The sequence below is a fragment of the Acrocarpospora pleiomorpha genome, assembly GCF_009687885.1.
Classification (GTDB): domain Bacteria; phylum Actinomycetota; class Actinomycetes; order Streptosporangiales; family Streptosporangiaceae; genus Acrocarpospora; species Acrocarpospora pleiomorpha.
In genome coordinates this window covers 1-57671 of sequence record NZ_BLAF01000061.1, presented here as the reverse complement: position 1 = coordinate 57671, position 57671 = coordinate 1, and the positions used below count along the sequence as shown (strand labels likewise).

Genomic DNA, 57671 nt, shown 5'->3' with positions numbered 1-57671 from the left:
GAGGAGCTTCTTGCTGAACAGGTCGGCGAGCTTGCCCCAGATCGGTGTGGTCGCCGTCATCGCCAGCAGGGTCGCCACGATCACCCAGGTGTAGCCGGTCTGGCTGCCTTTGAGGTCGGAGACGATGCGGGGCAGCGCGTTGGTCACGACGGTGCTGGAGATCATGGCGACGAACATCGCCAGCAGCAAACCGGACAGGGCCTCCAGGATCTCGCGGTGAGTCATCTGATTGGACGCCTCGGGGACGTCAGCCACCAAGGATTGTGCTTCGGACACGAGTGCTCCGATTCATCGGGAAAAGGTTGAATTTAGTCAACCATAGGAGGATTTTTCGCCCGACATCGGCTCCCGGCGAAGGGGCAGACCAGCCCGGTATGAGGCCACGTCAAGGCGATCCGACCGGGCTGCGGCGGGCAACCCTGGGCGAGGCCACGCCAAGACCTTCAATGACCGGTGCTTCCAAGCCGTGGGGTCGCCGACCTAGGCGAGGGAGCGCTGATGAAATCGGCCGTCGGCGGGGCCGGTCACCGTTGGCGGGTGGAGCGCTGAGCGTGCCGGACTGCGCTGAGGTTGGCCAACGAGATGGCTTCATTGCGCTCGTCGTTGATCTCCCGAGCGACGGCGACCGCCTCCTCGAGGGCGGTGATGGCTTCCTCGAATCGCGTCACTTGGCCCAGGGCGAAACCTAGGGCGTTGAGCGCCATGCCCTCATTGAGCTTGTCGTTGGTCTCCCGATGGACGGCAACGGCATCCTGATAAACAGGGATGACCTCGTCGAATCGCATCATCTGGCCCAGGGCGTAGCCGAGCACGTTGAGCGCACTGCCTTCGCCGTGCTTGTCGTTGGTCTCTCGATAGATGGCGAGGGCGTCTTGGTGGGCGACGATGGCATCCTTGAACCGGCCTACCTTCGCCTCCGAGAACGTGGCTCCGAGGTGGTTGAATGCTTTGGCCTGGCCGTGCCGATCGCCTATCTCCCCGAGTACGTGGGCAGCATCCTGTAGGACGTCGATGGCCTCGTCGAATCGCCGCAACATCCGAAAGGCGGCTCCGAGATTGGTCAGTGTGGCGCCTGCCAAGTGGAGGGCGACTACGTCCAGGAAGGAGAGACCGGCATCCTGGTAGACCGGGATGGCCTCGTCTGCTCGGCCCGCCTCCAGCAGGGCATTGCCAAGATTGCCCAGTGCGTGGGCTTCGCCGTAGGGATCGCCGATCTCTTTGAGGATACGGACGGCCTCCTGGTGGTGGGTGATGGCCTTGTCGAACATCTGCGCAAGGTGCAAGGCGATCCCGAGGTTGGTCAGTATGGCGGCTTCATCGCGCCGTTCGCCCAGTTGCCGGGCGGCGTCGAGCGCGAGGGCACAGAGGGTGATCATGTCGCTGTGATGCCGCCTCCAGGTAAGGAATCCGGCCAGGGCGAGGGTCATCCGGAGGGCAGTCGAGAGATGGCCGTCCTTGTGGGCAGCCTGGATGGCTGCGGTGAGGTTGGGGTACTCGGTGTCGATCCAGGTCAGGGCGTGGGTGCGATCGTCGAATCGGCTGCCGGTGCTGTCGGCCACGGGGCTGAGGAGCACGCTGGCGTCAGAGGCAGTGGCGAGGTAGTGATTCAGGAGTCGGGTGAATGCATGCGCCCGGTCGTCGGTCTCGGCGTGGTCGCAACCGCGCTGGTCGGCGAAGAGACGTACCAGGTCGTGTATCCGCCACCGCCCGTAGGCGCTGCCGTGATCGACCAGATGCGCGCGTGCGAGCGCTTCAAGGCCGCGTCGGGCGACGGTCTCCTCCATCTCGGCCAAGACCGCTGTCGCCTCGGTGGAGATCTCCGGGCCGGGATTGACGGACAGCAGCCGAAACAGCCTGGCTTGGTCGGGGTTGAGATGCCGGTAGGACAGGTCGAACGCCACTCGCACTGTGGCGGTGCCATATTCCAACTCCTCCAACCGGGAGCCCTCGTCGGCTAGGTCGGCGGCCAGTGCCGAAAGCGGCCGGGCGGGATCGTCGCTCAGGAGCGCGGCGATGATCCGCAGGGCCAGCGGCAGCCCGCCGCACAATCTGGCGACCCGGACGGCGTCTTCGGGATGGTCGGCGATGCGCATATCACCTGGCCGAGCTATCTGTAGGGCTCGAGCCAGAAGCCCTACAGACTCTTCGGTGGGCAGAATGATCAGATCATGCAAACGTGCGCTGAGCATGCCCAGGGTGTGGCGGGAAGTGACGATCGCCGCGGTTGTGCCATCGGCGGGGAGCAACAACTGGACCTGATCGTGGGTGGCGGCGTTGTCGATCACCACCAGGATCCGTCGCCCCTGCTGCGCGTAGGCGGCTAGTACGGAGGCATACAGCCGGGCTCGATCCTGGACACCGGGTGGGATGTGCTCGGCGGGAACGCCCAAAGCGCGCAGCCACCCGTCCAGTGCTTGGCTGGGGTCGAGACGGCGGGCGTCGTCGTAGCCGAACAGGTCAACGAACAAGACCCCGCCGGGAAACCAGCCTCGTGCCAGCGCAGCGTGGGCGGCCTGCACCGCGAGTTCGGTTTTGCCGACTCCAGCCAGCCCGCCCACTGCCGTCACCGCCACCGTGGGAACACCATCGCTGTCTGGGCGGGGTGCCAGCGGTTCCAGTACGGCCTGCAGATCGCGGTCGCGGCCAGTGAAGGCTGCCGATCCTGCCGGGAGCCCGGACAACGCGGGTGTCACCTGTGGCGGCAGTCGCACGGTGATGTCACGGCCTTGGATCACCGCGGTGAAGAAGATCCCGCCGGTGATCTCATTGTGGATGCCTTCGGCCATTGGGTTACCCCACGGCGGAGGCGCCAGGGCCATCCGATGGTGGAGTAGCGGCCCCTGCGGCAAGGAGACCGCCAGCCCATTTCGCGGTACGCCCTGACATAGGCTTCATCCTCCCGCCCTCCGTAAGATCACAAAGGGGGATCAGGGTAATCGGTTATCCCGGCGTATCACGGCGGTGACACGTCGATGCCGCAAAGCGGAATGCGGAATCCCCGGGGGCCGAGTGCCCGGACGGAAGTAGGTCAGGGAAGAGGGTTCTGCGAGCTGCGCTTCGCGGTCGGCGATTCGCCGCTCTTGGAACCGCAGTGAAGCAGGGGCGGCTATCTAGTGGGGAGTTGGATGCGGAAGAGGGCGCCTGGCGTGGTGTTCTCTGCCGTGATCGTGCCGCCATGCGCGTGAACCAGGGCGGCGGCGATGGACAGGCCCAAGCCCGTGCCGCCGGAGTTGCGGGTGCGGGAGGGGTCGCCCCGGTAGAAGCGTTCGAAGACGCGGTCGGGGTCGGGGACGCCTGGGCCCTCGTCGGCGACTTCGATGATGGCGGTGGCGTCGGGGCGGAGGCCGACGCCGACGTGGAACGCGGTTCCGGCGGGGGTGTGGCGGAGGGCGTTGCCGACCAGGTTGCCGATGACCTGGCGGAGGCGGGTTTCGTCGCCGTCCACGGTGACGGGAGTGTCGGAGTCGTCCAGCCGCAGGAGTTCGATTTCCCGGTCGGGGGCGAGGAGCTGGGCGTCGAGGACCGCGCCGGCCGCCAGGCTGAGGACGTCGACGGGCTCCCGTTCGAAGGGGCGTTGCTGGTCAAGGCGGGCGAGCAGCAGCAGATCGTCGACAAGCAGGCCCATCCGGGCGGCTTCGTCCTCGATCCGGCGGACGAGACCGGCCAGGTCGTCCTCGGGGTTGCGGGTGTGTTCCTGCCGGTAGAGCTCGGCGAAGCCGCGGATGGAGGTGAGCGGGGTTCGCAGCTCGTGTGAGGCGTCGGCGACGAAGCGGCGCATGCGCTCTTCCGAGCGTTTCGCCTCGTACGCCGAGCGGTTGGCCGCCGCCTCCGACGCCTCCCGGTCCTGGAAGGCGGCTTCGATCTGGGTGAGCATGCCGTTGATCGCCCGCCCCAGCCGTCCCATCTCGGTACGGCGATGCCGCATCGGCACCCGTTGCGACAGATCTCCCCTGGCGATGGCGGCGGCCGTACGCTCGACCTCGCCGAGGGGGCGCAGGCTGCGCCGTACCAGCCAATAGCAGGCGAGACCGAGGGCGACCAGCACGGCTCCGCCGACGCCGGCCACGATCGTGGTCAGGCGGGAGACCGTTCGTTCCAGGTCGCCCATGTTGATGGCCATCACACGGCTCTGGCTGTTGCGGCCGGGGACGGCGATCACCCGCCAAGGGGGATCCAGGTTGCCCACGGAGGGGACGGTGAAGGGCTTGCCGGCGCGTTGCGCTACCTCGGCGGCGGTGAGTTTCGGGAGGGCGGGCTTCTCCTCGCTGGGGGATTCGGCCACGATTCGGATCTGGTTGCCTTGGGCGTCGAGGATGCTGACGTGGAAGAAGCCGAAAAAGCGTTCCGGGCGGGGCGGAGGGTCGCGGCGGCGCAGTTCGTCCTCGGGGATATCGACCATTTCGCGGAGTGGGCGACTGGTGATGGACAGTTGCTCGTCCACTTGCTCGGTCAGGTAGCTGCGCAGCAGCTGGACGGCGAAGCCGCCGGTCAGCGCGATGGCCAGGGTGACCAGGGCAAGGGTCCCGACCACCAGGCGGAGCCAGAGCGGAGTACGGGCAAGCCTTTTCTTCACGGACACGTCACCGGCGGGGGGCGCGGAGCACGTAGCCGACTCCGCGCAGGGTGTGGATCAGTTTGGGGTCCTGGGTGTCGATCTTGCGGCGGAGGTAGGAGACATAGGACTCGACCACGTTGCGGTCGCCGCCGAAGTCGTAGTGCCAGACATGGTCGAGGATCTGGGCCTTCGACAGGACTCGGCCCTGGTTGACCATGAAATAGTGCAGGAGTTTGAATTCGGTGGGCGAGAGGCGTACCGGGCGGCCCTGGCGCCAGACCTGGTGGGCGTCCTCGTCGAGTTCCAGGTCGGCGACCTGGAGGCGGGCGGGGAGGCCGGGGTCGCCGCCGGTGCGGCGGAGCACAGCCCGGATCCTGGCCAGCACCTCTTCCAGGCTGAACGGCTTGGTCACGTAGTCGTCGCCCAGGGCGAGGCCGGCCAGCTTGTCCTCGGTGGTGTCCCTGGCGGTGAGGAACAGCACCGGGATGCGCCGGCCGGAAGAACGCAGCCGGGCGGCGACCGCGAAGCCATCCATATCGGGCAGCATAACGTCGAGAACCATGAGGTCAGGACGTACCCGTTCGGCCATCAGGACGGCTTCCCTGCCGTCGGCGGCGATGGCGACCTCGAAACCGGCGAAGCGCAGGCTGGCGGCGAGCAGCTCCCGGATGTTGAGCTCGTCGTCCACGACCAGCAGCCGCGCTTCAGCCTGCATCATCGACCGCCCACCCCGGGGAAGCCCCCCTCGCTGACCGTGGTCGCGGCGACGTTGCCGTCGGCGTCGCGTTCGCCCTGGACGATCACGGTGCTGCCGGGCTTGATGTCGCCGACCTTGCCCTCCTTGGCGATCTGGATCTTCGTGTCGCCGCTGGTGGTGACGACCGTGGTGGCGCCGTTGGCTTCGACGTAGATCTTGTTGCCGTCGACGAGCTTGACGGTGCCGAATGTCGTGTTGCCGAGCGCACCCTGACCTTGGCCGGAGCCCTGGCGCAATCCGCCCCCTTGGCCGGACAACAGTCCCGCGACCAACGCCTGGCGATCGCTGGTGCTACTCGGTCCCCAGATCTTCTGCGCCTGGATGCCGAGCAGCACTCCGGCCATCAGCACCACCCCCGCCGCCAGCGTCACGGTCAGTTTGGACGCCTTCTGCCGGGCCGGGCGCTCCATCAATTCGCGGTCGAGATCCTCGCCATAGGGCGATTTCTCCAGCAGTTCGCCCTGAGACGGCCTACGCCTGCTCACGCTCGCTCCTCTCATCCGAAATCACTCGAAGCGCAACGCTTCAATGGGCCGCAGCTTGGCGGCGCGGTTGGCGGGATAACTGCCGAAGAACAGGCCTATAGCGACCGACACGCCGAGCGCCAGGGCGACCGAGCTCGGCACCACCGACGGGGTGATCCCGGCGATGGTGAACTGGGCGCCGATCACCGCGACCGTCACCCCGAGCAGTCCGCCGAACAGGCTGAGCATGGTCGCCTCGGCGAGGAACTGGCCCAGGATCGCGCTCCTGGGCGCGCCGATCGCCTTGCGGATGCCGATCTCCCGGGTCCGCTCGGTGACCGTGACCAGCATGATGTTGGTGATGCCGATGCCGCCCACCAGCAGGCTGATCGCGGCCACCGCGCCGAGCAGCACGGTGAACGTGCCGATGGCGGCGCCCACCGTCTCCTGCAGGGTGGCCTGGTTGAGGATACGGTAGTCGGCGGCTGCCGTACCGGTGATGCCGTGTCGCTGGTTGAGCACCTGGGTGATCTCGTCCTGGGCCGTGTTCACCGTGTCGGCGCCGGTGGCCTGGACCACGATCTGGCCGAGCGGCCCGAACCCGGTCAGGCTCTGCTGGACGGCCGGCAGCGGCGCGATGGCCAGATCGTCGCCATCCTGGAACCCGGACGAACCCGACTCTTTCAGCACGCCGACCACGGTGAACGGCACCCCGGTGACGTTGATCTGCTTGCCGACCGGGTTCACCTCGCCGAACAGGTTCTCCGCCACGGTCTGGCCGATCACGATCACCTTCCGGGCGGCCAGGACGTCCTCGTTGAAGAAGTACGTCCCCTGCGCGACCGGCTTGTTGGACGCCTCGAAGTAGCTCGGGTAGGTGCCGACCACCTGCTGCACGGCATGGCTCGCGCCCTCGTAGGTGGCCGTCTGGTTCTGCGCGGTCACCACCGGCGACACGCTCCTCACCGACGGCGCGTTGGCCTTGTCCGCCAGCGCGCGGGCGTCGTCCACGGTCAGGTCCTTGGCCTGGGTACGCGGACCCGTGTTCTGCTGCCCGCCACCCCCGCCGAGCGGCCCGGCGAAACCACCGCCACCGCCGCCCCCGCCCGATGTGGTCGAGGAGACCGTCAGCGAGTTCGCGCCCAGCCGCTGGATGTTCCCCTGGATCTGCTGGGAGGCGCCCTCCCCAAACGCCACCAGCAGGATCACCGCGGCCACACCGATCAGGATGCCCAGCGTGGTCAGCGTGCTGCGCATCTTGTTGGCCATGAGGCCGCGTACGGCGAACCGCAACACTTCGAGCGTGTTCACAAGCTCACCTCTTCGAGCCGGGGCGGCGGTCCCGAGACCGGCGACTGGCGGATGTCCGCGATGATCTGCCCGTCCATCAGGCGGACGACGCGTTTGGCGTGCGCGGCCACGTCCTGCTCGTGGGTGATCACGACGATGGTCCGGCCGCCCAGGCTGAGCTGGTCGAAAATGCCGAGCACGTCCCGAGTGGACGTGCTGTCCAGCGCCCCCGTGGGCTCGTCGGCGAGCAGCAGCGTCGGCGCGTTGACCAGCGATCTCGCGATCGCGACCCGCTGCTGCTGCCCTCCGGACAGCTCGTTGGGCTGGTGGTGCACCCGATCCGCAAGACCCACCCGCTCCAGCGCCGCCAGCGCGCGCCTCCTGCGCTCCCCGGCCTTCACCCCGCCGTACGCCAAGGGAAGCTCGACGTTCATGAGCGCGCTCATCCGCGGAATCAGGTTGAACGACTGGAACACGAACCCGATCTTGCGATTCCTGACGATGGCCAGGCGCACGTCGTCCAGCACACCCACATCCGTGCCATCCAGCCTGTACGCCCCTGACGACGGCACATCCAGACACCCGATGATGTTCATCAGCGTGGACTTGCCGGAACCGGACGCACCCATGATCGCCACATAGTCGCCAGGCTCGACGGCGAGGGTGATCCCGCGCAACGCGTGCACGGCGGTCTCACCTTGGCCGTAGACCTTACGAACATCCTGAACATCGAGCACGAGGGGCGCGCTCATCGGCTTTCCCCACCTTGGAGATCGAGTCGGAGATCCAGTACAGGGAACGCGCTCATCGGTTACCTCCGCCCTGACCGCCGCCGGCGCCACCTTGACCGCCCCCGCCGCCACCCCCGCGGACGAAGCCGCCGCCACCGAGGCCACCCGGGATCTGGATCCCCCCGCCGGTGGTCGTGGTGGTCGTGGGACGGACGACCTGGTCGCCCTCCTTCAGCCCGGAGACGATCTCGGTCGCGGCGTCGCCCTTCACACCCACCTCCACCCGGGTTCTGACCTGCTGGCCGTTGTTCAGCAGGGTCACCGAGCTCTGCCCGCCGGCGGTGGTGATCAGCGCGCTCGGCAGGGTCAGCACGTCGTCGACGGTCTCGACGATCACCTGGACGCTCGCCGTCTGCCCGAGGCGCACGGTCGACGGAACCTCGGAGAGGCTGACCGTGGCGGCGTACTGCACGACGTTGTTGTTCGTCTGCGGCTGCGGGTCGATCACGGTGACCTTGCCGCTCGCGGAAACCCCGGTGAGCGCGTCGAAGGTGACAGTGGCGGCCTGACCCACCTTGAGCCTGGTCACGTCGGCTTCGGTGAACTGGCCGACGATGCGCAACGCGGTGGTGTCGGCGAGTTCGATGAAGCCGGTGCTGGTGTCGCTCTGGGCGCCCGCCGTACCCCCGGATGAGCCCGAAGAACCGCCGGAGGAACCGCCGACGGTTCCGTTCACGGCGGTCACCGTGCCCCCGTACGGCGCTTTGATCACCGTCGCGTCCAATGCGCGCTTTGCGGCGCGGTGGGCGTTGCGGGCGTTGATGTACTGGGAGTAGCCGGAGGCGGTCGAGGTGTCGGCGTCCTCGGCCGCGTCCAGGCTCGCCTTGGTGGCCTCCAGGGACTCGCGCGCGGCCGTGTCGTCCAGCCGGGCGAGGACCGCGCCCTTCTTGACCTTGTCTCCAGGTTCGACCTTGATCGACTCGACCGTCCCGTTGGACCCGAAGGTGAGCGACCTGGTCCGTGCGCTCTCCACGGCTCCGGAGGCCGACACCGAGGCGACCACGCTGCCCCGGGTGACCGGCGTGGTCAGCGGCGCGGCTCCCGCCGGGGAGCCGCTGCCCAGCGAGGCGTACGCGGCCGCCACGCCGCCGAGCAGCAGCCCCCCGAGCAAGAGGTTCACGATCAGCGCTCTGCGCTTCGTCGACAGCTTCACGAGGCTAGACACTGCCGGTCCCCGCTTGAGTCCAGCTCCGCTGTCCCTGAAGGTTTGCTGCCAACACGCACAGCCAACTCTCAGGCAGGGTTAAGCGGGTCATGACGCGCGCTCGCCAGGATGGCCGCCATGATGTCGAGCAGCCCGTCCTCCCTCCTGCGCAAGGGAGGGCTCGCCCTGGCGGCGATCGTCCTGGTGAGCACCGGCGTGATCTATATGACCGGCGACGACTCCGCCGCGGCCCCCCGCCTGGAGTACGTCTCCGCCTCCCGGGGCACCGTCGTCTCCTCGGTCTCCGCCGCCGCGACCACGGTCGACAACGGCATGCGCGACCTCTCCTTCACCTCGCAGGGCAAGGTCAAGAAGATCTACGTCTCCATCGGCGACAAGGTCACGAAGGGCGCAATCCTCGCCCGCATCGACAACACGGTCGCCAAGGAGAACTACACCGCCGCCAAAGCGGCCCTCACCGCGGCCGAATACGCCCTCGACAACCCGACCTCCAGCAGTAGTGGCAGCTCCGGGAGCGGCAGCACCGGCACTGGCAGCGGTAGCGGTTCTGCCGGCGGTAGCGGTTCTGGAACAGGCAGTGGTTCTGGAGCTGGCAGCGGTTCTGGGTCAGCCTGCCCGTCGGCCAAGCCAAGCGCGAACCCCAGTGGAAACCCGACCGCCAAACCTTCCGCCACCCCGAGCTCCGGGCGATCCAGCGGCGCGCCCCAACCCTCGCCTTCCTCTGACATGGCGGTGGAACCCGCCCTTGCCGGATCCCCGCCCGACTCCCCCGGCCGCGACGACAACCCCGACAAGCCCGCATCCCAAGACGGCGATCTCGTCATCCAGACCGAACCCCCCGCGCCAAGCCCGAGCCCGTCCCCCACCGCACCCAGCCCGACCCCCACCTGCGCCACGACCCAACCCAGCCAAGGAACTCAGGACACACAAACCCGACAGACCGGCGCTTCAGGCGGCGGCGCTCCAAGCGGCGGCAGCTCTCAGGGCAGAGCCCTCACCGAAGCAGAACTAGAAGCGAACGTCAGCCAAGCCACCACCGACCTGGCCGAAGCCAAGGAGGCCCTGGCCGGAGTCACCATCAAGGCCCCCGCCGCCGGAACCGTCCTCTCCATCGCCGGAACCGTGGACACCGACTACACCTCCGGCACCTTCATCACCCTCGGCGACCTGGACAACCTCCAACTCCAAGCCATGTTCACCCAATCCGACATCGGCCACCTCAAGGTAGGCCAACCCGCCGAAATAACCCTCACCACCAACCAAACCACCAAACACCCCGGCAAAGTCAGCCACATCGACGCCACCGCCACCACCACCGGCCAACTCGTCCAGTACGGCGTCACCATCACCTTCGACAAACACCCCGAAGGCGTACTCCTAGGCCAATCCGCCACCGTCGTGGTAACCACTGCCGAAGCCGAGAACGCCGTCTATATCCCGGCGCGAGCCGTACAGACCGGCCCGGACGGCACAGCCACCGTCACCACCCAGACCGGCCAAAAGAAAACGGTCCGCACCGGCATTCGCAGCGACCTCTACATCGAGATCACCGGCGGCCTGACGGAAGGCGACCAGATCTCCCTCCCCACCAACACCACCACCAACGGTTTCCCCGACAGCACATTCCCAGGATGACAGCGTGGTCCGCCCACATCGCAGCTTGTGTGAGGAGGGCAACCGGCGACCGCATGTCCAGACACCAACAACGGTCACGTCCGCCCGTCCCAGATCCGCTTCACTGGCGCCCCTCCGAAGAGGCTTCGCCCACGCTGGGCCGCGATCTCGTTTCCGCCCGCCGCAGCTCCCGCAGAACGGGGTTGTGGGGGCAGTGAACATGTCGCCTGTCCCGCGAGTGATATTTACAGAGATAAAGCTCGGTGCATGGTTGGATGTCTTCGGCCAACCCTTGACCCCATTTGGCGAGGAGATAGGGATCGGCCAAGAGAGACCTGACCATTAGCGCCACATCGGCGTAACCCTCTGAGATCAGCGTTGCAGCCTGATCAATTCCTTCGATGTTCCCTGCGATGAACACCGGCCTGTTCAGCTGGTGCTTGACACTGCGTGCATGCTCCTTCCACAGTGTCGGCCCAAGACTGCGTCGCGGAATGATCCAATCCGGGCCACGAGTGTAGACACCGGCGCTCACGGAAACGAAGTCCAGCGAGTCGAGCGCCAGGGCGAGCCCGTCAATGACCTCGGCCAGTTCGAGCCCGCTCCCACCGTGTGCGTTTTCGGCCACGTTAACCCGGACTCCGAGGTCGCACGTCACGACCTCCCTTATAGCCGAGGTGATCTGCCCGAGCAACCTGAAGCGGTTGCGCAGCGAACCGCCATAGTCATCCGTCCTCCGGTTCGACGAACGGGACAGGAACCCGGAGATCAGATAACCGTGGGCCGCATGCACCTCAATCATGTCCGCTCCGGCGCTCTCGGCGACGAGAGCGGCTTCGCGAAACCAATCGACAACTTGGGCGATATCTCGGCGTGAGGCCGCTACCGGAAGTTCACGGTAGAATTCGCAAGGCAACGCCGAGGCCGCTATGAGAGGCGCACCTATCTCGTCGGGTGAGGCCTGTCGTCCAGAATGCATGAGCTGGACCGCTACCTTGGCGCCACCGCGATGGACGGCTTCCGCGACTTCCTCCAGCTCACGCCTTCCGGATGTGCGCGACAACACGAAACTATCCCGGTTGGAACGTCCAGAAATGCTTATCGCCACTCCGCCGAGATAAACCAGACCCAAGCCCGAATTGCTGTATGCCGCGTAGAACTCACTGGCCAGGCGAGCCCCGGAACCACCACCCGTGAAGTTGCCCGGATTTATCGGACCGAGTCCCAGTCGGTTTCGCAGCCGAACCGTTCGCAACTCAAAAGGCCGCAGGACCGCTGATTGGGAGGGTTCGCTAGCGCTCATCGACCTGCTGTAGCACGATCAGGAATTTTTCCGTTGCCGGGAATACCGGTAGCCGGCGGGCTTCGTCCACGGTAACCCAGCGGTGTTCCGTGATCTCGTTCTCAGCTAGCCGGATCTTGGACTTCCGGTCGCCGATTTCCGCCTCAAAGAAATAGACGGTGCCCTCACCGAAGTCGTACGGGGCCTCGACGATCGGCCTAAGATCCTGGGGCAGCAGATCTATGCCCGCCTCTTCCCGGACTTCGCGGCGTAGCGTGTCCACCGGACTTGACTCGTCAGGATTCATGCCACCGCCGATAGGTTGCCAGCGGCTTGGCAGCCGCGAGGTTCGGATCATCAGCACCCGCCCGTCCTCATCTCGCAGAGCCACCACCGCGACATTTCTATTGGCGTTTATTTTCCGTTCGCGCATGACGTCGGCGGCCTCTGATTGAGCGCCGTTATCCAGTCTAGCCATATGAACTCCACCTTCAGCCGATGCACATGAATGAAATACAGTGGCGATCTGAACGCCGTGGTCGGTCAAGCGCTTACAACTGCCCTACTGGTCAATACCGTGACCGCTTCCTCCGAATCTTGGTCGCAGCATACATGAGGATACCGCTGGCGAGATTAGTTATCAGGCCAAGAACGAAGGCGGTCAGCGTGGAAAGCTGCGCGTCTTGTGATTGGCTGTAAATCACGATGAGCGTTGATAGACCTACATAGAGCGTCGTAGACAGTATCAATAGCCGCTCATAGCGAAAAACGCGCTCTACGACCGCGCCGAAGTCGCCGCCGAATGAACTCCTGAGCTCATCTATCGGCGACTTGATCCGCGGATCCCGTTTTATCTGATCGGGGGTGAGTATCATATCGGTGGGGATAGGCCAAATCTCCGTCTGGTAGCCATGCTGACCGGCATATGCCCGCCGCACCGGCTTGCTCAGGCGCTCGAACTCAATCTTCGCGATAGCGCTGCCTTGGGGAATCCCCACATAGTTGGGTGATCCATTGTAGATGACTATGCCCAAACGTCCCGAGAATCCTGGATCCGCGTAGGTGTTAACCGGTAACAGACCTAAGGAGAACAGCCTGCCCTTCATCAAGATCCGGCAGATGACGTCATTCGGAACATCCAACGATTCCAACGTTATGAGCACGGCCAGTTGATAGGGCTTCAGTAATACATGGTCATCGGGTTTGGACAGCCGGTGCCTTCGCTCTTTGGCGCTGAGGTCATAATATATACTGCTGGCCCGAAGCTCGTAGCATGCCTGCTTAACATTGTTCTTGTCGAAGTTCTCCGCGATCAGGGAACCGTTGGACGCTTCTCTGATAATATCTTCATCGGTCAGCACGCCGTAGGAGTAACTCATGTGCCTTCCTCTGTGTCGCCGAGTTACGTGTTAGTGGATCCGAACGGCCATAACGACTGATCGCCTGGTCAATGACCGTGACGCTGGCTATTGGGCGGGTTTCTCGTTGACTGCAGTTGCCGGGCCAGGGCATCAGACAGTTCTCGCGCTGCCAGCCTGTCGCCGAATCCCTTTTTCCGGGCGGTCTGCAGGTATCCCGTGGGATATCTTTCACGCAGCTGACCGGCCTGCGCGACCACGGCCTCTTCGATGTCCCTTTCACCGGCGCGCAGAAACCAGGTTATCGATTCAGGAAAATTCTCGGCCAGGCTGCCGCTGAGCGCGTCCAACTCATCGGCGGGGTACGGATAGGGTGCCGGCAGTCGTAGCAGGCGAGCGATTGTGCGGGCACCGGTGATGACGTAGTCGGATTCATTGATAATGGGAGAGACTTCGGCTATTGTCAGGTATTTGTCGATTTCATGCGGGACCAGGTCCAGGCAGAATTTCGACTGGGCCGATCTGCATGAGTGGGCCACCTCGAAAGCCGCCGCCTATGACACGGGGGTCAGCAGCAGATAGCCATCCGCGAATATCAGATCGGGAGTCGGCCCGTCTGACAGCTGCCGCTGAACGTAACCGAAGGTGAGCCGGGATGCCGGAGTGGGCTGATTGGCGAAGAGAATCCGGGACCCCTCGGCGTCCCGCATGGTGAGGCACACGCTATTAGGCAGGTTCTCGATGCGCAGCAAAGCGTTTCTGACGCCGAGACCGTGCACGTGATTCTCAATCGACTTGGTGAAGTCATCGTCTCCGATGCAGGAGATGATGCGCACATCGCGAAAATAGTAACGGGCCTCGGCGGCCAGGCTGACGGCCGTCCCGCCGACCATCCTCTCGATGTTCCCGAACTCCAGATGATCACCTGGGAGCGCACGGAAGGACTCTGCTCCCAGCTGCGCGACTATCTCCAATCGCACGTCTCCCAGTATGACTATCGAAAGACCGTCGTCACATCCCAAATGAGTCGACCTCGATGTCCCCGTTGCAGGATTTGCGTATTAGTGTGCCACCAGTCAAAGATTCTTTCCAGTGGATCTCGGGGTCTCGACATATCATCGAATTTCGGTCTCATGGATGTAGGTGTTATATACCCTGATGTAGGGAATTATCCAGTTCCATGTCAATCTGAGTATCCCGTAGATGTATGTTTCACCGCTGGTCCAGCGAGCCGAGTGTAAAGGGTGCCTCATGCAAGAGATCGCTCGTGCTTTGATGAACGCTGCGCTCGGGACCTCGTCGGAGGTGTTTTCGCCGGGTCTGCAAGGATCCTCAGGTGAGTAGGATGTTCGTCGCCCTGGTGCCGCCCGCCGACGTACTGGCCGAAGTTGAGCAGGCCGTCGCGCCATTGCGGCGAAATTGGCCGGAGCTGACCTGGGTGGAGCCAGCCAACCGGCATATCACACTGGCTTTTCTCGGTGATGTTCCAGATGAGGCGCGGCGGGAGTTGAGTGTCAGGCTGGCGCGGGCGGCCGGGCATCATGAACCGATTCCGCTGGCGCTAGGGAAGGCGGGGACGTTCACCGGGCCTGGTCGGGCGATCACGTTGTGGTTGAGTTTGCGGGCACCGGGACGGCTGGCGAGGCTAGCCGGTTCAGTTGCGGCAGGGGCACGGCGAGCGGGGGTGGGGCGGCCTGACGAGCGGGCCTACCGGCCGCATTTCACGCTTGCGAGGTCGCGGAAGACGGCGGAGTTGGCGCCGCTGGTGGAGGCGTTGAGTGGGTTTGAGGGGACGCCGTGGGATGCGACCAGTGCGCAGCTGTTTGTCAGCCATCTCGGGCCGCCGCTTCGGTACGAACCCATCGAGGACTACCCACTCGGTAGGCGCGGTTAGGCTCGTCGGCGTGGATCGTCCTCGACGCTGGCTGGTGCCGGCCGTGCTGGGCCTGCTCGTGCTCATCGTGGTGCTGGGTGCGCTGGTCAGCTGACCAGCGCACCCAGCTCATTTCACCATGCGGCTCATTTCACCATGCGGCTCATTTCACCATGCGGCTCATTTCACCATGCGTACGCCTCCGGCGCGGTTCCCCCGGGGCCGGGGAAGATCTCGTCGAGACGGGTCAGCGCCTTCTCGTCGAGCTTGATCTCCAGAGCCCGGGTGGTCCCGTCCAGCTGCTCGGCCGTGCGCGGGCCGATGATGGGAGCGGTCACCGCGCGCTGGTGCAGCAGCCAGGCCAGGCCGACATTCGCCGGATCCTCCCCCAGCTCATCGCAGAACGCCTCGTACTGCTCCAGTTGCGGACGGAGCCGCTCGATCTCGGCCTCCTGGTCCGGCGTGGCCGTACGGCCCTTCTCGATCTTCCGGAGGACGCCCCCGAGCAGACCTCCGGCGAGGGGGCTCCACGGGATCACCCCGAGCCCGTAGTCCTCGCAGGCCGGCAGGACTTCCAGCTCGACCGAGCGCTGCAGCAGGTGATACTTGGACTGCTCGCTGACCAGGCCGAGGAAGTTGCGGCGGCGGGCCGCCTCCTGGGCCTTGGCGATGTGCCAGCCGGCGAAGTTGGACGAACCGACATAGAGGATCTTGCCCTGGGTCCGCAGGACCTCCATGGCCTCCCAGAACTCCTCGAACGGGGTGTTCCGGTCGATGTGGTGGGCCTGGTAGATGTCGATGTAGTCCGTCTGCATGCGCTTGAGCGAGGCGTCGCAGGCGCGGCGGATGTTGAGCGCGGACAGGAAGGTGTCGTTCGGCCATTCGCCCATGGAGCCGTACAGCTTGGTGGCGATGACGGTCTTCTCCCGGCGACCGCCGCCCTGGGCGAACCAGCGCCCGATGATGTGCTCGGTGACGCCCTCGCCCATTTTCCAGCCGTAGACGTTGGCCGTGTCGAAGAAGTTGATCCCCAGCTCGTGCGCGCGATCCATGATCGCGAACGAGTCCTCCTCGGTGGTGTGCGGGCCGAAATTCATCGTGCCCAGACAGAGCTTGCTGACCTTGAGTCCAGTGCGACCTAGTTGTCCATACTCCATGGACCTCAGCTTATGAACCTGGAGTGGACTCCAGGCGAGCGCTCGTGGGGACTATCAGCAATGATTGCCGCATGGGGGGAGCACGGGTGAAGGTCATCGGGCTGGTGATGCTGGTGGTCGGGGTGGTGACGGTCACGCCCGCCTGGGCGGCGGACGACACCGAGCGGATCTTGTTCAAGTTTCGGGACAAGCGGATCACCGAGTCGAGCGGGCTCGCGCTCTCGCCGACGCATCCGGACATCATCTACACCCACAACGACAGCGACGCGGGGGCGCAGTTCTTCGCGGTGGGCATGGACGGGCGGACCCGGGCGACGTTCACGCTGGCCGGGGCGGAGGCTCGGGACTGGGAGGCGATGGCCGCGTCGAAGGACCCCGAGACCGGCCGCGGCGTGCTGTGGTTCGCCGACATCGGCGACAATTTGGAAGGCGCATGGCCGGATATTTCCGTTTATAAGGTGATCGAGCCGCAGCGGATGAGGGATGCCACGTTGCAGGCCGTGCGATACCGGTTCCGCTACGCGGATGGCGGCCGGAACGCCGAAGGGCTCATGGTTCATCCCAAGACGGGCCGCCTTTACGTGGTCACCAAGGAGTTCGTGGGTTCGATCTACCAGGCCCCGAAGGTCCTCCGTACCGACCGGACCAACGTGCTGCGCCGAGTCGGTGAGGCGCCGATCATGGCCACCGACGCCGCGTACGCCCCTGACGGCAACACCTTCGTTATTCGTACCTATTTTTCCGCATCTATCTATAAAGCTCCGGACAAACTGGTGTCCAAAGTTTCCATGCCGGCCCTCGCGCAGTCGGAGTCTGTGACGTACACGCGGGACGGATCGGCCCTGCTCACCGGCTCGGAAGGGGTCGGCAGCCCGGTCTACGAGGTCCCGCTCCCGGCCAAGGTCGTCGCGTCGCCGTCCCCTGCCCAGCCTGCCGTGGCGAAGCCCGCCGCGGCCGCCAAGTCCAGCGGGGTGCCCATCTCCATGGTGGCGTTGTGGGTCGGTGTCGCCCTGGGCGCGATGGCGATAATCGGAATCATTGCCCGCTGGGCGGTTCGCTGAGCCGGATGTGTGAACTCGCTAGTCGGGGGCAAGGTGGGACGAAACACCCGACCAGAACGAGGAGTCATCGTGCTCACACTGACGGACAACGCCGTACAGGTGATCCGTGATCTCACCGCGCAGTCGACGGATTCGGCGGACACGGGCATTCGCATCGCAGGCCAGCCCGACGAGCCGGGAGCCCTGCTGCTCTCGGTGGCGGACGCTCCGGCGGTCACCGACCAGGTGATCGACGTCGAGGGCGCCCGGGTCTTCCTGGACGCCGAAGCCGCCGATGTCCTGGACGACAAGTCCCTGGACGCCGCCATCGACGAGCAGGGCGGGGTCTCCTTCAGGATCGAGCGCCAGAGCTACCTCTGACGCAGGCGCCACGGATCCCGGCTCCTCATGCGGGCCGGGATCCTGGCTACTTATCAGTAACTGAGTACATATACGCATGTGCTCGCGCGGGCCGGGGCCGCATTGTTGCGAGCATGAACTCCGGTGGTCCCCTTCCATGCCCGGACTGCGGTCAGCAGCTGACCGGGTCCAATGCCGCCTGTCCGGTTTGCGGGTTGCCCCTCGTCGGGCCGGCGGCGACCGAGCTGTGGCAGCTCGATCTGGCGCTGGCCGATCTGCGCGCCCGGGAGGGTCACCTCCTGGGCCGGCGCGAGGTGCTGCTCACGACGCTGCGCGCGATTCGCGACAGAGTTCCGGCGATGGCGGGAGCAGTCCAAGGACAGGTAAGCGGGGGTCCCAACCAGGGCTCTATCTCGGCCCCCGTGTCGGGGCGTCCGACGGATATGTCCGGCAAGGCCGTACAGAATCTACTGCTGGGTTTGGGTGGGTTGCTGTTGGTTGTGGCGGCGGTGGTGTTCACCGTTGTGAGCTGGGGGTATCTCGGGATCGGTGGGCGGGCGGCGGTTCTGCTGGGGTTCACCGCGCTGACGCTGGCCACGCCGCTGTTCCTGCTGCGCCGGGGGCTGAGCGCGACCGCCGAGACCATGGCGCTGCTCGGGTTCGCCCTGATGCTGCTCGACGGCTACGCCGCCTGGCAGGTCGGATTGGCTGGACTTGATCGCATCCAGCCGCTGACGTACACCGGCGTCTTGATCGCCGTCATGTGCGCGCTCTTCGCCCTGTACGGCCTGTTCGTGCACGTGGTTGTCGGCGAGCGGATCCACACGCTCAAACTGGCCGTTCCGGTGGCGATCGGGTTCGGGCAGCTGGCCCTGCCGGTCCTCAGCATCGACCGGGACCCCCTCTGGATCACCACCGCGCTGGTGTCCACCGCCGGAATCGACCTGCTGCTCTGGCACCGGCTCAAGCGCGGCACCGCCCTCGTCTGGTTCTGGATCACCTGGACGATCGGCTCTGCGGTGGGCGTGCTGCTGACCATCCGGGACGTCGACCTCCAAGGCGCGTTCGCCCTCTCCGGCGTGCTGGTCGCGGCCGCCGCCATCGCGCTGGTCCAGGCCTCGCGCGGCCGATGGACGATCCCGCTCGCGGGCGGGGCCGCCATCACGCTGGCGGCGGCGCTGGCGTATCCGATCCGACTGTCCGTCGACGCGAGCTGGTGGCCCGTGCCGACGCCTGTCGCCACGTTCGCCGTTGCCGGGATCGCCCTGCTTGTCCGGCCCACGATCGGGCGCGAGATCGGCAGAATCGCGGCGGTCGCCGCCGGTGGCTTCGGTCTGCTGGTCGCCTCGCCCGTGCTGGTTCCGGTCACGGTCGCGCTGATCGGGCCCTTCTCGCCAGACCACGACGTCTCGCGAACGCCCTGGGACGGGCCTCGCACGCTGGGCGCACGCGACGAACTCGGGGTGAATCCGATCACGCTCACCGTGCCCGCCGTGGTCGTGCTGGCCGCCGTGGCGATCGCCCTGGCGGTGTGCGCGCTGATGGTCCGCCGGAAGAACGCGGCGATCATGTCCGCGGTCGCGGTGACCGCCGTCCTGCTGGTCGTGCTGCCGGTCGCGCTCAATCTGCCCTTCGGGGTTCTGGTCGCCGTACAGCTGCTGGTCACGGCCGTGCTCGGGGCCGGGGCGGTGTTCGGGGGGCGGTCACGGGAGCCGGCCTTCGCCGTGCTCGTGCTCGGCATGGTCGCCGAGGTCGCGGCGTGGGCCCTGGTCTCCGAGACGGCGACCCTGGTCGCGGCGGCGGTCCTGGCCGTCGTCGCCGCTGGGGTGGCGTGGCGGGCGAGCCTGCCTGCCGTACGGGCCGGGGCTGCCGGGGTGGCGACGGCGCTGGCCGGAGGCGAGGCCGTCGCGGTGTGGTTGGCCACCGGGCAGAGTGCGCAGTATGTGACGTTCATTCTGATCGCGGTCGCGGCACTGGCCGCCGTCGCCGCCTGGCGACTGCGGGACATCGGGGTGGAGATCGCCGGATACGCGCTCACCTTGATCGCGTTCGGCTACGTCGTGGATCCGCGCATGCTCAGCGTCGCGCTGGCCCTGGCGGGCGTCATCGCGGTCGGTACGGCCCTGCGCCCCGACCGGCGCAAAGCCGGATATGTCGGCACAGTGTTCCTGCTGCTCTCCTCCTGGACCCGCCTCTTCGCCGAGAACGTGGAGGTCGTCGAGGCGTACACCGTGCCCGTCGCGGTGGTCCTGATCGCCTTCGGCTGGTGGCGCGCCCAGACAGCGTCCTCCTGGATCGCCTATGGCAGCGGTCTCACGTTCGCACTGCTCCCGAGCCTCTGGGACCTCTACGCCGAGCCGAACAACTGGATCAGGGCGCTCGCGCTGGGCGTGGTCTCACTGCTGGTGCTGCTGGCCGGGGCGCGATGGCGGCTGCAGGCGCCCGCGCTTCTCGGGGGGCTCACGCTGGCCATGGTGGCCGTGCACGAGCTGGCGCCGTGGGTGTCCGACCTGGTGCTGAGCGTGCCGCGCTGGGTGCCGGTGGCGGTCGGCGGGCTACTGCTGCTCCTGGTGGGCGCGACCTATGAGGCGCGGATGCGGGACGTCCGGCGGTTCGGCTCGCTGATCAAGGGTCTGCGCTAGGCCGCATCCGCTCCACGAAACGTTCGCCGCGCAGGGCACGCTCCACCACGGCGATCGACTCCGCGAGGGAGACCAATCGGGGGCCCTCGTGGCGGTAGACCTCCAGCACGGCCTCCACGACGTGGGGCGGCAGGTGGTCCTTGAGGTCGACGGCGGCGCCGCGGTATCCGGCGCGGGCCGCCTCGATCTCGGCCCGGACGTGGTGATGCGCCATCCGGGCCAGCGCGAGAGGATGCCGGCGAAGCACCCCATACGCGCGGTAGTCGGGCGGCACGGCGTCCAGCAGCCAGGTGACGGCGGAGCTCTCCCAGTCCGGGCTGCCGGGCGGGCGCACCTCGGACGGCCATTCCGGAGGCACGTACATGCCACCATCATACCGAACACAAGTTCGACGCCCAGTGGACCTACTGCTATGGGTATGTCCGCGCTAACTTTCGGGGTGATAACCGGTTTCATGGGATCCCGCGTCACAATGGTGCGGTTCTACCCTTGAAGGGCTGGGATTCGGCGCGGCGAAGGTAGGGCGGCTGACATGAGGATCGGGGTTGTCGGGGCGGGCATCCTGGGGCTGGCGGTGGCCCGCGAGCTGACCGCCAGGGGGGCCGAGGTCACCGTGCTCGATAAGGAGGATCAGGTCGGCACGCACCAGACCGGGCATAACAGCGGGGTCGTGCACGCGGGCATCTACTACCAGCCGGGCTCGCTGAAGGCCCGCCTCTGCCGGGACGGGGTCGCCTTACTGCGGGAATACTGCGCGGAACACAAGCTTCCCTACGAGGAGGTCGGGAAGCTCGTCATCGCCTCGAACCGGAGCGAACTCGCGGGAATGCAGCGGATCGCCGCCCGGGCCGTCGAGAACGGCGTGCCCGGCATCGCCGTCCTCGACGCGCTCGGCCTGCGCGAGATCGAGCCGCACGCGGTCGGCGTCGGCGCGGTGTACTCCCCGCACACCGCGATCGCCGACTTCCCCGCGATCGCGCGCAGCCTGGCCGCTTCCCTGGATGTACGGCTCGAGCAGCCGGTCCGGGCGATCAGGGAGACGGCGTCCGGGGTGGAGGTGCTGGCCGGGCGGACGCGGTTCGCTTTCGATCGGCTCGTCTCCTGTGCCGGGCTTGGTACGGATCGGGTGGCCGCGATGGCCGGGCAGCCGGGAGAGGTGCGGATCGTTCCGTTCCGTGGGGAGTATCTGCGTTTGACGGGTGCGGCGAAAGGGCTGGTCAGAGGGCTGATATATCCGGTTCCTGATCCGCGGTATCCGTTCCTTGGCGTACATCTGACCAAGCGGATCGACGGTGAGGTGCTGGTCGGGCCGAACGCGGTGATGGCGCTCGCGCTGGAGGGATATTCCTGGTCGAAGGTTTCGTTCAGGGATCTGCGTGGGATCGCGGCCTGGCCTGGCACGCGACGCATGGCCGTACAACACTGGCGAACCGGGCTCCGTGAGGTGTACGGCTCGCTGGCCAAGCGCACTTTCCTCAAGGCGGCCCGGCGCTACGTGCCGTCCTTGACCAAGGAGGACCTGGCCAGAACCGAGGGCGGCGTCCGGGCCCAGGCCGTGGCCAGGGACGGTTCGCTCCTGGACGACTTCGCCATCGACACCCACGGCCCGATCGTGCTCGTCCGCAACGCCCCCTCCCCCGCCGCGACATCCAGCCTGGCCATCGCCCGGCACATCGTTGATGCGATCCTTTGACAGCGCCTTTAAGGCAAACTTCGTAAGGTTCCGAGCGTCCGTTCATGTCGCCTCAAGAAGCTGCCATGGTGTCTGAATCCCCTTCTTCCACTGAAGCCCGGCTATTGGTCGTCGAGGATGAGCCGAACATCCTGGAACTGCTGGGCGCCAGCCTCAGGTTCGCGGGCTTCGAGGTGCATTCCGCGTCCAGCGGCAGCGCGGCCGTCACCGCCGCCCGCCGCCACCGCCCCGACCTGATCGTGCTCGACGTGATGTTGCCGGATGTGGATGGCTTCGAGGTGGTACGGCGGTTGCGTAGCAGCGGCACGTACACCCCGGTGGTCTTTCTCACCGCCCGCGACGCCACCGAAGACAAGATTCGCGGCCTGACGCTGGGCGGCGACGACTACGTCACGAAGCCTTTCAGCCTCGAGGAGGTCGTCGCCCGCATCCGCGCCGTCCTCCGCCGCACCTCAGGCGACCCTTTCACCGCCCCACCCCGCCTGTCCTTCGCCGACATCGAACTGGACGAGGAATCCCACGAAGTCTGGCGCGACGGCACCGCGGTCTCCCTCTCCCCCACGGAGTTCAAACTCCTCCGCTACTTCATGTCCAACACCGGCCGCGTCCTCTCGAAAGCCCAGATCCTCGACCACGTCTGGGACTACGACTTCCGCGGCGACGCCGGAATCGTCGAGTCCTACGTCTCCGTCCTCCGCCGCAAACTCGACAACCGCACCTCCCCCCGCCTGATCCACACCCTCCGAGGCGTTGGCTACGTCATGCGCGCCACGTCAGGTTCCCGGCCTTGACGGACTCCGCTGGGAATCCAGCCAGTTCGGGATCCGCGGCGACCACACCGGAGAAGCGTCCGGGATCCAGGAACTCCTCGGCCGCCGCCACCACCTCCTCCGGCGTCACCGCGGCCAGTTCGCGGGCGAAGCCCAGCAGGAAGAGCGGATCCACGGCCTTGCCGGCCAGGTCGGCGAGCGCCGTGGCGAATGCGGCGCGCGGAGCCAGGCGGGTCGTCGTCGAACCCATGGCGAAGGCGCGGGCGGCCTGAATCTCCTCGGCGGTGGGGGGATGCGTCCGCATGCCGCGGAGCTCGTCGGCCACTGCCGCCAAAGCCGGATTGGTGGTCGCGGCCGCGGTGTCGGCCTCGATGGCCAGGAACGCGCTGCCGGGGTGCAGGTCAAACATCGAGGTGATGCCGTAGACGTAACCTTTGTTCTCGCGCAGGTTGCGCGAGAGCCGGGAGGACACGTAGCCGCCCAGCACGTTGCAGGCGAGGAAGAGCGCCGGGTAACGCGCGTCGTTCGGCGTCAGGGCCTGGGCGCGCAGCCGGATACGGGACTGAGGCGCGCCTGGCCGTGGCAGCAGCGCCAGCCGTCCGCCCTCGATGGCGGGAAGCGGCGGCAGAGGCGGCGGTGGCGAAGGCGTGAGCGGGCGCCATCCGCCCAGCGCCTTCTCCGCGGCGTCCGCCATCTGCTCGGGGTCCTGCGAGGTGAGCAGCACCAGGACGGCGCCGCGAGGGTCGAAAGCCCGCCTGACCCGCGTGACTCCCGCCAGTTCCGCCTCCGCCGGCAGCAGGAAGGTCGCCGGGTGATCGCCGAACATGTGCTGGGCCAGTTCGATCCTGACCGCGATGTCGGGATGAGCCCTGACCATCCTGAACTGGGCGATCAACTGCCCCCGTGCCGCCGCCAGTTCGGTGGGCGCCCCTTCCACCACCTGCGCCAGCGCCGCCAGCAGCGATTCCAGATCGGCCACCGAACTGGATGCGCTGACGGTGACCCGGTGGATGTCGGCGGTCGCGCTCAGTTCCACACCGTCATACGCGTCCTGCACCTGCGCCAGGGACGCCGCCAGCACGGTCGACTCGGCGAGATCACGCCGAGTCGGGCAGGGCGCGGGCAGGTGCAGGCGCACTTCGGCCAACGGCGTGATGCCGTGCCGCAGGGCCAGCACGCGCAGCCCATTCGGCAACATTCGGTCAGCGATCATCATTTCTCCTGCGGGACGACTCTGAGAAGCGCACGCGAATCGGCGCGCAGGCTGCGGGCCGCCGCCGCCACATCGGCGGCGGTCACCTCCGCGCACAGCTCGGGCAGCCGCCCGACCCGGCCCGGATCATCGAACAGCAGCTCGAACCGGCCCAGCATGCGCACCCGGTTGGCGAGCTCGTCCATGGACCGGTGATGGGCGTTGATCCACGTGGTACGGCGCCGGCGCAGCTCCTCCTCCGAAGGCCCGAGCGTGCCCAGCGAATCCAGCTCGGCGTCCACGGCGTCCAGCACACGTTCCGTCGACAGCACCTTCGGATGAACCGCAGTAAGAAGCCACATGTCGGGTTCGCGGGCATCAAGGAAGTCGAACAGCCCGACGCGCGCCGAGAACGTGATGATCTGACCCGTCTCAAGCCGCAGCCGTTCCCGCAGCCGCGGCCGATTGCCCCCGGTCAGCACACCCGCGAGCGTGGACAGCGCGAAGTGGGCCCGCGGATCGGCTCCCGCGTCCGGCACTCGGTGGCCGAGGGCGAACGCGGGCAGCGGCGCCATGGGGTCGATGTACTCGGCCTCCACCTGCCCGGCTGGCTCCGGTTCCCACCAGGAGCCGAGCGCGGTGGCAGGCCGCGCCGGAATCGTCCCAAAACTGCGCTCGACGACCTCCAGCACCGCGCCCGGCTCGACGTCGCCCGCGATGGTCAGTACGGCGTTGGCCGGGCTGTAGTGGCGGTCGAAGAAGTCCAGGCAGTCGTCGAGCGTCACGTGCTGGAGTGAGGCGTAGTCGCCGTACCCGTCGTGGGTGTTGGCGAAGTCGTGGAAGAGCACGGGAGACAGCCTCGGCCAGGGGAAACCGCCATAGGGTTTGCGGATTTTGCCCAGGACCTCTTCGCGTACCACCGAGGTCTGGGCCTGGATGGCGCGTTCGGTGATCTTCGGGGCGCGCATCCGGGCGGCCTCCAGCTCGATCACCCGCGCCACGGCCTCGGCGGGCACGACGGTGTAGAAGTCGGTGTAGTCCTGCCGGGTGGAGGCGTTGCAGAAGCCCCCGATGCCCTCCACCTGCTGGAAGTGGTCCCGTTCGCTGTCGGTGCCGCCCTGGAACATCAGGTGCTCGAACAGGTGCGCGAGCCCGGATCGGTTCTCCGCCTCCGCGCGGAAGCCGACGTCGTAGTGCACGGCGACGCCCGCCACCGGCGCGGAGTGGTCCTCCTCGATGACCACCCGCAGCCCGTTGGGCAAGCTCACCCGCACGATTTCGGCGGTCTTCATCCGTAACTCACCTTGCCCTGGGAAGAAATCAGCAACTGCCCGCCGTCGGCGGCGTCGATCACCTCGGCGAGGACGTTCAGGTAGCCCACCAAGATCTCGTGCCACGCCATGTACGCGGCGAAGTCGTGCGTGTGGGTCAGGAACCGCAGCGCCGCAACTCGCCCGACCTCGGTCAGGTCAAGCGGGGTCGCGTACCCGTGGAGCAGACGGCCGATGAGCGCGTCATAGTCGACGTCGCGGAGCGGGCCGTGCCCGAGCTTCCGGCCGGCGTCGCGGAACTCCACGAGTTCGCCGATGAGCCAGCCCACGTCGAACTCGGGCGGGCCCGCGCTGATGTCCTCACCGATCAGCAGGGCGCCCTCCCGGCCGGGGGTCACGGGCAGCAGAATGCCGTGGCCGGGGGCGCCGTGCAGCAGCACATGCCGGTCCTTCGGCAGCGGCGCGCACCACGTCTCGGCCGTGGCCAGCCGGGACCGGCCCAGGATTTCGACCGCGCGCCGGTGCAGATCCGCCGCCGGGCCAGGGCCGTGCCCGCCGCGCAGCCAGGAGAGCAGCCGCTGCGGGCCTTCCGGGGAAGGCAGGCCCACCTGCGGCAGCGGCTGGGCGTGCAACCGGGCGAGTGTCTGGCCGGTCGCCGTCAGGGTGTCCGCGGCGACCATCTCCAGGTCGAAAGCCTGCCCCACGCCGAGGAACATGGACGCGATCGGGCGGCTCTGCCCGGTCCGGTAGGTGACGCCGCCGTCCTCGCGCCGCTCCGGGATGGTCAACCCGACCCGGCCCTGCGGCACCGCCAGAACGGCGGCCAGGACGGCGGGAGGGGGTGTGCGCATCAGGGTGGTACGGGCAGGCCCGGGGCGCCGGGTCCACAGATAGTCCCCGTCGCCGGACTCGACGATCGAGGTGAGCATGTAGCCCGTCCCGTAGGACGCCACGACCTTGCTCATCTGACCTCTCTCTCGCGGATGACGCGCAGTTCCTCCAGCCGCTCGACCAGGATGGGGAGCGGCGGAGCGACCAGGGCGTTCTGCTCTCGGGTGTGGGTGCTCAGACCGGGCACGGGATCGACCAGCACGACGTTGGGCCGGGCTTCGATCGCCGCCCGGCTCTGCTGGTAGGCGTGGGATCGCTCGGCCCCCGGCGGCAGGTTGGGCGCGATCCCGATCACTGCCGTGGTGCACTGGAGCGCCAGCAGCATGGGCGTGTCGGCCAGGCCGCCCGCGAACCGGCTCAGGAAGTTGTAGGTGGCCGGGTAGACCAGGACGGTATCCGGCCAGGAGGCGTAGTCCACGTGCGGCGAGCCCGGCTCCGGGCTGTCCGGCCAGGCGTCCAGCGGCACGTCCTTGCCCAGCAGGGCGGCGAGCGACTGCCGGGTCACGAACCGCTCCGCGCTTCTGGTGATCACCACGCGGATGTCCAGTCGCGGGTAGAAGAGCCGCAGCCAGTTCAGCCAGTACGGCATGAAGGTGGCGCCAAGCGACCCGGTGATCAGGATGAGCAGCCGTTCGGCGCGGAACGGCGGCGCGACGAGGTTCTCATTCATCGGCGTCCGCCAGCGCGGTGAGGATCTGCTCGGCGTCCGCCGCCGCGGCTTTCAGCCCTTCGGTCACGCCGACGCCCACGGTGTTGAGGATGATCTCGTCCACGCCGGCCTCGCGGTAGTCGCGTAGCCGCTGGACGACCTCCTGCGGTGTGCCGTACGCATAGACTCCCGCGTCGACCAGGGCTTTTGCTCCGGCTTGCGGGTCGGCGGGGGCGGCGGGCACCCCGGCGCGGCGGAGCATGTCGGTGTAGTGCGGGGCGGTGAGGTGCCGTCCGGCCGCATTTTGGGCGAGTTTGACCGGGTCGCGGCTGGGGTTGGCCAGCGCCACGTGCACGACGGTGGCGACGCGGGGCACTCGCGCACGGCCCGCGGCGCCCTCGGCCAGGGCGGGAATCAGCGTGTCCTTGATGTAGCCGGGCGGGGTCATCCAGGTGACGGCCACATCCGCGACGCCGCCCGCCGCCCGGGCCATGCCGGGGCGCAGCACGCCCAGGCCCACCTCGACGGGCGCGTGCTTCATCGTGGGCAGCCCGCCGCGGGCGACGCATGCCTCGCAGTCATGCCCGGAGATCACTCCGTCGAGCATGCCGCGCACCGTTCCGGCATACCCGGCCGCGGCCGTCGCCGGTTTCCGGTACGGCGTGCCGCGCAACGACTCCACCAGTTCCGGCGTGGCGGCGCCGTACCCGGCGACCACCGGACGGCCGGTGAGCAGAGCCAGGCTACGTGCCTGGGCCGCCGCTTCCATCGGGTGGCGAAGCGGCATCAGGGTCACGCCCAGGCCGGTCGGCACCTTGATGCCGCGGCCCACCAGGTAGGCGATCATCTGGTGGGATTCGACCGCGAAGGACTGTCCCAGCCAGAGCCGGCCGGCCAGCCCGTTCATGACCAGCTCGCCGAACGGGATCACCTGATCGGGATATGTGGGTTGGATGGGGAACAGCAGTGCGGGTGGCATCGGATTCTCCAAGATCTGCGGTGCCACGGGCCGCCCGAGCCGGCCCGTGGCACCGCAGCACATCAGCAGCCGAGAACGACGGTGAAGCTGATGAAGCTGATGGTGGTGACGGTGGTGAGAGGAGTCGCCTCCGGGGACTCGATCTCATTGGCCGTCGCGACCTCGGCGAGCGAGGTGTAGGCGTCGGCGCCTTCCATCAGGTGTTCGACAGACATGTGATTTCCTTTCGATTTTTTGGGTGATGAGATTTCCGCGGGTCAGCAACCCATAGCGGCAGTGGCCGTGACGCTGACGCCGATAGAGAACGAGATGATGAGGGCGGGAGTCGCCTCAGGGCTTTCCACCCCGGCGCCGACCGCGACCTCGGCGAGCGAGGTGTAGGCGTCGGCGCCCTCAATCAAGAGTTCAGTGGACACGTGGTTCTTCCTTTGTGATTCAGCAGCCGCCCTCGATGGTGAGCGTGCAGATCGACCAGGTGATCGAGATCGTCGCGGGCACCGCCGCAGCGGAGTCGGTGTGGGCCGCCGCGATCTCGGCGAACGAGGTGTAGACGTCGGCTCCCCCGATCAGGAGCTCGGTGGGCATGATTCACCCCCTCTCGTGCCTGTTGAGGTTTCCGGGCCTCGGGTTAAGGACCGGAAAGTTCGAAGGGGAGTTGCGGCGAGTCGGCGTTACGGTGCACGGCGTCGGGTTCGATCCCGGCGGCGCACAGCGCCTCGGTGACCGCTTCCCCGCGATCCCCGCCCTGCCCGGCATGCGCCAGCAGGCCGACGGCGATGGCGTGCGAACGGTGCTCGCCGAAGCTCAGGCCGCGCATTCCCGGCCGGTCGTCCCGCGGCTCCCAGGCCCAGCCGATCCCCGGGCCGAGCTCAGCCACATAGGCGGACACATCCCCCCGCAGCCCGCCGGCCTCCCCGGCCGCCTCCGCGATGTCCGGTACGGCATGCCAGGCACGTGACCCCAGATAGACCACGATGGAGTCACGCCGCGGATAGAGGCCGCGAGCGGAGAGCACCTTGGCCCGATAGGGCACGTGGAGCTTCTCCAGTCGAGTCAGCACCGCACCCCACAGCTGGGGAGCCGCGTCGGCGGTCTCGGCTCCGACGTACAGCCGGACGTGCGCGCCCGGCCGCATGTCGGCGCCCCCGGAGCCGCTCACGAGCAGGAACCCGGGCGAGACCGTCGGGAGCACGGCCGGCAGATTGACCCAGCGCGCCGGTCCGGCGGGTGTGTCGGCCTCGGCGCCCAGGTGCGGGTCGGGGACGCGCACGCGTACGCCGCTCAGCCGTACCACATCGGAGGCGCCGGGCTCCACCGGCGCCAGGACCGAGGAGAGCGGGTGCGGAACCACGGCGCGCAGCTCCCGCTCGAAGGCGACGTCGCGGATCGACCTGGGGCGTGGCCCGTCCGCGGACTCGCGTCCGGCGTGGAACACGTCGTAGAGGGCGCTCGCCAGCGCGGCGCGCAGCGCTTTGGGGCTGTCGGCGGTGATCTCGCGGTCGTCCAGCGTGGCGGAGGTGCGGTCGGGGGTGATCTGTACGCGATCGAGGGACAGTTTCACGTCAGCCCCCGAGGCCCAGCGTGGCCGTGAAATCGGCCGGACTGATCAGAACCTTGCGCCCGACGCCCGCCGCCGCGCGCTCCAGCGGTGTCAGCCGCGCACGCTCGTAACCGGCGGCGAGGAGCCGGTCGAACATGTGCCAGCCGGCGAAGGCAGCCGCCCTGGCCGCCAGCTCCCGGTCGGCGCGGGCCGCCGGCCTGGCCGCCAGATAGCCCGACCAGAACGCCTCGATGTTCGGCCGCAGCGTCTCGAACCGGCGCGCGCCGTTGGCCACGACCTCCCGCTCGCCGGCCGTCTCCTCGTGGCCGGCCATGCCGAGCACGCCGCGATAGAGCCATTCCCCCACGAAGGCGCCCACGTCCCGGGCGGCGTCGGCCCGCCTGGCCTCCTCCCAGTCGACCAGGTGCAGCGTGTCGTGGTGGTAGAGGAACTGGTCCAGCCGCAGGTCGCCGTGGACGAGGACGTGCGTGCTGTCCCGCTCCCAGGCGGCGAGCCTGCCGATCGCCTCGACGACCACGGGGTCGTTGTGCAGGATCGCCCACGCCTCCAGTTCGGCGCCGCTCGCGACGGCGTACGCCTCCAGGGGGAGCGCGACCAGGGCCTTCAGCGGCGGAAGCGGCGGCTCCGAGGTGTCCTCGGCCACGGCCCGCGGCGCTGGAAGGGTGTGCAGCGTGCCCACCTGAAAGCCCGCGGAGTGGGCGAGCTCCCAGGTGAAGCCGTCGCCGCCGAGGTCGGCGCCGCTCTGCGCGTGCTCAAGCAGGGCGAAGGCCACCAGGCCGGACTCCACGTCGCCGCCCAGGAGCTGGGGGGCGTGGATGACCGGGTGCGTGTCGAGCAGCTCGCCCATCGCCTTGATCCGGTCCACTCGGGGGCGGACCGTGCTCGGCTCGCCGCCGACGCGCTTGACGAAGACGGGGATTCCCGCGCTGGTCACGCCCGCCCAGGTGTCGTTGCGGCCGCGGAAGGCGGAGATCTCGTCCTGGCGTAGGGTGCCAAGGTCGAGGCCGGTGAGGAATTCGGTGACCTCGGGGGCCTGGGCCAGCGGCACTGGACTGATCTTTACCGCGGAGCTGATCTTTACCGCGGACATGGGAGCGCCCCGGGTAACCGGCGTCGGCAAGGCTGCGGGGGAGCCTCCGCCGGCCTGTGTCTTATGCGCATGATTCCGTCTCCCCGTATGTGAACGAACGTGACAAACTTCGACTGCCTTCGCCTACTTGCGGCGAAAAGATCTGTTGCAGTGAGCTTGACTCGTCCGCCTTGGGCGTGACTTGTGCGCTACTGGCCGAGCATTGGCATGTGACTGGTATGTGTCTGGCACGCGAGAGAGTGGGTTAGGCAACCTGGGTTGCCTGTGTTCGGGCTTGGTGCGGCGTTCGGGGCCGAGCGAGTCACGCAGCCCGATCGGCTGGGCTGACGGTGACGGTCAGTGACCGGCGGCGTTGGGGGTGATCGTTCGGCGGAACATGCGCATAGCGGCGCGGGTGGGAAGGATGCGTTCGGTCAAGCCCTGTCGTTTGGCGACCAGTCGGGTGACCAGGAGGGCCAGGCCTACGCCGAGGAGGCTGAGTGTGCCGGTCGCGAGGACGGCGATCCGGGGTCCGGCCAGTTCGGAGAGCCAGCCGACCAAGGGGGCGCCGATGGGGGCGCCGCCGGTGAAGACCAGGATGTAGATTCCCATGACCCGGCCGCGCATGGCGTGGGAGGCGCCCATCTGCACGGTGGCGTTGGCGGTCGTGTTCACGGTGATCATGGCCATGCCGGCGGGAACCAGCAGGAGCAGGAATGTGAGGTAGCCGGGGGCGAATGCCGCCATCATCTGAAATATCCCGAAGAAGGCCGCGCCCAGGAGCAGGTATCGGCGCCTCGGCTTGATTTGCCGCGCTGCCAGCAACGCGCCGCTCAGCGCTCCGATGGCAAGCGCGCTCGACGCGATCCCGAACGCGGACGAACCCGCGTTGTAGACGTTGGTCGCCATCAACGCGATGGCCGTCGAGAAGCTCTGCGCGAAGACCGCCACGAACGCCACGATCAGGATCGGCAGCAGCAGTTCAGGCCGTCTGCCGACATACCGCAGCCCTTCCCGGAGCTGTCCCTTCGCCCGGGGCACCCGCTCAGGTGTGCGGAGCTCGCTCTTCCGCATGAGCAGCAGCCCGGCGATCACCGCTCCGAACGTCAGCGCGTTCAGCATGAAGATCGGGCCGGTGCTCAGCACGGCGATCAGCACGCCGGCCAGCGCGGGTCCTACGACCCTGGCCAGGTTGAAAGTGGAACTGTTCAGCGCGATCGCGTTCGGCAGATCGTCGCGACCGACCATCTCCACCACGAACGCCTGCCTGGTCGGCACCTCCACACAGGCCAACAACCCCAACAGGAACGCCATCACAAACACATGCCACACCTGTACGGCACCGCTCACGATGAGCACACCCATCGCCAGCGCCAGCAACCCCATAAGCGAGTCCGCCACCACCAGCAACCGGCGCTTCGGATAACGGTCGGCCAGCACGCCGCCCCACAACCCGAACAACAGCATCGGCAGGAACTGAAGCGCCACGGTGATCCCAAGCGCCGTCCCGCTTCCCCCGGTCAAGCTCAGGACCAGCCAGTCCTGAGCGGTCCGCTGCATCCAGGTCCCTACATTGGACACGACGCCACCGGCCGCGAACAGGCGGTAGTTGTAGTTCCGCAGCGACCTGAACATTCCCCCGCGAACCACTGCCTTCTCGACTGGCACGGAGGCCATTTCGTCGGCAATGGAATCGGTCGCGGGCGAGTCTGCCAGCGGGCTGATGGGCTGAAGAGCCACTTCAGTGACGTCGGCCTTGGGCTCGGACGCCATTTCTTCGGCATCCGGATCAGGGTCTGTGTGCGCCGGCCGTGGACGATCTGGCGACGGAGCGGATGGGGGGATTACGCCAGCGGTATCGGCCGCCTCGCGCCCTCCGTCGTCGATAGCCGAGTCGGCGTCGGCAATTGGAGCCGGGCGACTCACAGAGCGGGTGGGCAGAACAACCGCACCAGCCACTCCAGCAACGTCAGCCGCCGACCCGGATATCGCCTCCTCACCAACCAGACCGACCTCGGCGGGCGCAGCCGAGCGCGAGCGACCCAAAGGGAGGGCGGGTGAGACGACCACGCCAGCAACATCAACCGCCGACCCGGACGTCGCCTCCTCACCAACCAGACCGGCTTCGGCGGGCGCAGCCGAGCGCGAGCGACCCAAAGGGAGGGCGGGTGGGAGAACCACCTCAGTAGGTGGGGCTCCGGTTAGGGGAGCCCCGGGGGTGGTTAGGTTGTGGAGAGTTTTTCCAGGATGGGGGCGGCTGCTCGGAGGGTTGCTCGTTCCTCGGGGGTGAGGTCCTTGAGGCGTTGGGCCAGCCAGACTTCCTTGAGGCGGCGTTCCTCCTTCAGCAGGGCGATGCCCGCCGGGGTGACGGTGATCGAGACCTGGCGGCGGTCCGTTGAGTGCGGGGTGCGAGCCAGCAGGCCCCGTTCCTCCAGGTTGGCGATCACGCGGGTCATCGAGGGAGGTTGCACCTTCTCGTGCTCGGCCAGCTCGCCAGGCGTCATCGCGGTGTGGCGTTCTACAGCGGCCAGGGTCGCGAGCTGGGTGGGGGTCAACGAGTGGCCCGTGCCCTGCTTGCGCAGGCGCCGGTTCAGGCGGGCGAGGGACACGCGGAGCGCGGACGCCAGACCTGCGTCGGTACGGAGGTTCGCAGCCGACTCTGTCTTCTGGGGATTCGTTAGCATAAGTCATTACCTCTGCTAACTATATACGACATCGTGATATTCCTCCAAGGCGAGGCCTCCCTTACTCCCGTACGTTCCCGTACGAGAGGCCCAAGATACGACGAGGGCGCGACTCAAAGAGCCACACCCTCGAAGGGAACCCGATCAAGGAGACGTGCAGATGTAGCCAGACGGTAGCAAGGCGTTTCCACTGACCGAAGGTGGTGCTGGCTCCCAGACCGAGATTGCCGTCGCTACTGGTATTCCTGGCTGTCACCGTTTGCCCGCTCTGAGTGAAGATGGCGTTCCACCCGGTGACCGTGTGCCCGGCTGGGAGGGTGAAGGTCACCCTCCACGAGGTGATCGCCGAACTGCTCTGCTGGGCAAGATCGACGACCCTGCGAAAGCGGGGCCGTGCTGGTGAGCACGACCCCGCTGCGTTACCTCAGTTCACGGGATTTCACGGAGTGGTGCAGGTGTAGCCGGTCGGCAGCGCGGTGTTGCCGTTGGGACGGGCGCCCTGGAAGCCGAAGTTTCCGCTGCCTCCCGCTGGGAGGTTGCCGTTGTGGCCGACGTTCTTGGCGGTCACGGTCTGGCCGCTGACGGTCAGCACGGTGTTCCACGAACCGGAGATGGTGTGACCGGCCGGGAGGGTGAACGTGACGGTCCACGAGGTGATCGGCGCGCCACCGGCCGTCACCGTGACCGGCTGGATCACGTACCCGTTGTTCCAGGTGTTCTGGGTGGTGGCCACGACGGTGCAGGCGCCGCCGGTACCGCCACCGGTGGTGGTGAAGGTGACCAGCGCGGAGTTACCCGACAGGTTGCCCGCGCCGTCACGCGCTCGGACGTAGACCTGGTACTGGGTGTTGGCCGTCAACCCAGTCAGCGTGATCGAGTTGGTCGTCGAAGTGCCCAACTGCGGGTCGGTCGCACCCTGCTCACGATAGACGTTGTAACCCGCCAGGCCGGAACCGCCGGAGTCGGTGGACGCCGTCCAGGTCAGGGTCGCACCCGTCGAGGTGACGTTCGTGGCGGTAGGCGTACCAGGAGTGGTCGGCGGAGTCGTGTCGGTGCCACCGCCGGTGGTCGTGGTGAAAGTGACCAGTGCGGAGTTACCCGACAGGTTGCCCGCGCCGTCACGCGCTCGGACGTAGACCTGGTACTGGGTGTTGGCCGTCAACCCGGTCAGCGTGATCGAGTTGGTCGTCGAAGTGCCCAACTGCGGGTCGGTCGCACCCTGCTCGCGGTAGACGTTGTAGCCCGCCAGGCCAGAACCGCCGGAGTCGGTGGATGCCGTCCAGCTCAGCGTCGCGCCTGTGGAGGTCACGTTGGAGGCGGTAGGCGTACCAGGAGTGGTCGGCGGAGTCGTGTCGGTCGGTGTGCCGCCGTCGAGGGCGTTGTGCACCGCCGTGTACGCGGGCTTGATCGCGTAGTTGTTGTCGTAGATCAGCGCGAAGCCCTCACCGCTGAAGGTGTCCGGCACCCACGAGTACTTGTCGGTGAAGCCCCAGATCGTCACACCGGCGCAGGCGGTGACCGCGTTGCAGGCGTTGATGACGTTCGTGTAGTACTGGGCCTGCGTGGTGTCCTTGGCCGCGGTACGCGGAGTCTGCATGCGGACGTCCAGCTCGGTGATCCGGACCTGGACGCCGAGGTTGGCGAAGCGCTGCAGGTTCTGCTGGATGTCGTTCGGGAAGCCGAACTGGATGGCCAGGTGCGACTGGAAGCCGACGCAGTCGACCGGCACGTTCTGGGAGCGCAGCGACTGCACCAGGTTGAACATCGCGGTGCTCTTGGCGTTGATGCCTTCGACGTTGTAGTCGTTGATGCACAGGCGCGCGTCCGGGTCGGCGGCGCGCGCCGCGCGGAACGCGTCGGCGATGTAGCTCTGGCCCAGCGTGTTGAACCAGAACGACTGCCGGAAGGTGCCGTCCTCGTTGAAGGCCTCGTTCACGACGTCCCAGGAGACGACGGTCGCGTTGTTCGCGTACCGGCCGACGACCGTGGCGATGTGCTCGTTCATGGCGGCACGCATGTTGGTGGCGCTCAGACCCTGCACCCAGCCGGGCGTCTGGCTGTGCCACACCAGCGTGTGCCCATGCACCTGCTGGTTGTTCTGGGTGGCAAAGTTGACGATCTGGTCAGCCCCGGTGAAGGTGTACTGGTTGTCGTTCGGCTCGGTCGACTCCCACTTCATGGCGTTCTCGGCCGTGATCTGGCTGAACTCTGTGGACGCGATGTTCCGATAAGCCGTCTCGTTGGCGAGCGGGCCGGTGGCGATCGCGGCACCGATGAACTTGCCCCGTTCGGCGGCATGACCACGCAGAGTCCCATCCGCGTGGGCGGGTGTGGCGATGAGAACGCTTGCCGCAGCCGACGCCACCGCGCAGACTACCGCGAGAGATCGCCATTTCAAGGAAGGCACAGGATCTCCTCTTCCGAAAGTTTTCGATAGCTTTCGTGTTGTCCACGGAGGCTAGAATTACCCGGAAGAGGGGTCAATCTCCAGGCCAGGACGACGGACTAGCGGAGTCCTGACCCCATAAAATATCGGTCTACCTCTGAAACTTTCAGTTACTCTGCCGCAACAGGTACACACGAAGAATCCCCACCGGATTTCCAGTGGGGATTCTCTGTCAGCCGATGTTGAAAAGGATCTTCAGCGGGCCGAGCGCGAAATAGATCACGAACAGGGCCGTGACGACCCAGAGCAGCGGGTGGATCTCGCGCGTCTTGCCCTTGACGGCCTTGATCAGGACATACGCGATGAAGCCCGCGCCGATGCCGTTCGCGATGGAGTACGTGAACGGCATCAGGACGATCGTGAGGAACGCCGGGATGGCGATCTCGTAGTCGGTGAAGTCGATCTCACGGATCGAGGTCATCATCAGGAAGCCGACGACGACCAGCGCGGGAGCCGCGGCCTCGTAGGGAACCACGGCGACGAGCGGGGCCAGGAACATCGTCAGCAGGAAGAGGATGCCGGTGACCACGCTGGCCAGGCCGGTACGGGCGCCTTCACCGACACCCGCGGCCGATTCGATGTAGGTGGTGTTGGAGGAGACAGAACCGGCGCCTCCGGCCGCGGCGGCGACGGAGTCCACCAGCAGGATCTCGCGGGTCTTGGGCAGGGTGCCGTCCTGCTGAATCAGGTCGGCCTGCTTGCCGACGCCGACGATGGTGCCCATCGTGTCGAAGAAGTCGGTGATCAGCAGGGTGAAGACGAGCAGGATCGCCAGCACGACGGAGATCTTGGAGAACGCGCCGAACAAGCTGAACTGGCCGAGCAGACCGAGGCTCGGAACGTCGACGATGTCGCCGATGGACGGGAGGGCGGGCACGTTCAGGCCCCAGCCCTGCGGGTTCGGCTGGCCGTTGACCAGGGACGGGCCCGCGTCGGCGAACAGCTCCACGATGATCGCGAAGATGGTGGTGGCGACGATGCCGATCAGGATCGCGCCCCTCATCTTGCGGGCCACCAGCAGCGCGGTGGTGAGCAGACCGACCACGAAGACCAGGATCGGCCAACTGGTCAGAGCGCCACCGATGCCCAGCTCGATCGGGGGCGCCGGGGCGGCCGTCTTGCGCACGAAGCCCGCGTCCACGAAGCCGATCAACGCGATGAACAGGCCGATTCCGACCGAGATGGCCGTCTTCAGGCTGTTGGGGATGGCGTGGAAGACGGCTGTCCTGAATCCGGTCAGCACCAGCAGCAGGATGATCAGGCCTTCCAGGACGACCAGGCCCATCGCGTCTTCCCACGACATCTGGGTGGCGATGCCGTACGTCACGAAGGCGTTCAGGCCGAGACCGGCCGCGAGCGCGAACGGGACATTGGCCACCAGGCCCATCAGGATGGTCAGCAGTCCGGCCACGAAAGCGGTGGCCACCGCGACCAGCGGGAGGTTCGGAGCGCTGCCGTCGCCGAGGAACTGGCCGTCCGCGTCCTTGACGGTGCCGATGATGATCGGGTTCAGGACGACGATGTAGGCCATGGTGAAGAACGTGGCGAGACCGCCGCGCACTTCGGTTCCGACCGTTGAGCCACGGTCGGAGATCTTGAAGTACTTATCGAGAAAACTGGCACTTTGGGGGGTTTGGGTGACACTCACGCGCGCAGAGTGACACCCATTACCAGCTGCGAAAAGACCCAGTAGAGCGAAGTGATTCTTTCGTGATCGATTCGTGTACGGCTTGCGCTCATCCACCCGTTGACCTGGTCGCCTAGGCTGAGCTGATGAAGCCGCCACGCAAACCAGACCCGGAGCCGCTCCAGACCAACGACAGCGCCACCATCCTCGCCGGCATCGGTCTCTGGGCGATCGCCCTCGTTGTCCTCCTCATCATCCGCCCAGCTCAGAGCTGGTGGATCTGGACCTGCGTGGCCGGAATGGGCATGGGCGGTTTCGGTCTCATCTACGTCTACCGCCGCGATCAGCGAGAGCGCTCACGCGATGCGGCGAAGTAGCAACGCAACAAAGCCGAGCCCGCCACGGAAGCCACATGTCGCGATGCTCGATCGCGGCCACGCGGGCAGCGTCGCTGTCCGGACCCGGGTGATCGTGCGCCCAGCGAAGCAGCGATCCGGTCCATGACCATTCATAGGCATCCATGACCCTGTCAACTCGGCCAGGCAGCGATCAACCCAAACCGACCGACAACGGGTATCAACTGTCCAGGTCGGCTTCGGCTAGGAGTAGGGGGACGCGTTCGGGGTCGCGGAGGAGGGCTGCGACGGCCAGGCGGTCGCCCCATTGGCCGGATGCCCAGGCGAGGCCGCGGGCTAGGCCTTCGATGCTGGAGGCGTGGACTTTGCCGTCGAAGAAGCGCCAGGGGATCGGTTTGCCGTCGACGAGGAGTTCTTCGTGGGCGATGTAGGTGGAGGGGGCGGTGGGGAGAAGGGTGTGGACTTGAGGGGGGACCGGGCGTTCTGTGCCGGTTGAGGTGACGTCGCCGGTGACGATCTCGCCTACCAGGGGGAGGTCGAGGACTTCGGAGAGGGCTTCGGCCAGGTCGAAGGGGGCCAGGATCAGGGGGCGGTCGGCCACCAGGGCCAGGAGGTCGGGGGCTTCGACGATGACGGGCTCGCCTGCCGGGGAGTCGGGGCCGGGGATGGAGTCGCCCGCTCGGGACCCGGACACGGCGTCGCCCGCTCGAGGGCCGGATGCCGCGTCGCCGGCCCGAGCCGCTTCGTCCGCTTGGGAGCCGGGGGTGGGCTCGCCTGGGGGAGAAATGAGGACGTGGCCGTCTTCCGCGTCGGTGACGACGATCGTGCCGTTGAGGATGGAGCGGACGGCTGAAGGCGGGCGGACGCGGGAGGGGTCCACTCCGGCGATGGCCATCCAGAGGGCGCGCAGTTGGGGGCGGTCGAGTTCGATGGCGGGGTCGGCCATGAGGTCGAGGAGTTCTTCCGGGCCGCCGTGCGAAGCCAGCAGGTCCGGCAGGGTGGAACGGACGCCGATCATGGTCAGCGCGGTTTCGTCCACGTCTGCGGGAGCGTCGGCGTACAGGCCGAACAGGAGCGGGTCGCCGGACGGGAGGCGCAGGGAGGTCGGGGGTTTGCCGTCCAGGACCGGATTCCGGGAGAGCCACCAGGCCGTGTACGAGGGGACTTCGACGACCTCGCCCGCCACCAGGACGCGGAGCGGGAGGAGTGCGGCGCGCAGGGGCGGCCGGGACAGCAGGGCGAGGGCGGCGCGCCAGTCGGCGACATACTCCAGGTCGCGGATGGCGGTGAATTCGCGGGCCACGGGCGGCACGTCGAATTCGGGGAGCAGGTCGAGGATCGCGTCGAGCCACTCGTCCTCGCGGTCGAGGTCGTGGTCGCATTCGTCCGGGTCGAGCAGGACGTCGGAGTTGTTGACGACGGCGAACCCGTCGAGCACGCCCGCCGCGGCGAGAACCCGGGAGCCGTATTTCTCGACCAGGTCGGGGGCGGCGAAAGGCGCTTCCAGGTCGATGAGCTTGGCCAGGTCGCCGCCTTCCAGCAGCAGCTCACCGGCGGTGTAGACAGCGCCGTCCGCGCCGCGAAGCGCGAGTTCGGCCAGCCAGGGCGCCTCCCCGGCCGACAACCCGGCCGCGTCCACGAGCGCGAGCACGGCCTGCGCGACCGGCTCGGGATCCGCACTTCCGGCCGATTCGGTCACGGCCGCATGCGTGATCGGGTCCTCCAGGACGGTGCGGGGAGTGGCCTCGCCCGCACCCAGGCGGAGCAGCAGCGGGTGCGCCGCATCCGGATGCACGATACGCAACCCCAGCGGAGCCAGCGCGGCCGGATCGAGCCCGCCTTCCGTCAGCAGCAGCGTGCCCCGTGCCCCCCGGACCAGCCGCCCATCGGCCAGCGGCACCGCGATCGCCCCGATCGCCTCCGGATCGTCAGCGGGCAGCACCTCATACAGCGACCGCCACCAGGAGGGTTCCCGATCGGCCACCTCGTCCCCCGACAACATGTCGACGACGTCGGCCAACTCCACCCGCCGCACACCCAGCGTGGTCAACGCCGGACGCCGCGACGGCCACCCCGCAGGCAACAGCCCCGGCACCATGTCCGCGACCTTCTCCAAAAACTCCCCAGCCCCCGCGACCGCCCGAGCCTCCCGCCCAGCAACAACAAACGACCCACCGCCGGAAGCGCTAGGTGAGGCAGAGCTTGACCCACTCACACCATCACGCGACCCACCGAGTGACCCATCGCCGGAGACGCCGGACGAGGCAGAGGTTGACGCGCTCACCCCGTCACGTGACCCACCGAGTGACCCATCGCCGGAGACGCTGGGCAAGGCAGGGCTTGACGTGCTCACCCCGTCACGTGACCCGCCGGGCGAGCCGTCTCGCGGCCCGCCGGACGCGCTGAGCGACCCATCCGTCTCTGTCGCGAGTTGGGACATTCGCTGATATGCATCGCTTCCGGAAGGAAGATCCGTGGCCCAGCGACGATTCAATGTGGCCCGGAACTGGTCCTCGCCATCTGGATCCGCAGGAGCGGACAGCGCGGGAAGCAGCGGCGCCCCGGGCAGCAGCCCGACGATCTCCCGGCGGATGGCCGCGTCGAGTTCTCCCTTGCCCAGCATGCCCGGCACCAGGTCAAGCAGCCGGGGAGTGCGCGGCAGTTGCCGCAGCAGCAGCACATACAGTTCGGCGGCGCGACGGATGAGGAAGTCGGTCAGCGGGCCGGTTGCCACGTGCCGCCGGTCGGTCGCCAACGGGAAGGTGGCGATCAACAAGGCGGGCAGGTCGAGCGGTTCCTCACTCGGTGTGGGCGCATGGATGACGGCCGGAACGTCCCTCGGCAACGGCCGCGGCTCACCGGCCGAACCCGATTCGCGATCGACGGCCAAGCCACCGGTCGACGTCGCCGGGATCTGAACGACGGGGACGGCCCAGCGGACCTGCCAGAACGGGCGGGCGCGTTCCTCGGTGGGGCGGTCGGCGTAGAGTTCCGCGATCTGTTCGGGGGTGAAGGAGCCGGAACCGGTGATGACGTGCCAGCCGTCGGCGGTGACCGTGCGGACATCGCCGTCGAGTTCGATCTCGATGACGGAGAGGGCGGGCATCACGAGCGGGAGGGCCGGGCTGGTCTCCTCCAGCATCTGACGGACGGCCTGTTCGGCGACCTTGTCGCGGAGCGGGAGCCGCACCAGAGTCTCGAAGCCGTCGGGGATGGGCGCGGGTTCCATCGGGAACGGCAGGCGCAGGAGTGGGACATGTCCGGCGCGGTCGGTCAGTTCAGTACTGAGGGTGGACTGGGCGGCGACCAGGGCGCTGGTCTCCTCGCGGGACCAGCGGACTCCGCCGGTCGAGCGGGAGTACACCGACGGCGAGTCACAAACCGATACGACAGCGGCAAAACCCACACCGAAACGGCCAGCCGCGCCGATCTCATCGCGTTTCGCCGAAACCCGCAGGGTGGACAGCCCCTCGACACCGGCCGCGTCCAGCGGAGCGCCGGTGTTGACCGCCTCCAGGACGCCATCACGCAAGGACAGCCGCAGCCGCCCGGGAACCCCCGCGCGCAGAGCGGCGTCGGCCGCATTCTGCGCGAGCTCGACGATCAGCCGATCACGATACCCGCCGAGCGCGAAGTCCTCTTCGGCGTTGGCATCCTCCCGGAATCGGGCAGGAGAGGCAGCCCAAGCGGCGAGAACAGTCTCGCGCAGGCGCGTGGTGCCGAAGAAGTCGTTCATTTCACGCTCTCGGAAGGGGGCTGACACAGCGAACGTAGGTTAGCGCCCCGGCCCGACATTCCTCGCCTCAGCCAAGATCTTCGTCAACGTCATTTCACCCGATGCTTCTCATTCGTCTGGGATCCCGGCAACTTCTGCCCATCCCAATGCCTCCCAGCAGAGCAGACTCCGTCGGGCCGCATGCCGGGAGTCGGAGCCGTCCCGAGTTCCGGCGACTACTGCCCATGCCAACGCTTCCCAGCAGAGCAGACGTCAAGTGCCATCCGGGGTTCCGGCGGCCTCCGCCCCACGTACTTCCCAGCGGAGCAGATGCCGGGAGTCGGAGCCGTCTCGGGTTCCGGCAGCTGACCCCAACGCCTCCCAAGTGCCCGATTCATCCGGAAACCCGCGCAGCTTCCACCCAGTACTTATCAACAGAACAGATGCCGGAAGTCAGAGCCGTCCGAGGCTCCGGCGGCTACTGCTCATCCCAACGCTTCCCAGCAGAGCAGACGTCAAGCGTCCGATTTCATCCGGGGTTCCCCATCCCACGTACTCCCATAGAGCAGATGTCAGGAGCCGGAGCCGACCGAGGTTCCGGCGGCGAATCTCAACGCTTCTGAGGAGATGTCAGGCGTCCGGTTCGTCCGGGGTTTTGGGGGCCTCGGCGCTTTCGTCGGCGGGCATTGGGTCGTAGCCGAGGTCGTCGAGGATGGGCTGGGCCTGGTCAGGGGTCATGGAGGGGACCGTCGTCGCCTCCGAGTGAGCGCCGCAACCGTGATCGGCGGCGACGACGCGGCCGTCGTCAGGCGCGTACTCATTGGCACAGACCCCGAACCCGAGCCGCAACGCTCCCGCCAGCGGCCAGTAGAACCCGCACGTCGAGCACTGCGCGGGCGCGGCGGCGGCGAGCGGCGTGTCGGGGCCGGGGTCGCCGTTGTGCCAGCGCTGGACGGCCAGGTCACGCCCTATGGCGGACAGGACCCGAGCCCGGCCCAGACCGTACTCAAAAATCATCTGGTGGTCGGTGTCGTCGTCGGTTTCGGTGAAGCCGGGGGCCAGCCGGTCGTCGTCCGCCTCGGCGGGGAGCAGATCGCCCACGCCCAGGTCGCCGGGGCGGAGCCGCTGGTTCCACGGCACCCAGGTCGGCGCGAGCAACGCACCGCTCCCCGGCAGCAGCACCGTCTCACTTATCGTGACATTTCGGGCACGCGACGCGCGCGCGACGGTAATCGCCCAGCGCCAGCCCTGATAGGCCCGATCCAGACAGGCGAAATAATGGGTGACGACCCGGTCGCCCTCGCTGTCAAAGCCCAGGTGTTCGCCCACCTCGCCGGGCCTGGCGATCTCCTCGGCGCCCAGCCTGGCCAGGTCGACGGCGGCGGCGCAGGCCTGGTCGGCTGCCGAGCTTCTGATCCGGGTGCGACTCACACTTTATTTTCACCCACGCCAGGAGCGGACAGCACCCGACTCGGTCAGTAAGACTGGATTTTCGAACGTACGGGGAAGGGAGCACCACCTGTGGCGGGTGTTTGGGAGCGGGTTCGGCGCGCAGGTCGGGGGACTGCCCGCGCGAGCCGTACCGCCGCGGGGGCGACGGCCCGAGCGGGAAAGTCGGTGGCCAGGACCGGACGGCGGGTCGGGCAGGCGACCCGGCGGCTGACCTACGCGCAAGGCGCGGGACGCACCGGTCTGGGCAGATTGATCGAGCTGACGGCGGCGCACAGCGCGGGGGACGCCTTCATCACCGTCTCCCTGGCGGGAGCGCTGTTCTTCGGCCTGCCGGTCGGCCAAGCGCGCGGCCAGGTGGCCCTCTACTTGCTCATCACGATGGTCCCGTTCACGGTGGTCGCCCCTTTTGTCGGCCCAGTTCTCGACCGATTCCGGTCCGGACGCCGCTATGTCATGGCAGGCACCCTCTTCGCCAGAGGTCTCCTCTGCTGGGGCATGGCCTCCTCGGTCGTGTACGGCGACACGCTGTCCCTCTTCCCCGCCGCCCTGGCCGTCCTCGTCCTGTCCAAGGCCTACAACGTCTCCCGCGCCGCGATCATGCCGAGCGTGCTCCCCGCCGACATCACGCTGGTCACCGCCAACGCCAGAGTCGCCCTGTTCGCCCTGGTCGCGGCCGGCGGCGCGGCGGCCACCGCGGCGGGGCTGACCGCCTGGATCGGCGCGGAATGGGTGCTGCGCGGCGCGATGGCGCTGTTCCTGGTCTGCGGCGTCGTCGCGGTACGGCTCCCGCGCCACGTCGACTCCCCCGAACAGGACGAGGACACCCCAGCCCCGCACTGGCGCACCTGGTTCAACGTCGGCCCGGTCGTCGGCGAGGCCATGCGGGCGAACGCCGCGATCCGCGTGCAAGCCGGCTTCCTGGTGTTCTTCCTGCTCTTCCTGGTCCAGGACAAGCACCTGCCCGGCCTCGCGCCCGAGATCACGATCGGCCTGCTGGCCGCCGCCGCGGGCGGCGGCGGCCTGATGGGCGCGGCCGTCGCCTCCTGGGCCAAGTCACGCTCCCCGCAGCTGATCGTCCTGGCCACACTGGCGCTGACCACGATCACCACGATCGTGGCCGCCTTCTACTTCACCCTGTGGACGGCCGTCGCCGTCGCCCTGGTCGGCGCGTTCGCGCAGGGCCTGGGCAAGCTCGCCCTGGACGCCATCGTGCAGCGCGAGATCGGCGAGGAGGTGCTCTCCTCCACCTTCGGCGTGGTCGAGGCGCTGCTCCAGATCGCCTGGGTGTTCGGCGGCCTGATCGGGCTGATGTTGTCGCTGTTCGTCCACGGCCCCGCCGGTTTCACGGTGATGGCGGTGGTGCTGGGGCTCTCGCTCGGCTGGGTGATCGCGAGCAGGCGCAGACGGCTCCGCGCCAAACCGGTACGGCTCCCCGCACCAACGGACACGAAGCCGCTGACCAATCCGTTCTAACCGTCGATGTCGTCCGCGACGGCCCGCAGCACGCTCGCCACCTTCTTGGCGTGCACCGGGTCGGGCTGCTTGCCCTTCTGGTAGGACGTCGAGATGTCGTCCAGCAGCTTGATCAGGTCTTCGACGATGACGACCATCTCGTCCGGCTTCTTGCGCTTGCCCTTCGGCCGGGCGGTTTTGGCGAGCGTCGGCGGCTGCTCCAGGACCCGTACGGACAGGGCCTGCTGCCCGCGGCGGCCCTCCGCGACGCCGAACTCGACCTTCTGTCCTGGCTTGAGGACATCCACGCCTTTGGGCAACGCGGATGAATGCACGAAGACCTCACCGCCGTCGTCGCGGGTGAGGAAACCGAAACCCTTGGTCTCGTCGTACCACTTGACCTTGCCGCTGGGCACAGGAGTGACCTCGTTCAGACTGTCGTGAAAGGAATGGATGTAGGTTATGCCCACTGCGGCGGCATGGGACCGCCGGAACGCCTGGAAATTACGCCCGAATCGCCGTCGACGCGGCGGTCTGGCGGGTCACCACGGCGATGGCCGCGGCGGCCCGGTCTCGCCTCGTGGACGACGTTTCCGGTGGAGTGCACTCGTACAGGATGCCAAAACGGATACGTCTACGGGTAACCGGTTTATCCGCGAAAGCGGCCACTTATCAATGGGGCTACGGCGGAAACATTGACCGTCTACGCTGGGTGGCGGAGGTAGGCGGCATTCCCATGAGCAGATCCACGCGCGAGCGGATCATCGACGAGGCCCTGCGGCTGTTCGCCGAGCGGGGTTACGCGGCCACGTCGGTGGCCGAGATCGAGGCCGCCTCGGGTCTGTCGCCCGGCGCCGGCGGGCTCTACCGGCACTTCAAGTCCAAGTACGAGGTGCTCGCCGCCGCCATGACCGAGCACGCCACCAGGACCAGGCTGCAGATCGCCGAGGCGCTCGCCGAGGTGCACGCGGTCGGCCCGACCGTCGCGGTCGAGGAGCGCCTGGCCCAGCTGTGCCGGTCCGGCCTGGCCAAGGTCCGCGAGGAGAGCGAGCTGACCCGGGTCTTCTTCCGCGATCTGAGCCAGTTCCCCGAGCTGGTGGGCGTGGTCCGCGAGGGCCTGCTGCAGCCCATGTTCGACTCGATCACGACCTGGTTCCAGGCGCAGCCGGAATACCGGGAGGCCGGCCTGGACTGGTCCGGGATCGGCGCGGTCCTGGGCGGCGCCGTGGTCCACTACCGCCTCTTCGAGGAGACCGTGGGGGAACCTCCCGGCCGCGCGGACAGGGACAGGTTCGTGGCTTCCTGGGTACGGCTCGCGCTCGGCCTGCTGCCCCAGCCCGCGGCCGCGGCCGTCTGAGCTACCGCGTCACCCGGAGCGTGCGGGACGGCGGCGCCGGAGGCGGGTCGAACAGGCGGTAGATCAGCCAGGTCACCCCGGCCGCCGTGCCGATGATGAACATGACCCCGCTGACGCCGTGGAACTCGATGAGGAACCTGGGGAGATCGCCCTGGAAGCGGAGCAGGGCGAGCCCGGCGCCGCCGAACAGGTAGGCGGCGACCGGCGCGGACAGGCCGATCAGCCGGTCGTTGAACACCCAGCCCTCGCTGGCCAGCACGACCACCGCGCCCACCGCCCAGATCAGCCCCGGCACCGGGAAGATCGCCACGGTCGGCAGGCGGAACGGGACGAGCAGGGCGGCGAGCACGAAAAGCCCGAGCCCGATCGTCTCCCTGCGGTTGTTGGCGAAGATCGACCAGGCGTCCTTGCCGTCGGTGGCCATCGGGTTCCCGCCCGCCATCGCGGCGTCGCGGATCCGGCTGAACGCGGACGGCTTGCGCCCGCCCCTGTCCGCCAGGTGCCGGCGCGCCTCCTGCCGGTAGTGCATGACCCCGGGCGGCGTGGGCGTCGAGCGGCGTCGGGGCGGCTCGGCGTCGTCCACGGGGAACACCCGGGTCTGCGGGGACTCGCCGGATTGCCCTGCCAATCGGCGTGCTTCGCGGTCGACCAGCTGTTCAGGGGTGCCGAACCTGGCCAGGATCCTGGCCACGGCCTTGGCATCCTCGCTGCCGGCGCGCTCCTCGTCCACCCGCTCGCGAACCCGGCGGACGAAGTCGAGCCGCTGCTCTGGCCGCATCCGGCCGTGGGCCGCGTCCGCGACCTTGCTGACGAACTCCAGGACGAGCTGGTCGGCGCGCTCGATCACGCACGCCAGTCTGCCCCAGCGCCCGGAAGTACGCGACTGTTGCCCGCGAAATCCTGTCGGTCGCTGCTCATACGATGGAAGTAATGAGCGAGACGTTCACTGAGTGGCTGCGCAGCCGAACCGACGAGCAGCTGCGCGCCCTCGCCATGTCCCGCCCTGAACTGATCACCCCGGTCCCCGCCCATGTGACCGGTCTGGCCTCCCGCGCGGGAACCCCGTCGGCGTTGGGCCGCGCGCTGGACCGGCTCGACCGTTTCGCTCTCGCGGTGGCCGAGACCCTGGCGCTCAGCCCGGGCCCGCTCCCCGATCTCCGCGCCCGATTGCTCCGGTGTGGTGCGGGTTCCGCCAGCGAGGTCGACCAAGCCCTAGACAGGGCCCTGGAGCGCCTGAGAACCATGGCCCTGGTCCACGGGTCGGACCCGGCGTTGCGGCTCGCCCCTGGCGTTACAGCGGCTCTGGATCCTCCTGCCGGACTCGGCCCCCCGGTCGCCGACGTCTTCCGGCACCACGCCCCGGAGGCCGTCGAGGTCATATTGGAGGACATATCCGCTCCGGGCAGGGGCGCGCCCCGCGACCGGCTGGCGAAGCTGTTCGCCGACCCCGCCAACGTGCGGCGGCTATTGGGCGAAATTTCACCACAAGCCAGGGCAGCGCTCGACGAGCTCGCCTGGGGACCGTCCAGCGGGCGGGTGCCGAACGCGCGCCGGGAGGTCCGGCTGGCCGGCGCCCAGTCGCCGATCGAGGAGTTGCTGGCGCGCGGCCTGCTCGGCGCCACCGGCGAGGAGAGCGTGGCGCTGCCGCGCGAGGTCGGGCTCGTGCTGCGCGACGGCTGCCTGCATCGTGACCTGTCGCCGGTTCCGCCGTCGCTCGACGGCATCCCCCGCGACCAGGACCGCGCCGACCGCACGGCGGCGGGCCAGGCGTTCGGCTTCGTGCGCTCAGTCGAGGAACTGTGCGAGTTGTGGAGCGTCGAGGCTCCTGGGGTGTTGCGGACGGGCGGTCTGGCCGTGCGGGATCTGAAGCGGACCGCGCAGTCGCTGGACGTGCCCGAATGGGCGGCGGCGTTCATCGTGGAGATCACCCACGCGGCCGGGTTGATCGCCTCGGGCGGGTCGGTCGACGGGGAGTGGCTGCCGACGTCCGGCTACGACACCTGGCGGGTCAGGGCGACCGAGGATCGCTGGGGAACGCTGGCCGCGGCCTGGCTGACCTCGGACCGGGCGCCGGGGCTCGCGGGGGGCCGCGACGAGAAGGATCGCCTGCTGAACGCTCTCCACCCCGACCTGCGCAGGTCGGCCGCCGCCGAGGTGCGCGGCAAGACCCTCGCGGTCCTCGTCTCGGCTGAGCCCGGCCTGGCTCCCTCAGCCGAGTCAGTGCTGGATCGCCTGGCTTGGGAGCAACCACGCCGCCGCGGCGGCTTCCGTACCGAATTCACCGAGTTCACCCTGCGCGAGGCCGAGCTCATCGGCGTGACCGGGCTCGGCGCGATGTCCATGCACGGACGGGCGCTGCTCGACGGCGGCCGAACCGACGCGGCCGCGGCGCTGGCCCCGCTCCTCCCGGAACCCGTCGACCGGGTGCTGCTCCAGGCGGACCTCACCGCCGTCGCGCCCGGCCCGCTCACCAGCGAGCTCGGCCGCTGGCTGGCCCTCGCCGCCGACATCGAGTCCAAGGGCGGCGCGACCGTCTACCGGTTCTCGGAAAGCTCGATCCGCCGCGTCCTGGACGCGGGGCAGTCCGCCAGCGAACTCCTCGCCATGCTGGAACGCCACTCCGCGACCCCCGTCCCGCAACCTCTCACCTATCTCGTCGGCGACGTGGCCCGCCGCCACGGCCGCCTCAGGGTCGGGACGGCGTCGGCGTACATCCGCTGCGACGACCCCGCCGTCCTGGAAGAGGTCCTCGCCGACCGCCGCTCGAACGCGTTGCGGCTGCGCCGCCTGGCCCCCACCGTGGTGGCCTCCAAGACCTCCCGGGCGACTCTGATCGACTCGCTCCGCGCCATGGGTTACGCGCCCGTCGCCGAGTCCCTGGACGGCGACGTCGTGATCTCCCGGCCCAACGCGCGCAGGACCGAGAGCCCGCCGGCCCGGGCCGTCAACGGCTTCCACGGCCCCGAACCCGAAGTCGTCGCCGCCGCCATCCGCGCCATCCGGGCCGGGGACGCCGCCCACCTGTCCCGCCTCGAACCCCGCGACGAACCCGACGGCGCCGTCCCCCGCTCCCCCGCCACCGCGACCATCACCGCCCTCCAGGAGGCCATCCGCCAGGGCACCCGCGTCTGGATCGGCTACCTCGACTCGCAGGGCCAGGCGACCAGCCGGATCCTCGAACCCGCGCGAATGGAGGGCGGCTACCTCACCGCGTACGACGAGACCCGCGCCGCCATCCACCGCTTCGCGTTGCATCGCATCACCGGAGTGGCGGACGTGAAATAAATTCCGTTGTCGTCGGATGATTCGTCAGGCAGAGTCATTACCAATCCGCGAGAACTTTCCGCGTCATGTCAGGAAAGACGACTTCTCCGGAAACGGCTATTCCATGGTCTGCCGGCAGAGGTTGGATTGGCGACTGACCTTCATGATCGGCGAGATGGGTTCCACACATGTCGTGACGTGTCGTGGTATGTGTGGACCCATCGGCTCTGGGCCTGCGACCAGTAGTGAGCAAAGTGGGACTCATTCCGGCTGCCCAGGTGTTGGATAGGCGGTACGCCGGAGATGGGGGACACCTGTGAATGACGGCCCGTTGATCGTTCAGTCGGACAAGACCTTGCTGCTCGAAGTGGATCACGAGCGGGCCGACGAGTGCAGGAAGGCGATCGCGCCGTTCGCCGAGCTGGAGCGCGCGCCCGAGCACGTGCACACCTACCGCGTGACGCCGCTGGCGCTGTGGAACGCCCGCGCCGCCGGGCACGACGCCGAGCAGGTGATCGACGCCCTGATCAGCTTCAGCCGCTACCCCGTGCCACACGCGCTGCTCGTGGACGTGGCCGAGACCATGGCCCGGTACGGCCGCCTCAAGCTGGACAAACACCCCGCCAACGGCCTGGTCCTCACCAGCACCGACCGAGCCGTCCTGGAGGAGGTGCTGCGCTCCAGGAAGATCCAGCCGATGCTCGGCGAGCGCCTCTCCGACGACACGGTGATCGTTCATCCCAGCGAGCGCGGCAACATCAAGCAGGCCCTGCTCAAGCTGGGCTGGCCGGCCGAGGACCTGGCCGGATACGTGGACGGCGAGGCCCACCCGATCCTGCTCACCGAGGAGGGCTGGGAGCTTCGCTCCTACCAGCGGGAGGCGGCCGACGCGTTCTGGCACGGCGGCTCCGGCGTGGTCGTGCTGCCGTGTGGCGCGGGCAAGACCATCGTCGGCGCGGCGGCCATGGCCCGGGCGCAGGCGACCACGCTGATCCTGGTGACCAACACGGTGAGCGTGCACCAGTGGAAGCAGGAGCTGCTCAAACGCACCTCGCTGACCGCCGACGAGATCGGCGAGTACACGGGGACCAAGAAGGAGATCCGCCCGATCACCATCGCCACCTACCAGGTCATGACGGCCAAGCGGCAGGGGACGTACCGGCATCTGGAGCTTTTCGACGCCCGCGACTGGGGGCTGATCATCTACGACGAGGTGCACCTGCTGCCCGCGCCGATCTTCCGGATGACCGCCGACCTGCAGGCCCGCCGCCGGGTCGGCCTGACCGCCACCCTGGTACGCGAGGACGGCCGGGAAGGCGATGTGTTCTCCCTGATCGGCCCGAAACGGTATGACGCGCCGTGGAAGGAGATGGAGAACCAGGGCTGGATCGCCCCCGCCGACTGCGTCGAGGTCCGGGTCACCCTCACCGACGAGGAACGCCTCGCCTACGCGATGTCCGACAACGAGGAGCGGTATCGCTTCTGCGCGACCACCCCGTCCAAGACCCGCGTCACCGAGGCCCTGGTGCGGCGTCACGCGGGCGAGCAGGTCCTGGTCATCGGACAGTACATCGACCAGCTCGACGAGCTCGCCGCGCATCTGGACGCTCCGGTCATCAAGGGCGAGACCCGGGTGCGCGAGCGGGAACGCCTCTTCCAGGCATTCCGCGACAAGGAGATCCAGGTCCTGGTCGTGTCGAAGGTGGCCAACTTCTCCATCGACCTGCCGGAGGCGGCGGTGGCCATCCAGGTCTCCGGGACGTTCGGGTCACGGCAGGAGGAGGCGCAGCGTCTCGGGCGGGTGCTGCGGCCGAAGGCCAGTGGGGGCGGCGCGCGGTTCTACTCGGTGGTGAGCCGGGACACAGTAGATCAGGAGTTCGCCGCGCATCGGCAGCGATTCCTCGCGGAACAGGGCTATGCGTACCAGATCATCGACGCCGACGACGTCCTGACATGACAAACCCGGCGGGGCGCACCCCGCCGGGCAACAATAGTTATGTCCACGAAATTCCGCCGGCCCGAGTCAACCGCATCACCCCCTCGCGCCTTGGCCCCCTCAGCCAAGAATTACCAGACAAGCCCGGTTCCGGGCATACCCCTATTGTCCAACCTAATCACACGATTTGCGCATCTTTTTCGCGCATTTCCCATGCCGATTCAATAAGGTTTCGCAGGGTATTCGGGAGATTACTGCGCGGCCATCCCGCCCACGAACAGCACCCCTTCGGCCACCACCCACGCCACCAGCGCGACCGGTAGCAACCCCGCCCGCCGGGTCACCCAGGCCCCCACGGTGGCACTCGCCGCGATCACCGCGAACACCCCCGAAACCGTGGAAACCATGTCAAGCCGCTGCGCGCACGCCTTGCGGCTCTCCCCGTCGGAGCAGAACGCCTCAAGTCCCCACCCCGCGAACACCGACAACCCCCACAAGGCGGCGAGCAACAAGCTCGCGACCATCGGTATCACCGGCGACACCCACGTCCGCGTCATCCCTACCAGGTACCCGGGCAAAGAAACGACAACACCCGCCTCCTGGGAAACTCCCCGAACGCTTGGTCGGCTTTAGTCGGAGAACACCTGGTCAGCGTGCCGGAAACTCGGTTGGTGTCTTCCTCGCGCATGAGTAAGCTCTTGTGTTTCGCTGCCTTGACCACCACCGACACCCGACAGGAGCTCCGGCATGCCCGCCCACCAGCTGGCCCCCGACATACTCGCGGCGGAACGGGAACATCTCGCGATCTCCCGCGCCGCCCTCACCGCGATGCGCGTACACGCCCAGTCGCTCTCCTCCGACGCGGCCGGCGACTGGGTCTCCCGGCAGGTCCTGCAGGGCCTGCTCGACCAGCGGGTGGCCGCCCTCGCCGACCACCCCGACACCCCGCTCTTCTTCGGCCGCCTGGATCGCGGTACGGCTCCCGCCGACGAACTCCCGGGAACACTCCACGTCGGCCGGCGACACGTGCACGACGGAGCGGGCCAGGCGCTCGTCATCGACTGGCGCGCCCCCGTCTCCCGGGCGTTCTACCAGGCCAGCCCCGCCGAGCCGATGGGCGTCTCGCGGCGGCGCCGGTTCGGCTACCAGGCCGGGGAACTCACCGCCTTCGAGGACGAGGACCTCGCCCACGGCGGCACGCTCGGCACCTCCAAGATCCTCACCGACGAGATCGAACGCCCCCGCACCGGCCCGATGCGCGACATCGTCGCCACCATCCAGCCCGACCAGGACGAGATCGTCCGCGCCGACCTGGGCGTGACCGTCTGCGTCCAAGGCGCCCCCGGCACCGGCAAGACCGCCGTCGGCCTGCACCGCGCCGCCTACCTGCTGTTCACCCACCGCGAGAAGCTGTCCCGCTCCGGCGTGATGATCGTGGGCCCGAACCGCGCCTTCCTGTCCTACATCTCCTCGGTGCTGCCCGCCCTCGGCGAGGTCAAGGTCGACCAGACCACCGTGGCCGGCATCCTCGGCGACCACGCCCACCCCGAGGACCCCGCGATCGCCACCATCAAGGCCGACGCCCGGATGGCGCCCGTGCTCAGGCGCGCCCTCTGGCTGCACGTCACCAAGCCCGAGGAAGGCGTACTGGTCACCCGGGGCGTCAACCGCTACCGCGTCGCCGACTACGAAGTCCGCGAGATCGTGGCCGCCCTGCGCGGCACAACCCGCTACAACCCCGGGCGTACGGCCCTGGCCCAGCGGCTGGCCCACGCGATCCTGGTCCAGATGGAACGCCGCGGCGAATCCCCCGACGACCGCGTCCAGGACGCCGTCGCCCGCTCCAAGCCCGTCAAGCAGGTCATCGACCAGACGTGGCCCAAACTCACGCCGGAACAGGTCCTGCACCGCCTGCTGAGCGACCCCGCCTTCCTCGCCCAGGCCGCCAAATCCGACCTGACCCCGCTGGAGCAGCAGGCCCTGCTGTGGCCCAAGCCCGCCAAGTCGTTCCGCTCGGCCAAATGGACCGCCGCCGACGCCGCCCTCCTCGACGAACTCGCCGACCTGATGGACCGCACCCCGTCCCATGGCCACCTGGTGGTCGACGAGGCCCAGGACCTGTCCGCGATGCAACTGCGCGCCCTCGGCCGCCGCTGCCGCACCGGCTCCGCCACCATCCTCGGCGACCTGGCCCAGGGCACCACCCCCTGGTCGGCCCGCTCCTGGCAGACCGTCCTGCACCACCTCGGCTTCGAAAAGGACTCACAACGCTCCGGCGGCACCGAAACCGCCATCACCGAACTCACCCTCGGCTTCCGCGTCCCCCGCGAAGTCCTCGACTACGCCGCCCGCCTCCTCCCCGCCATCGCCCCCGACCTGGCCCCACCCCGCTCCCTCCGCCCCGGCCCCGGCTCCCTAACCATCCACCAAACCAACGACCTCGGCTCGGCCCTAACCCAAACCATCACTCAAACCCTCACCCGCGAGGGCTCCATCGGCGTCATCACCCCCGACTCCCTAACCACTGAAATCTCCACCACCCTCACCCTCCCCCACGCGATCCTCACCCCCGACACACCCACAGACCACCGAGTCCTCCTCATCCCCGCCACCCTGGCCAAAGGCCTCGAATACGACCACGTAATCCTGGTAGACCCCACCACCATCACCACCGCAGAACCCCAGGGCCTCTCCCGCCTGTACGTCGCCCTAACCCGCGCCGTAACAACCCTGACGATCCTCCACACCACCCCGCTCCCTCCCGAACTAGCCCACTAAACCCCAACAACACAAAGCCCTCCGAACATGGGTTCGGAGGGCTAACGTCCAGCAACGAAGAACACACAGGGAGTCCGCGCCTCCCTAACCCCCCAAGAAAGGCTTACCCCGGGGGGCTTGAGTCAGAGGCGTCCCCGGGGCGTACGTTCTCGCCCAACGTGCGGGAAGGGCTTGCCCCAGGGAGCTTGACTCAGCGGCTCATCCTGGGGCGTCCGGCACACATAGTAGCGAGTCATGAACGGTTCGGAATATCGAATCAGTGGATATCTCCCGCTCCAGACTCATCGTCCGTCGGTTTCGGCGGGACATGATCTGTGGATCTTCAGGGCAGGTGCCGCATCCCCTGGCACATCGCTACCTGCCGGCAATCTGGCGGGGCGTTCGTGGGCATGATCTGTGGTCGCCGGGCAGAGGTTGCGTGCCCCGGCACGGGTTCCCGCTGGGCGCTCCGGCGGGTCATTCGTGGGCATGATCTGTGGTTTCCCTGGGCAAGACGCCGCATCCCTGGGCGGCCTGAGCGGGTCAAAGATCTGTAGGACGCAGCGCCAGTCGGAGTGATCTGCCTGCGTGACTCATTTTGTGGAGTAACTCGAAGCCTTCGTCTCGGGTACAGCAGCCGTCCTGGATGCCCTCGGAGATCAGATCTCTCGTGTCTCGGGTGGTTATCCCCTGACGCCGGGCGTATTCGGCCGCATCCCGGTCGTCGGTGATCCAGAAGGATGTGTTGAACTCTGGGCCGTGCAATATCACGTAGCAGGTCTGGGCTTCACCAAGATGTTTCAGCGGCTCGCGATGCGATCCACCGAATGCCGCCCGGCGGATCTGATCGATGTGCTTGATCGCCGTTGGGTCGTCGATTTCGATCGGATCCCCGAGCCAGCCATCACGTGCGATGTTGTCCAGGTCAGGATAGATGCGCGCAGAGCGCGTCGCCTCGTAGGCGATCGCTTCCGTCCATCGTCCGCGACCGCGCAGGATCGCCTCCAGCAGATCCAATCCGGAAACGCACGCGAAGTTGCAGAGGACGGTGTTGTCAGGGAACCAATAGTGGGTCATGGGGAGAGGGGAGATTCCTCTCTAGCTCCGTCCATTGCCGCGCGAATGGTTGCGGTCTCGGTGCCCAGGAGGTTGGCGAAGGGGCGAAGTGTGGTCTTGCCGTCCCGGTATGCCTGAAATGAGGTGCGCAGGAGGGGAACGGGGAGTCGGGGCTGGCCGGCTGTGGCGAGCCACTCCCAGTAGGAGTCCAGGCGGTTGGTCAGGACGGCAGCGTCCAGTGAACGCATGCGCACGAAAGCGTCACACTGCCGGCGATCGATCAGTCCGAGGTTGTAGAGACGCCAGGCGAGGTTGACCGGGGAGACCCACAAGTCGCAGGCGAGCGATGCGAACGAGTGGTCTGACCAGGTGATGCGTCCGGCTTCTTCCTCGAGCAATTCCTGCGGGAGAAGGAATCGGGTGGCGAAAGCGTTGGCTTTGATCTCGGAGGGTTTCTTCTTGTGGGCGGTGTCGCTGAGGTCGGGGTCCAGGTGCAGGCCTTGGTCGTCGCGCGCGAGTAGATGGCCGAGCTCGTGTGCGATAGTGAATCTCTGGCGCGCGGGGATATCCGAGGTGCCCACGACCATGAGGCGGGAATTGTCGTCGGCCCAGCTCAGGCCCTCGTAGCCGCGAGGAAAGCGCATGATGCGAACATCGATCCCGAAGACGCCTTCCACCACCGTGCTCAGGTCTCGAACCCGCCACGGCTCAACGCCCCGATCCGCCGCCCGCGCGAGTGCCAGTTCCGCCAACCGGTGACCTTGATCGATGGATAGCCCGCGCTGCGGAACCGCGTCCAACACCGTGCTCGGCTGGCGGTAGCCAAGGGAAGCCAGATCCGACCAATGCTGGGCGAGTCGATCAGCCTCCGCGATCGCCTGCGCTTCCGATGTCGCAGCCGATTCACGGGTCCGAGCCGCCAGCGCGGGCACCGACTTGTCGACGCCAAGCAACCAGTCGACGGTTACGTCGCCGACATCGGCGATACGCGCCAGTTCCAACGAGGTGAAACGTCGAACCCCGTTCATCGACTTGGAGAACTTGGACGCGTCGAGCCCCGCCTTGGCCGCGAATGCGGCCTGATTGAGCCCGCTCCCCGCAATCAGCCGCTGGATACGCTCAACTGTCTCCCCAAGCATGAATCGACCCTATGTTTGAATCGCGAAAATCGCAACTGTCAAGTGGACGAATGGTCCAATACGTATCAGACAGAGGCACGAGGCACCCCATCTTGGGGAGAACCTGCTGACCGTTGCAGCCTGGCTTGGGCCGAATGCACCAGGTAGTCGGCCATGGGCCCATGTTCACGCCGAATGCGGGCGCCCTACCTCCTGACCGCGAACGCGTCCCAGGTGAACGGGGGTTTGGCACGCACTGAGCGTCCCAGTCCTGACCATCGTGACCAGTAGGTCGGGCGATCGCGTTAGGGTCCGGCTGTGGACGATGAGCTTGTGATTCGTTGTGGCCATGAAGAGGACATCGCGGCAGTGCTGGAATTCTGGGTTCGGGCGGCTGAGGGGACCGATCGGCATGATGACCCGGCGAAAGTAGCGGCGCTGATCGAGCGGGACCCCGAGTCCTTGCTGATCGCCGAGATTGGCGGTGTGCTGGTGGGGACGTTGATCGCAGGGTGGGATGGCTGGCGGGCGCACCTCTACCGGCTCGCGGTGGACCCGGCGTTCCGTCAGCGTGGCATCGCGTCAGCTCTGATCGGGACGGCCGAGAAGCGGTTTACGGGCTTCGCCGCGTTCCGCGTGGACGCCATGGTGCTTCACGAGAACGAACTCGCCCATCATGCCTGGAAGGCAGCGGGCTACGGAGCACAGCCGGAGTGGGGCCGCTGGGTCAAAGCGCTGGAGTGAGGGGGCCTATGCCAGGGCTCTGGCGCACATTCTGTGAGCGACGCCGTGGATCGCTCATCCGGGCTGCTATGACCTGGGACGACAGGCCTCACAGAACTCACTGGATCGCCCGTGCTTGTTGGCCTCACGGAATTGGTGCCAGATCCCATGCCGGGCGTACACACAAAAAGGCGGTCCCGAGGTGGGACCGCCTGATCGTGGGAGGTGGGACCTGGTTAGAAGTCCATGTCTCCGCCGCCGGGCATGCCGCCGCCGGCCGGAGCAGGGTTCTTCTCCGGCTTCTCGGCGATGACGGCCTCGGTGGTCAGGAAGAGCGCCGCGATGGAGGCGGCGTTCTGCAGGGCGGAGCGGGTGACCTTGGCCGGGTCGATGATGCCGGTGTCGAACATGTTCACGTACTCACCGGTGGCGGCGTTGAGGCCCTCGCCGGGGGTGAGGTTGCGGACCTTCTCCACCACGACGCCGCCTTCGAGGCCGGCGTTGACGGCGATCTGCTTGAGGGGCTCCTCAAGCGCCTTCTTGACGATCGCGGCACCGGTGGCCTCGTCGCCGAGGAGCTCGAGCTTGTCGAACGCCTTGGCGCTGGCCTGGAGCAGCGCGACGCCGCCGCCGGGGACGATGCCCTCCTCGACGGCCGCCTTGGCGTTGCGGACGGCGTCCTCGATGCGGTGCTTGCGCTCCTTGAGCTCGACCTCGGTGGCCGCGCCCGCCTTGATGACGGCGACGCCGCCGGCGAGCTTGGCGAGGCGCTCCTGGAGCTTCTCGCGGTCGTAGTCCGAGTCGGTGTTCTCGATCTCGGCGCGGATCTGGTTGACCCGGCCGGCGATCGCCTCGGCGTCACCGGCGCCGTCCACGATGGTGGTCTCGTCCTTGGTGACGACGACCTTGCGGGCCTTGCCGAGCACGTCGAGGGTGGCGGACTCGAGCTTGAGGCCGACCTCCTCGCTGACGACCTGGCCGCCGGTGAGGGTGGCGATGTCGCCCAGCATGGCCTTGCGGCGGTCGCCGAAGCCGGGGGCCTTGACGGCCACCGAGCGGAACAGGCCGCGGATCTTGTTGACCACCAGGGTGGCGAGGGCCTCGCCCTCGACGTCCTCAGCGATGATCAGGAGCGGCTTGCCGGCCTGGACGACCTTGTCGAGCAGGGGCAGCAGGTCCTTGTTGGCCGAGACCTTGGAGTTGACCACGAGAATGTAGGGGTCCTCCAGGACCGCCTCCATGCGCTCGGGGTCGGTCACGAAGTAACCCGAGTTGTAGCCCTTGTCGAAGCGCATACCCTCGGTC

At 67.6% G+C, this 57671-nt stretch carries 51 protein-coding genes and 1 pseudogene (1 of these 52 running past the window's edge); 14 read left to right on the top strand and 38 right to left on the bottom strand.

From position 1 onward, the window contains the following. The 8 genes from Aple_RS39440 to Aple_RS39405 all read right to left on the bottom strand — a co-directional run. Positions 1 to 225, bottom strand: partial view of an MDR family MFS transporter gene (locus Aple_RS39440; protein WP_155349876.1) — the beginning only. Its footprint begins 1299 nt before the window's first position; only the first 225 of its 1524 coding nucleotides appear in the window; its start codon is at positions 223 to 225; its stop codon lies beyond the left edge, outside the window. A 299-nt stretch (positions 226 to 524) separates the two neighbouring features. Beyond that, positions 525 to 2786, bottom strand: coding sequence for an ATP-binding protein (locus Aple_RS39435; RefSeq protein WP_170321898.1), 2262 nt, complete (start codon positions 2784 to 2786; stop codon positions 525 to 527). A gap of 320 nt (positions 2787 to 3106) precedes the next feature. After that, positions 3107 to 4573: a sensor histidine kinase gene (locus Aple_RS39430; protein WP_246265066.1), complete on the bottom strand. Its 1467-nt coding sequence runs from the start codon at positions 4571 to 4573 to the stop codon at positions 3107 to 3109. A gap of 7 nt (positions 4574 to 4580) precedes the next feature. Continuing rightward, positions 4581 to 5273 (bottom strand): response regulator transcription factor, encoded by a 693-nt coding sequence (locus Aple_RS39425; protein ID WP_155349873.1) that lies wholly within the window; start codon positions 5271 to 5273, stop codon positions 4581 to 4583. Then, positions 5270 to 5797 carry a hypothetical protein gene (locus Aple_RS39420; RefSeq protein ID WP_155349872.1) on the bottom strand — a complete coding sequence of 176 codons (528 nt, stop codon included), beginning with the start codon at positions 5795 to 5797 and terminating at the stop codon, positions 5270 to 5272. The genes Aple_RS39425 and Aple_RS39420 overlap by 4 nt, the downstream gene beginning before the upstream one ends. 21 nt (positions 5798 to 5818) lie before the next feature. After that, positions 5819 to 7087 (bottom strand): ABC transporter permease, encoded by a 1269-nt coding sequence (locus Aple_RS39415; protein ID WP_155349871.1) that lies wholly within the window; start codon positions 7085 to 7087, stop codon positions 5819 to 5821. Beyond that, positions 7084 to 7818: an ABC transporter ATP-binding protein gene (locus Aple_RS39410; protein WP_155349870.1), complete on the bottom strand. Its 735-nt coding sequence runs from the start codon at positions 7816 to 7818 to the stop codon at positions 7084 to 7086. The genes Aple_RS39415 and Aple_RS39410 overlap by 4 nt, the downstream gene beginning before the upstream one ends. Positions 7819 to 7870: 52 nt before the next feature. Then, positions 7871 to 9022 (bottom strand): efflux RND transporter periplasmic adaptor subunit, encoded by a 1152-nt coding sequence (locus tag Aple_RS39405; protein WP_246265065.1) that lies wholly within the window; start codon positions 9020 to 9022, stop codon positions 7871 to 7873. A gap of 117 nt (positions 9023 to 9139) precedes the next feature. On the opposite strand from Aple_RS39405, the gene Aple_RS39400 reads away from it, so the two are divergent. Further along, a complete protein-coding gene (locus Aple_RS39400; RefSeq protein WP_155349869.1) occupies positions 9140 to 10657 on the top strand; it encodes a permuted SH3 domain-containing protein in 1518 nt (505 codons plus the stop codon). A gap of 100 nt (positions 10658 to 10757) precedes the next feature. Here the strand turns inward: Aple_RS39400 and Aple_RS39395 are convergent, their stop codons facing one another. From Aple_RS39395 to Aple_RS39375, 5 genes are all read right to left on the bottom strand, one after another. Then, positions 10758 to 11939, bottom strand: a complete 1182-nt coding sequence (locus tag Aple_RS39395; protein WP_155349868.1) for an oxidoreductase — start codon at positions 11937 to 11939, stop codon at positions 10758 to 10760. Continuing rightward, a complete protein-coding gene (locus Aple_RS39390; protein ID WP_155349867.1) occupies positions 11929 to 12396 on the bottom strand; it encodes an NUDIX hydrolase in 468 nt (155 codons plus the stop codon). Before Aple_RS39390 ends, Aple_RS39395 begins: the two co-directional genes overlap by 11 nt. A gap of 91 nt (positions 12397 to 12487) precedes the next feature. Next, positions 12488 to 13297, bottom strand: a complete 810-nt coding sequence (locus Aple_RS39385; protein ID WP_155349866.1) for a dCTP deaminase domain-containing protein — start codon at positions 13295 to 13297, stop codon at positions 12488 to 12490. 68 nt (positions 13298 to 13365) lie between these two features. After that, on the bottom strand, positions 13366 to 13815 hold the full coding sequence (locus Aple_RS39380; RefSeq protein ID WP_155349865.1) for a hypothetical protein: 450 nt from the start codon (positions 13813 to 13815) through the stop codon (positions 13366 to 13368). A gap of 15 nt (positions 13816 to 13830) precedes the next feature. Beyond that, positions 13831 to 14250 carry a PfkB family carbohydrate kinase gene (locus Aple_RS39375; RefSeq protein WP_170321897.1) on the bottom strand — a complete coding sequence of 140 codons (420 nt, stop codon included), beginning with the start codon at positions 14248 to 14250 and terminating at the stop codon, positions 13831 to 13833. A gap of 371 nt (positions 14251 to 14621) precedes the next feature. Between Aple_RS39375 and thpR the strand changes: the two genes are divergently transcribed. Then, positions 14622 to 15170 (top strand): RNA 2',3'-cyclic phosphodiesterase, encoded by a 549-nt coding sequence (gene thpR / locus Aple_RS39370; RefSeq protein WP_246265064.1) that lies wholly within the window; start codon positions 14622 to 14624, stop codon positions 15168 to 15170. A 164-nt stretch (positions 15171 to 15334) separates the two neighbouring features. On the opposite strand, the gene Aple_RS39365 is transcribed toward thpR, so the two are convergent. After that, on the bottom strand, positions 15335 to 16306 hold the full coding sequence (locus Aple_RS39365; protein WP_155349862.1) for an aldo/keto reductase: 972 nt from the start codon (positions 16304 to 16306) through the stop codon (positions 15335 to 15337). 71 nt (positions 16307 to 16377) lie between these two features. On the opposite strand from Aple_RS39365, the gene Aple_RS39360 reads away from it, so the two are divergent. From Aple_RS39360 to Aple_RS39350, 3 genes are all read left to right on the top strand, one after another. Next, on the top strand, positions 16378 to 17367 hold the full coding sequence (locus tag Aple_RS39360) for a hypothetical protein (RefSeq protein WP_155349861.1): 990 nt from the start codon (positions 16378 to 16380) through the stop codon (positions 17365 to 17367). Positions 17368 to 17436: 69 nt separating this feature from the next. Beyond that, the gene (locus Aple_RS39355; protein ID WP_155349860.1) at positions 17437 to 17727 is read left to right on the top strand and encodes a Fe-S cluster assembly protein HesB; all 291 of its coding nucleotides are present in this window, start codon (positions 17437 to 17439) and stop codon (positions 17725 to 17727) included. 194 nt (positions 17728 to 17921) lie between these two features. Continuing rightward, positions 17922 to 20348: an SCO7613 C-terminal domain-containing membrane protein gene (locus tag Aple_RS39350; RefSeq protein ID WP_155349859.1), complete on the top strand. Its 2427-nt coding sequence runs from the start codon at positions 17922 to 17924 to the stop codon at positions 20346 to 20348. On the opposite strand, the gene Aple_RS39345 is transcribed toward Aple_RS39350, so the two are convergent. Next, entirely contained in the window at positions 20332 to 20712 is a 381-nt protein-coding gene (locus Aple_RS39345; protein ID WP_155349858.1) for a hypothetical protein, read from the bottom strand. The genes Aple_RS39350 and Aple_RS39345 overlap by 17 nt on opposite strands. A 168-nt stretch (positions 20713 to 20880) precedes the next feature. Here Aple_RS39345 and lhgD point away from each other — a divergent pair, with 168 nt between their 5' ends. Together lhgD and Aple_RS39335 are read left to right on the top strand one after the other, a co-directional pair. Next, positions 20881 to 22041 (top strand): L-2-hydroxyglutarate dehydrogenase, encoded by a 1161-nt coding sequence (gene lhgD / locus Aple_RS39340; RefSeq protein WP_155349857.1) that lies wholly within the window; start codon positions 20881 to 20883, stop codon positions 22039 to 22041. 65 nt (positions 22042 to 22106) lie between these two features. Continuing rightward, positions 22107 to 22832 (top strand): response regulator transcription factor, encoded by a 726-nt coding sequence (locus Aple_RS39335; protein ID WP_155349856.1) that lies wholly within the window; start codon positions 22107 to 22109, stop codon positions 22830 to 22832. Here the strand turns inward: Aple_RS39335 and Aple_RS39330 are convergent. The 15 genes and pseudogenes from Aple_RS39330 to Aple_RS39265 all read right to left on the bottom strand — a co-directional run bounded on the left by Aple_RS39330 (position 22801) and on the right by Aple_RS39265 (position 37201). Further along, positions 22801 to 24027 carry a M16 family metallopeptidase gene (locus Aple_RS39330; protein WP_155349855.1) on the bottom strand — a complete coding sequence of 409 codons (1227 nt, stop codon included), beginning with the start codon at positions 24025 to 24027 and terminating at the stop codon, positions 22801 to 22803. The two genes, Aple_RS39335 and Aple_RS39330, sit on opposite strands and share 32 nt — an antisense overlap. Further along, entirely contained in the window at positions 24024 to 25295 is a 1272-nt protein-coding gene (locus tag Aple_RS39325; protein WP_155349854.1) for a M16 family metallopeptidase, read from the bottom strand. Before Aple_RS39325 ends, Aple_RS39330 begins: the two co-directional genes overlap by 4 nt. Continuing rightward, positions 25292 to 26239: a phosphotransferase family protein gene (locus tag Aple_RS39320; protein WP_155349853.1), complete on the bottom strand. Its 948-nt coding sequence runs from the start codon at positions 26237 to 26239 to the stop codon at positions 25292 to 25294. Before Aple_RS39320 ends, Aple_RS39325 begins: the two co-directional genes overlap by 4 nt. Continuing rightward, complete coding sequence (locus Aple_RS39315) at positions 26236 to 26835, bottom strand: flavoprotein (protein WP_155349852.1); 600 nt, start codon at positions 26833 to 26835, stop codon at positions 26236 to 26238. Before Aple_RS39315 ends, Aple_RS39320 begins: the two co-directional genes overlap by 4 nt. After that, on the bottom strand, positions 26828 to 27793 hold the full coding sequence (locus tag Aple_RS39310; protein WP_155349851.1) for an LLM class flavin-dependent oxidoreductase: 966 nt from the start codon (positions 27791 to 27793) through the stop codon (positions 26828 to 26830). The genes Aple_RS39315 and Aple_RS39310 overlap by 8 nt, the downstream gene beginning before the upstream one ends. A 62-nt stretch (positions 27794 to 27855) precedes the next feature. Beyond that, positions 27856 to 28008 (bottom strand): LxmA leader domain family RiPP, encoded by a 153-nt coding sequence (locus tag Aple_RS39305; protein WP_155349850.1) that lies wholly within the window; start codon positions 28006 to 28008, stop codon positions 27856 to 27858. Between the two features lie 42 nt (positions 28009 to 28050). Beyond that, on the bottom strand, positions 28051 to 28209 hold the full coding sequence (locus Aple_RS52440) for an LxmA leader domain family RiPP (RefSeq protein ID WP_170321896.1): 159 nt from the start codon (positions 28207 to 28209) through the stop codon (positions 28051 to 28053). A gap of 19 nt (positions 28210 to 28228) precedes the next feature. Further along, positions 28229 to 28378 (bottom strand): hypothetical protein, encoded by a 150-nt coding sequence (locus Aple_RS39300; protein WP_155349849.1) that lies wholly within the window; start codon positions 28376 to 28378, stop codon positions 28229 to 28231. Positions 28379 to 28421: 43 nt separating this feature from the next. Further along, positions 28422 to 29354 (bottom strand): T3SS effector HopA1 family protein, encoded by a 933-nt coding sequence (locus tag Aple_RS39295; RefSeq protein ID WP_155349848.1) that lies wholly within the window; start codon positions 29352 to 29354, stop codon positions 28422 to 28424. 1 nt (position 29355) lies between these two features. After that, positions 29356 to 30444, bottom strand: a complete 1089-nt coding sequence (gene lxmK / locus Aple_RS39290; RefSeq protein ID WP_155349847.1) for a class V lanthionine synthetase subunit LxmK — start codon at positions 30442 to 30444, stop codon at positions 29356 to 29358. 336 nt (positions 30445 to 30780) lie between these two features. Further along, on the bottom strand, positions 30781 to 32058 hold the full coding sequence (locus tag Aple_RS39285; protein WP_155349846.1) for an MFS transporter: 1278 nt from the start codon (positions 32056 to 32058) through the stop codon (positions 30781 to 30783). 587 nt (positions 32059 to 32645) lie between these two features. Beyond that, complete coding sequence (locus tag Aple_RS39280; protein ID WP_155349845.1) at positions 32646 to 33107, bottom strand: MarR family winged helix-turn-helix transcriptional regulator; 462 nt, start codon at positions 33105 to 33107, stop codon at positions 32646 to 32648. A 61-nt stretch (positions 33108 to 33168) separates the two neighbouring features. Continuing rightward, positions 33169 to 33474, bottom strand: a pseudogene (locus Aple_RS39275) (cellulose binding domain-containing protein); the annotation flags it as partial. A 72-nt stretch (positions 33475 to 33546) separates the two neighbouring features. Next, on the bottom strand, positions 33547 to 35514 hold the full coding sequence (locus Aple_RS39270; protein WP_155349844.1) for an endo-1,4-beta-xylanase: 1968 nt from the start codon (positions 35512 to 35514) through the stop codon (positions 33547 to 33549). 211 nt (positions 35515 to 35725) lie between these two features. Further along, positions 35726 to 37201, bottom strand: a complete 1476-nt coding sequence (locus Aple_RS39265) for an NCS2 family permease (RefSeq protein WP_155349843.1) — start codon at positions 37199 to 37201, stop codon at positions 35726 to 35728. A gap of 125 nt (positions 37202 to 37326) precedes the next feature. Here Aple_RS39265 and Aple_RS39260 point away from each other — a divergent pair, with 125 nt between their 5' ends. Then, a complete protein-coding gene (locus Aple_RS39260; protein ID WP_155349842.1) occupies positions 37327 to 37557 on the top strand; it encodes a DUF2530 domain-containing protein in 231 nt (76 codons plus the stop codon). Positions 37558 to 37756: 199 nt separating this feature from the next. On the opposite strand, the gene Aple_RS55070 is transcribed toward Aple_RS39260, so the two are convergent. Further along, positions 37757 to 41272 carry a sacsin N-terminal ATP-binding-like domain-containing protein gene (locus tag Aple_RS55070; protein ID WP_246265062.1) on the bottom strand — a complete coding sequence of 1172 codons (3516 nt, stop codon included), beginning with the start codon at positions 41270 to 41272 and terminating at the stop codon, positions 37757 to 37759. Positions 41273 to 41881: 609 nt separating this feature from the next. Then, positions 41882 to 42682, bottom strand: a complete 801-nt coding sequence (locus Aple_RS39245) for a DUF3027 domain-containing protein (protein WP_155349841.1) — start codon at positions 42680 to 42682, stop codon at positions 41882 to 41884. A gap of 186 nt (positions 42683 to 42868) precedes the next feature. Here Aple_RS39245 and Aple_RS39240 point away from each other — a divergent pair, with 186 nt between their 5' ends. Next, positions 42869 to 44176, top strand: a complete 1308-nt coding sequence (locus Aple_RS39240) for an MFS transporter (RefSeq protein WP_246265061.1) — start codon at positions 42869 to 42871, stop codon at positions 44174 to 44176. On the opposite strand, the gene Aple_RS39235 is transcribed toward Aple_RS39240, so the two are convergent. Then, positions 44173 to 44571: a cold-shock protein gene (locus tag Aple_RS39235; RefSeq protein ID WP_155349839.1), complete on the bottom strand. Its 399-nt coding sequence runs from the start codon at positions 44569 to 44571 to the stop codon at positions 44173 to 44175. The two genes, Aple_RS39240 and Aple_RS39235, sit on opposite strands and share 4 nt — an antisense overlap. A 320-nt stretch (positions 44572 to 44891) precedes the next feature. On the opposite strand from Aple_RS39235, the gene Aple_RS39230 reads away from it, so the two are divergent. Continuing rightward, on the top strand, positions 44892 to 45512 hold the full coding sequence (locus tag Aple_RS39230; protein ID WP_155349838.1) for a TetR/AcrR family transcriptional regulator: 621 nt from the start codon (positions 44892 to 44894) through the stop codon (positions 45510 to 45512). A gap of 1 nt (position 45513) precedes the next feature. Here the strand turns inward: Aple_RS39230 and Aple_RS39225 are convergent, their stop codons facing one another. Next, entirely contained in the window at positions 45514 to 46359 is an 846-nt protein-coding gene (locus Aple_RS39225; protein ID WP_155349837.1) for a hypothetical protein, read from the bottom strand. Between the two features lie 83 nt (positions 46360 to 46442). Here Aple_RS39225 and Aple_RS39220 point away from each other — a divergent pair, with 83 nt between their 5' ends. Both Aple_RS39220 and Aple_RS39215 read left to right on the top strand, forming a co-directional pair. Then, positions 46443 to 48797, top strand: a complete 2355-nt coding sequence (locus tag Aple_RS39220; protein ID WP_155349836.1) for a helicase-associated domain-containing protein — start codon at positions 46443 to 46445, stop codon at positions 48795 to 48797. A 295-nt stretch (positions 48798 to 49092) separates the two neighbouring features. Beyond that, entirely contained in the window at positions 49093 to 50733 is a 1641-nt protein-coding gene (locus tag Aple_RS39215) for a DNA repair helicase XPB (protein ID WP_155349835.1), read from the top strand. 230 nt (positions 50734 to 50963) lie between these two features. Here Aple_RS39215 and Aple_RS39210 read toward each other — a convergent pair whose 3' ends face one another. Further along, complete coding sequence (locus Aple_RS39210; protein ID WP_155349834.1) at positions 50964 to 51269, bottom strand: hypothetical protein; 306 nt, start codon at positions 51267 to 51269, stop codon at positions 50964 to 50966. A gap of 190 nt (positions 51270 to 51459) precedes the next feature. On the opposite strand from Aple_RS39210, the gene Aple_RS39205 reads away from it, so the two are divergent. Then, a complete protein-coding gene (locus Aple_RS39205; RefSeq protein WP_155349833.1) occupies positions 51460 to 53490 on the top strand; it encodes a HelD family protein in 2031 nt (676 codons plus the stop codon). Between the two features lie 522 nt (positions 53491 to 54012). Here Aple_RS39205 and Aple_RS39200 read toward each other — a convergent pair. Then, positions 54013 to 54546: a hypothetical protein gene (locus Aple_RS39200; protein WP_155349832.1), complete on the bottom strand. Its 534-nt coding sequence runs from the start codon at positions 54544 to 54546 to the stop codon at positions 54013 to 54015. Beyond that, positions 54543 to 55664, bottom strand: a complete 1122-nt coding sequence (locus tag Aple_RS39195) for a helix-turn-helix domain-containing protein (protein WP_155349831.1) — start codon at positions 55662 to 55664, stop codon at positions 54543 to 54545. Before Aple_RS39195 ends, Aple_RS39200 begins: the two co-directional genes overlap by 4 nt. Positions 55665 to 55961: 297 nt before the next feature. On the opposite strand from Aple_RS39195, the gene Aple_RS39190 reads away from it, so the two are divergent. Further along, positions 55962 to 56387: a GNAT family N-acetyltransferase gene (locus Aple_RS39190; protein ID WP_155349830.1), complete on the top strand. Its 426-nt coding sequence runs from the start codon at positions 55962 to 55964 to the stop codon at positions 56385 to 56387. 215 nt (positions 56388 to 56602) lie between these two features. Here Aple_RS39190 and groEL read toward each other — a convergent pair. Next, on the bottom strand, positions 56603 to 57671 hold a 1069-nt coding region (gene groEL / locus Aple_RS39185), incomplete at its 5' end, for a chaperonin GroEL (protein WP_155349829.1).

Bases quoted from the DNA above. Each gene is read 5' to 3' on its own strand.
- Aple_RS39435 (WP_170321898.1), bottom strand. From the start codon at position 2,786: ATGGCCGAAGGCATCCACAATGAGATCACCGGCGGGATCTTCTTCACC.
- Aple_RS39425 (WP_155349873.1), bottom strand. From the start codon at position 5,273: ATGATGCAGGCTGAAGCGCGGCTGCTGGTCGTGGACGACGAGCTCAAC.
- Aple_RS39410 (WP_155349870.1), bottom strand. From the start codon at position 7,818: ATGAGCGCGCCCCTCGTGCTCGATGTTCAGGATGTTCGTAAGGTCTAC.
- Aple_RS39400 (WP_155349869.1), top strand. From the start codon at position 9,140: ATGATGTCGAGCAGCCCGTCCTCCCTCCTGCGCAAGGGAGGGCTCGCC.
- Aple_RS39395 (WP_155349868.1), bottom strand. From the start codon at position 11,939: ATGAGCGCTAGCGAACCCTCCCAATCAGCGGTCCTGCGGCCTTTTGAG.
- Aple_RS39390 (WP_155349867.1), bottom strand. From the start codon at position 12,396: ATGGCTAGACTGGATAACGGCGCTCAATCAGAGGCCGCCGACGTCATG.
- Aple_RS39385 (WP_155349866.1), bottom strand. From the start codon at position 13,297: ATGAGTTACTCCTACGGCGTGCTGACCGATGAAGATATTATCAGAGAA.
- thpR (WP_246265064.1), top strand. From the start codon at position 14,622: ATGTTCGTCGCCCTGGTGCCGCCCGCCGACGTACTGGCCGAAGTTGAG.
- Aple_RS39365 (WP_155349862.1), bottom strand. From the start codon at position 16,306: ATGGAGTATGGACAACTAGGTCGCACTGGACTCAAGGTCAGCAAGCTC.
- Aple_RS39360 (WP_155349861.1), top strand. From the start codon at position 16,378: ATGGGGGGAGCACGGGTGAAGGTCATCGGGCTGGTGATGCTGGTGGTC.
- Aple_RS39345 (WP_155349858.1), bottom strand. From the start codon at position 20,712: ATGTACGTGCCTCCGGAATGGCCGTCCGAGGTGCGCCCGCCCGGCAGC.
- lhgD (WP_155349857.1), top strand. From the start codon at position 20,881: ATGAGGATCGGGGTTGTCGGGGCGGGCATCCTGGGGCTGGCGGTGGCC.
- Aple_RS39335 (WP_155349856.1), top strand. From the start codon at position 22,107: ATGGTGTCTGAATCCCCTTCTTCCACTGAAGCCCGGCTATTGGTCGTC.
- Aple_RS39330 (WP_155349855.1), bottom strand. From the start codon at position 24,027: ATGATGATCGCTGACCGAATGTTGCCGAATGGGCTGCGCGTGCTGGCC.
- Aple_RS39325 (WP_155349854.1), bottom strand. From the start codon at position 25,295: ATGAAGACCGCCGAAATCGTGCGGGTGAGCTTGCCCAACGGGCTGCGG.
- Aple_RS39320 (WP_155349853.1), bottom strand. From the start codon at position 26,239: ATGAGCAAGGTCGTGGCGTCCTACGGGACGGGCTACATGCTCACCTCG.
- Aple_RS39315 (WP_155349852.1), bottom strand. From the start codon at position 26,835: ATGAATGAGAACCTCGTCGCGCCGCCGTTCCGCGCCGAACGGCTGCTC.
- Aple_RS39310 (WP_155349851.1), bottom strand. From the start codon at position 27,793: ATGCCACCCGCACTGCTGTTCCCCATCCAACCCACATATCCCGATCAG.
- Aple_RS39305 (WP_155349850.1), bottom strand. From the start codon at position 28,008: ATGTCTGTCGAACACCTGATGGAAGGCGCCGACGCCTACACCTCGCTC.
- Aple_RS39300 (WP_155349849.1), bottom strand. From the start codon at position 28,378: ATGCCCACCGAGCTCCTGATCGGGGGAGCCGACGTCTACACCTCGTTC.
- lxmK (WP_155349847.1), bottom strand. From the start codon at position 30,444: ATGTCCGCGGTAAAGATCAGCTCCGCGGTAAAGATCAGTCCAGTGCCG.
- Aple_RS39285 (WP_155349846.1), bottom strand. From the start codon at position 32,058: ATGTTCAGGTCGCTGCGGAACTACAACTACCGCCTGTTCGCGGCCGGT.
- Aple_RS39280 (WP_155349845.1), bottom strand. From the start codon at position 33,107: ATGCTAACGAATCCCCAGAAGACAGAGTCGGCTGCGAACCTCCGTACC.
- Aple_RS39260 (WP_155349842.1), top strand. From the start codon at position 37,327: ATGAAGCCGCCACGCAAACCAGACCCGGAGCCGCTCCAGACCAACGAC.
- Aple_RS55070 (WP_246265062.1), bottom strand. From the start codon at position 41,272: ATGAACGACTTCTTCGGCACCACGCGCCTGCGCGAGACTGTTCTCGCC.
- Aple_RS39230 (WP_155349838.1), top strand. From the start codon at position 44,892: ATGAGCAGATCCACGCGCGAGCGGATCATCGACGAGGCCCTGCGGCTG.
- Aple_RS39220 (WP_155349836.1), top strand. From the start codon at position 46,443: ATGAGCGAGACGTTCACTGAGTGGCTGCGCAGCCGAACCGACGAGCAG.
- Aple_RS39210 (WP_155349834.1), bottom strand. From the start codon at position 51,269: ATGACGCGGACGTGGGTGTCGCCGGTGATACCGATGGTCGCGAGCTTG.
- Aple_RS39205 (WP_155349833.1), top strand. From the start codon at position 51,460: ATGCCCGCCCACCAGCTGGCCCCCGACATACTCGCGGCGGAACGGGAA.
- Aple_RS39200 (WP_155349832.1), bottom strand. From the start codon at position 54,546: ATGACCCACTATTGGTTCCCTGACAACACCGTCCTCTGCAACTTCGCG.
- Aple_RS39195 (WP_155349831.1), bottom strand. From the start codon at position 55,664: ATGCTTGGGGAGACAGTTGAGCGTATCCAGCGGCTGATTGCGGGGAGC.